The sequence below is a fragment of the Nocardia sp. NPDC005998 genome (assembly GCF_040614395.1).
Lineage (GTDB): Bacteria > Actinomycetota > Actinomycetes > Mycobacteriales > Mycobacteriaceae > Nocardia.
The window spans coordinates 1-57671 of the sequence record NZ_JBEXUI010000039.1; the positions used below are offsets into that span (position 1 = coordinate 1).

Below are 57671 nucleotides of genomic sequence, written 5' to 3' on the forward strand. Positions count from 1 at the left end.
GGCAGATCGCCGATCATGACCCGGGTCCGATCGTCGATGCCCTCGTAGACGAATTCGGCGAGCTGATGACTGGTCTTATCGGTTTCGCGCACGCCCAGCGCACCGTATTCGGCGTCGACGAGTTCGATGGCGGTGTGCACGATCGAGCGCAATGTGTTGTCCAGGTCGAGTCCGGCGGTCACCACCAGCATTGCCTCGATCAGCCGGTCCATCTGATCACGAACCCCGGCGATCTGCGCGATTCGGTCCTGGACCTCACCCAGCAGCTCACGAAGCCGCAGTTGCGGCAATGTTTCGGTCACCGGCATCTGGTCAGGCACGAGGAACTCGCGATCCATACCCAATTTTTGCATGAGCTCGTACCGCACGCCGTCACGTATCGAACCCCGCCGATGCCGATCGGTTTCTTCGTCTTGCCGGCCGACCCCAGCCGGCGTCCGAAGTCCCGCCAGGAGGGGTCGTCTTGCCCTACCTTCGGTATCGCCGCGGTGCGAGGGTGAATCGGGACGAAAGGAAGGGATGGTGGTGATGGACCACGGACTGCCCGATGATCACACCGTGCGGGCGGCACTAGCGCTCGCGGTGCGGGCACCGTCGGTGCACAACACCCAACCGTGGCGGTGGCGGATCGCAGACCGCAGCGTCCATCTGTATCTGGATCCGACCCGGGCATTGCCCTCGACCGACCCCGACCAACGCGATCTGGTCTTGAGCTGTGGTGCTGCGCTGCATCATCTGCGCGTCGCGTTCGCCGCGCTCGGCTGGTCAGCGGTGGTGCACCGGCTGCCGAATCCGGCGCAACCGAACCACCTGGCATCGATTGAACCAGTGCGGCATCGGCCGATTCCCTACGAAATCGAACTGAGCGCCGCCATCACCCGCAGACGAACCGATCGCAGGCCCTTCAGTGCGTGGCCGGTGCCGCCGGGATACCTCGGGCTGGTCACCGAGCGCGCCGCGACCCTGGGAGCGACGGTGCGGCAGGCGGCCGATGGATCGCGGGACTGCTTGATCGAAGCGATGCGGGCCGCGGCCGAGCGGCACGCGGGGGACCCGGGCTATCGACTCGAGCCGGCCGAGTGGAGTGGCAGGCACGATGGTGTGCAACGGTCTGACGAAGCGCACGAGTCCGACTGCGCCGAGCTGCTGGTGCTGAGCACCTCGGCCGACCATCGACTCTCGCGACTGTGCGCGGGTGAGGCGTTGAGCGCGGTGCTGCTGACCGCGACGAATATCGGGTTGGCCACCTGTCTGCTGACCGAACCGCTCGAGATCCCGGCACTGCGGCACCGGGTCCGCATCGGCGTCCTCGACGACTACGGCTATCCCCAGGCCGTGATCAGAATCGGCTGGGCGCCGACGAGTGCCGAGACGCTGCCCGCCACGCCGCGCCGGCCGATCGAGGACGTATTGGATCCCTGCGACGCCACTGAGGTGGCAGCATGCTGAACGATCGGGCGGTCCGCGACCAACCGATCACCTGACCGGGCGGCTGGGCCACTCGCGACCGGGCTATTTCGTTTCCGGCAAGCACTTTTCGACAAAGGGAACGACTAATGGGCAATTCCGCAGCGCCGCAGATCATTGCAGCGGTCGACGGCTCGGCGAGTTCCTATGAGGCGGTTGCCTGGGCGGCGGTCGATGCCGCGCTGCACCGCTGCCCACTGCGCATTCTGACCTCGGTGGCCGTCCCCGACTTCGGCCCCGACCGCACTCTGAGCGAGGCGGACGTGGAGTGGCTGCGCCGCGATGGCGAGCGGATCCTGGTCGAGGCGGCCAGCCTGGCACGGCACGCCGCGCCGGGGGCGGAATTGGAGCTGGCAACCGAGGTGATCTTCGCCTCGATCATTCCGACCCTGATCCTGCGCTCGGCGCAGGCCAGGATGCTGGTCGTCGGCAGCCGCGGCGTCGGCGCGTTCCACCGTGGACTGCTCGGCTCGGTCAGCACCGCGGTCGCCCATCACGCGCATTGCCCGGTCGCGGTGATTCATGGCGATTCGGCGATCGACCCGGAATCGGCGAGTAAACCCATCCTGGTCGGCGTCGACGGCTCAGGAAATAGCGTGCCCGCCATCGAGCTCGCGTTCGAGGAGGCCTCGCGACGCAAGGTGGGGCTGACGGCGCTGCACACCTGGAGCGATGCCAGCAGCGTCGATCTGCCGCATTCGGGCTGGGAGGCCGCGCGCGAGTCCGAGCAGGCGCTGTTGGCCGAGAATTTGGCCGGCTATCGCGACCGGTATCCGGAGGTGCCGGTGCAGCGGGTCCTGAAGCTGGACCGGCCGGTTCGAGCGTTACTGGACGAGTCGGCGAATGCGCAGCTGGTTGTGGTCGGCAGCCGCGGCCGTGGTGGGTTCGCGAGCATGGTCCTCGGCTCCACCAGCAACGCGTTGCTGCACACGGTGGAGTGCCCGATGATCGTTGTACGCAACAGCTGACCTGATTCCGCCGACGGCGCGGGGTGCCCGGCAGACCGGGGTGGGGGAACCGATCGACCTCGGCGAACCGGCCGCCGACTGGAAGGCCGGGCGCGCGTGGTCGAGCACCGTGCCGCAGCTGATCACGGACCCACGCGATGCGGTGTCCGGGACCGGCGGCCGGTGGTGAAGCGGGCGGCGCGTCGGTCCACGCGGTGGCTGGTGATGCGGAGGCGTTGTGGGGCAACGGGTTTCGGGGTGCGGAAGAAGTAATGTTTGCCGAGTTCGGCCAGCACCAGATAGGCCAGGACCATAACGGTCAGGGTTAGGAAGAAAGCGCCGGGCAGCGGGGTGAAGCCCAGGTCACGGGCGAATGGTGCGACGGGGAGCAGGGCACCGGTGGTCACCGCGGCCAATGCGGCCAACAGCAGCGCGACGCTGGGGTGGCTGCGGAAGAACGGGGTGCGCCGGGTCCGGATGACGAATAGGACCAGGGTCTGGGTGGCCAGGGATTCGACGAACCAACCCGTGTGGAAAAGGGTTTCGTCGGCGTGGAATACCGACAGCATGATCGCGAAGGTGGCGAAATCGAACAGCGAGCTGATGGGGCCGAAGACCAGCATGAAGCGCCGGATCAGCGCGACGTCCCACCGTGCCGGGCGCGCGAGTTGTTCGGGATCGACGTTATCGGTGGGGATGGCCAGTTGGCTGGCGTCGTAGAGCAGATTGTTCAGCAGGATCTGCGAGGGGAGCATCGGCAGGAAGGACAGAAAGGCGGACGCGCCTGCGGCACTGAACATATTGCCGAAATTGCTCGATGTGCCCATCAACACGTACTTCATGGTGTTGGCGAAGATGCGCCTGCCTTCCAGCACGCCGTCGGCGAGCACATGCAGGTCCTTCTCCAGCAGCACGACATCGGCGGCATCCTTGGCTACGTCGGTGGCGGAATCTACCGAGATGCCGACATCGGCGGCATGCAGCGCCAGCGCGTCGTTGACGCCGTCGCCGAGGAATGCGACGTCGACACCGGAGGACCGCTGTGCGCGCACAATCCGAGCCTTCTGTTCCGGGTCGACCCGCGCGAATATCGTTGTGGTCGAGAGTAGTTCGCGCAGCTCGGGTTCTTCGAGGCGGTCGATTTCGGGTCCGGTGAGCACACCGCCGTCCGGTAGCCCGAGTTCGGTGCAGACGTGCCCGGCGACGTCCGGATTATCACCGGTGATCACCTTGACCGCCATGCCGAGGTCGGCCAGCCGCCGCAGCGCGTCGCGGGCGGTGGCCTTCGGTGGGTCGAGGAACACCAGGAAGCCGTGTAGGCGCAGGTCGTGCTCGTCATCGGGGGCGAGTGTGTACTGCCCTGGCGCCGAGCGGGTCGCCACCGCGACGATGCGGTGACCGGCCCGGAATTCACTGTCCAGCACGGTCTTCGCGGTATGGGGCAAGTCAGTGCAGCGGTCGAGTACGGCCTCCGGCGCACCTTTGGTGATGATCAGCGGCTCGCCGGGCTCGTCGGCGGTGAGCACGGTGACGAGTCGGCGGCGGTGGTCGAAGGGCAGCACGGCCAACTTGGTGTACCGTTCGGCGGCCGCGCGCGGTGCGGTCGGGGCCTCCCATAGGGCGGTGTCGAGTGGATTTCCATCGACGACGCGCGCGTCGCGCACGGTGGCGTCGGTGCAGACCAGGCCGAGCAGCATCGTTTCGTCCGATGCGGATCCGTCGGGACCGAGTGCACGCATGAATTCGATCCGGCCCTCGGTCAGCGTGCCGGTCTTATCGGTGAACAACACCTCGATATCGCCGAGATCCTCGATGCACACCAGCCGTTTCACCAGCACCTTTCGGCGCGCGAGCTGCCGGGAACCCGCCGCCAGGCTGGTCGAGACCACGGCGGGCAGCAGCTGTGGGGAGATGCCGACCGCGATGGCGAGGGAGAACAGCAGCGCGTCCAGGATCGGGCGGTGCAGCGCCATATTCACCGCGAAGATGCCGATGGTCAGTACCGCGGCGACTCGGACCAGCAGGAGCGAGAATCGGCGCAGGCCGAGCTGGAATTCGGTGTCGGGCTGACGTTTTCCGAGTCCGAGGGCGACCCGGCCGAAGACCGTCGACCCGGCGGTCGCGACCACCAGGCCGCGGCCCTGTCCGGCGCTGACCACCGTCCCCATCAGCGCGCAGCTGCTCAGCTCGGCCATCGTGGTTCCGGACGGCACCGGATCCACCGACTTCTCGACCGGAATCGATTCCCCGGTCAGGACCGACTCGTCGCATTGCAATGCCGTCGTACTCAGCAACCGGATATCCGCGGGCACGAGCTGTCCGAGCCGCAGTTCGACCAGATCGCCGGGCACCAGCTCGACCAGGCTGACCGATTGCGCCGCACCGTCGCGAATCACCGTGGCGCGGTGCTGGATTCGATCGTGCATAGCTTCGGCGGCACGCTCGGCACGGTACTCGTTGATCAGGCCCAACCCGACCGAGGCGGTCAGGATGACACCGATGATGAGCGCATCGGTGCGCTCGCCGAGAAAGAATGACGCGGTGGCGGTGACCGCCAGCAAGAGCAGCAACGGAGACCGCAACTGCCGTGCCAACACCGGCAGGAGCCGGGCCTGATGTGAGCGAATCGCATTGGGCCCGACGGCCTGTCGGCGCCGTCGGAACTCCGCTCCCGTCAGGCCCGCATCGGTGGTCGACAACGCCGAGAGCACGTCCGCGATCGGCATCGCACCGGCGAGCGTCACCTCCAGGTGGTCTGAAGTTGTTGTCAGATGATCGACTCGGTGCGGTGCCGTCGTCATCGCGACCCGGTGTGGGTGCGGCGTGACCGTATCGATCGCAATCCCGCGCTGAGCATGCGGTGGGCGATCGTGGACATGCCGGTCCCGGGCCGGACGACTTCGACCGGAACCGTCACCGCGTCGACGATTGAGGTGTCCACTGCGGAAGACGCAGCGAGCACTTCGGATTCGGAGAGCATGCCGACCACCTGGTCCCGGTCGGCTACCACCGACAGCGCGGCGAATCCGTCTTCGATGAGTTGTTCGATGGCCTCGGTCAGCGGTGTTTCCGGCCGCACCGGAACCTCTGGTCGGCTGAGGATGTCGCGTGCGTGCATCGCTGCCACCTCATGCATAGTCGGACCTCTCCGATCATCATCGGCGCTGGTCCGATTCGGATTCGAGGGGCGAAGGTCCCGTTTCTGTCGAGGAGTCGGTCCTTTCGCCGTCCGGCGCCCGGTCCGCTCGACCAGGCGGAAAGGATCAAGCCGGGTGCGCCTAGCGCGAACCCGCGTCGGTGGCAGACGAAGGGTGTTGTGCGCATACCGCCTCGACGAATTCGCCGACGTGGCTTGGGAGAAGCGCCGGAACAGCTCGGCCTCTCGGAATAGGTGGTCGCATGGTGGCTATCCGCGTTCCGCGGTGTCGCTGTGATGGGGCCGACGTCCTCGATTCATGGGCCTTTCGGCCCTGTTCGGCACTGCCGCAGCACGGTTGGATTGCCAGCGTTGCGCCGCTGTCGGTCGAAAGGGGTTGGCGAGTGAGTACATCCGAGCTGTGGTCGACCAGGACGACCGCGCCGGCGGTGTGCACCACCCAGGGTGCGGTGGATCCCGTCCGGATCACCCGCGCGCTGCGGGGGATCGACCGGGCGCTGCGCTGCCACCATGTCGGTGCACCGGCCCGGGTGCGGTGCACCCGTCCGCAGTGTCTGGATGCGCCGATGCTGGCACAGGCGAACGTGGCGTTCCGGGGTGCCGCTGTACGCGTTCAGGTCCGGATCGGGTTACCGGGAGCGGAGGCCGCACGATGGTGATCCCCGCCGAAGACTTTCCAGGACGCACGATCGTCGAACTCGATCGGGCGACGGCGCTGGACCTGCTCTCGAGCGTCTCGATCGGTCGAGTGGTGTTCAGCCGCAACGCATTACCGGCGATCCGCCCGGTCAATCACATTGTCGAGGCGGATGGCAGCGTCATCGTGCGCACCCGCCTCGCGGCCCAGCTCACCTCCGCCGTGCGCGGCAACTCCGGTGTGGTGGTCGCCTACGAAGCCGACGAGATCGACCCGCACCTACACACCGGATGGTCGGTCGTGGTTACCGGTTTCGCTCGCACCGTTACCGATCCCGCCCGCATCGCCCGCTACGAGCGCCTGCTCCGTCCTTGGGTCGACCATGTCATGGATACCGTGATCGAGATCGAGCCCTCCATCGTCTCCGGCGTCCGCCTCGTCGACCAGGCCGCCTGAGCGGATGTCCGTGGATCGTCGAATCGCGGGTCGGCCAAGGGGGCTCGGTCACTCGCGATCACACAGTGGTCCAAACAACTTTCGGGAAATACAACGCTCCGCATGCTCAGGCCCGGGGCGACGAGTTCGAAGGGCGCGGCGTCGTGGACCAGTGCACCGGTCACGGCGGACGCAGCGGAACCCAGCAATTCCCCGGCGTCACGCTGGCGAATCAGCGCCGCCACTAGGCAGTGTTCGAAGTGGAGGGGCAGTGGGCACCGCTGTGTGGTGCTCACCAAGTTTGGTGATTTGAAAGGTGTTGTCCGCGTTGGTGGGTCGATGAGCTGAGGCGGGTGAGGTCTCCGGTAAAAGGTTCAGCGACGAAACATCACCTGAATACCGGAGACCTCGTGGCCAGCGTATCGGTTGCGGGGCGGGGGATCTGACTGACGCCCAGTGGGTGCGGCTGGTACCGCTTTTGCCTTGTGGGAAGAAGGCGGGCCGCCCGCCGACGTGGACGAAACGGCAACTCATCGACGGGATCCGATGGCGCACTCGGGTCGGTTCGCCGTGGCGGGATGTGCCGCCGCAGTACAGGTCCTGGCCGTCGGCATAGCACTCGTCGTCGGGATCGACCGCGTGATGAGTGAAGGCAAAGCCTTGACCACCACCATCGGCATCGCCACCGCAACCATGGTCATCGCCAAACTCGTCGGTGAACGCGACGACACCCGCCTCCATGCCGCCCTCGACAACCCGACATTAGTGCGTAACGCAATCGAGCAGGAAACCACGGAGGACCAGTCTGCATTCTCGAAAGACCATGAGCTCAACCCCGATCCCAGTTACACCCGATAAGGGAACAACGATGCAGATGAGGAAGTTCGGCGCCATTGCGGCTCTGGTGACCGCGAGCTGGCGGCCTGGAACCGGATGAAGGACACCATCGCCACCGGTGCCACGATCGGCACTCTGATCGGTGGTCTCGGTGGCGGTGCCGTGGGGTGCGTGCTCGGCGGCATTGCCGGCGCGACCGTGGCGACGGCAACGATCGTGGGCCTGTTCGGCGCCTTCATCCCGGCAGCGCCGATCGGCTGCCTGGGCGGCATCATTGCCGTCGGAGCGCTGGGCACCCTGGCGGGTCAGTTGTTGATCACCACACCTGTGGCGATTCTGGCCGGGGTCCAGTACTTCACGACGATCAATTCGCCTTTCCAAGGGAAGTGATCTGATCTTGGAAAATTGCGAAGTTCAAGGGCTTTACCAGCGGTTTTAGAGCACGTGGTGAGCGCCGCGTAGCGGTGCTCACCACCCTCCACTTCGAAACACTGCCTAGCCGCGCGATGCGGTCGCGGCACGCACTATAGGGCGATTCGATGCTCGTCCGCGCCTGCCAATTCGATCACCACGAACGGATCGGTCGACGGCATCCGCACCCGTGGAAACGCCGCCTGGTAGATCGCTGCCGCTTCTTCGCGTTCCAGCGAATCCGGTTGTGCCACATGGCCCGTACCGCGATACCACCGGCCATCCAGCAACACCGAAAGTGGCCGGGGTGTGCGGAAGTTACGCCACCATGTCTTTGTGTCGGCGCGAGCGACCCGGACGACGATGCTGTCGCCCGTGCGGGCATACGACACTGGTAGGGCGATATGGCGCCCCGAAAGCCGCGCTTGATAGCGCAGCTGGCACAGGTTATGCCCCAGCCCGAGGGCGAGCGGGGAGCGCAGTGGCGACAAGATCACGGATGCGCCGAACGCCTGTTCCTGGTACCGACTCGTGCTGGTTGTCATGTCTCAATGATCCGGCCGTCGCATGGTGCGACGGCAGGACCGAATGGCACCGGTCAGGTAGTCCTTTGTCCCTGAGAATTACCCTGGCCGCCCCGAGACCAGGCCATACGGTGCGGACTGCGGGCGAGACCTGTGGGGTTTCGGTCGAGCCGACGCGGCGGCCGGACGGTGAGTTCGGCGATCGAGCGCACCTCGCCACAGTCGCCCTGGCGCAGGATGCCGACGGTATCGGCCATCTCTTGGACCTCCCCGATTGCCGTGTCCCCGACCGCACCGATGCGTTCTGAACGGTCCAGCCCGAGGCGTTCGGCATGCCGAACGCCCACCTTTTCCTGGACGCCGCCGCGCGAGATAGCTCAGGTACCGCTCAGCGGTCAGGTCGGGATAGCGGCGTTATCCCGAAACACCGCGCGTACCGTCCCACTCCGGGGCGTTCGGTCGACTCACCGATCTGTCGGCCGTTGAGCGGTCAAGTCGAGTTGGTTGGCGGCGCCGAGACATCCGCGGTGGCCCGACGTAGCAATTCGGCTCCGGCGGCCCGGTGCAGCAGCGCGAGGACCTCGTCGTCGGAGGGGCGACGGAACAGCGAATACCATTCGCCGGCCGTGGAAAGACTCGGCGGTGTCCGCAGGCAGATCACGTCGTCGGCGACCCCGGAAAGTTCGGTCACTACGGCGCTTGTACCTACCGGGGCGGCCACGACGATCCGCCCGGCACCGTGGACCTTGACCATCTGGCAGGCGGCTCTAGCGGGGGCGCCGCTGACGATTGCGTCGACGACGATGATCGCGGTACGCCGGGTCAACGGAATGCGCGGACACCCTTCCCGAACTCTGCGGAGCTGAGTGTGCAGCATCTTGCGCTCTTGCAGGTCTATCGCTGCCATCTGCGCGGCGGTCACCCCGCTACGAGCGACTGCGGCGTCGTCGATCACCCGGACACCACCCTCACCGATTGCGCCGAACGCCATTTCCGGCCGGTACGGGACCCTGAGCTCGCGCACCACGATCACATCCAGCGGCGCATTCAAGGCACGTGCGACCTCGAATGCGACCGGAACACTGCTCGGCGCCAGACCGAGAACCACAATGTCTTGCCCTCGCAGGGACCCCAGGCGCATCCCCAGTTGCCGTCCTGCATCGAACCGATCGATGAACACCATCGCAATACTTCCTGTTAGATCTATCCAGATTCCGGTTCAGGGCATGCCCATCGATAGGTCCTGATGTCGCCGATGCGAGTGTCGTTGCCCCGAGGTCGTCACCGCCGATCGCTGCCGGTCTGCCATCCGGTCTCCCGCCATTCCCGTTCCCAGCCGGCCCGACGTCGAGCGCCCAATGCCCACATAATGAGCGCGACCAGGGCCAAGACGGCGCCCCAGATTTCGAGCAGAACGGCCAGGCCGACCTCGATCCCGTTGCCGACGGCGACACCGGACCGCTCCGGCGGACCGGTGGGAGTGCCGTCCGGGGCGAGCCACACCGTGACCGCATCGCCGCGGCTCGCCGTATCCGGGACCGTAATCGTCGCCGTGCCGGATCGGCCGTCCTGATTCCAGCGTACCGGCGCTTCGGAGTGGCTGTCGGTCATCGCCGACCGCGCCGACACCGTCGCGGTGTGCTTCGATTCGCCCGAAATCGTGCCCGTGACAGCGACTTTCGCCGAATTGTCGGAGCTGATCCGCGCCGCCGCCGCGGTATAGCCCGCGGTCCCCACCGCACCCGCGATCGGAATGGCGACCAGCATCGCGGCAGCAGCCAGGATCCAGACCAGCGCCTCGATTCGATCCGACGCCCGCATCAGCGGACTGGTATTCCACGGTCGCGTCCGCCAGATACGGACCGACAGCGACGGGTACCGCGACACCCGGATCACCTCTTCTCGACGGCACCGCCACTTTGGTGAATTTCGCGGCTGGCTGCCTGGTTCGAGCATCTCGCTCGGCGCCGTCGCGGAGCAGAGACAAAGGTCACTGCGTTGGCGAGTCCTGTGGCCCTCGCATCCGAGGTCACAGGCCCATCGGCGCGCCGTCATCGGCTGCCCGGCAAGCCGTGCGAGCCGAGTTTCATTCGGGCCCAGCCCGGAGTCCGGTGCATCGTGCGCCATATCGCACGTCTCCCGACCTGATCTGCTGCGCTTGATCAGGGACGACACCATTGTCGAGGCCGATCGGCGCCCTGGTCGACAACTATGCGGGCAGCAGCAAAGAATGGACCATCGATGTGGCATCCGGCCGAAGCAGGCCACATCGCTCCCCGTGGAGCACGTGTCATCGGCCCCGATCCGAGTCGTATCCGCGGATCGGTGGCGGGCTGTCAGAGTTGGATGCCGACTCGCGCGATACCGTTCTGGCAGTAGGCCGACACCGGCAGGTTTGCGGCGGCAACCAACCGCATCAGCCTGGTATTCGCGGGAATCAGTTCGGCGACAAATCGTTCGACGCCGCGTTCACGCGCGAGTTGCGCCAGGCGGTGGAGGAGTTCCAGGCTGTACGCGCCTATCCGGTCGTCCTGATCGGGAGCGATGGTTATGGCTAACTCGGCCGTCCTGGTCGTCCCGAGCACGATGAAGTTGCCCAGGGCGACGATCCGGTCGTCGACGAAGGCGCCGAGCGCACAGTGCGCAGGATCGCGCATGACGAGGGCGCGCGCGACATTGGGCAACTCGGTCGGGCGCGGCACGAGAATTCGGAAGAGGCTGTCCTTATCGGGCATCCCGGCGTGCAGATCCGCGACGGCGGCGGCATCGCCGGGGCCGAGCGGGCGGACGGTGCAGGTTTCGGTCGAGCTGATCATGCAGTGGTCTCCGAGCCGAGTCGAATAGCTTTCTAGAGCATCTCTGAACGGAGTCGGATCCGAATGGGGCCGAAGGTCCCCAATCGAGGACCGAACAGCACTGCTGGTCGCCCGGGCATTCGGTGGGATCCGCGCTCGAACGATGGCGCCGCTCCGCGGTTCGGGTGACCATGACGGGGCAATGGGCTTGCTGCACAAGGAATCAGAATTGATGTGCGATCCGGTCGGCCCCGGTGTGTGCGAGGCGTTCGCCCCAAGCGCGAGCGCATTCCAACGCGCCTGCGGCCAATGGTCCGGTCACGCCGTCGACCAAGAAGTCCACCGGCTCGTCGACGAGTTCATAACCCAAGTGCCGCAATCGCTTACCGACACAGCGGGCGGCCGACCCCGGCAACCACGATGGCTTCACGGCCTTGGTGCCGAAGGCTGCGGCCTGGGTACCCGGTACCACCGGCAGCGCCCGATCGAGCCATTCTCGGATGCCGATCTCGACCGGAACCAGCGCGTCGGTCGCTTGCGCAGCATCACGGCGGGTCCGGGGTCGGCTGAGCCCGAGCATATGCGTCGGCCCGCCCACCACCAACAGATCCGCAGTTGGCTGGGGCAGCTCCGCGGCGGCCGCCACGTTGAGCAACTCCACGGTGGCGTACTCGCTGAGCCCCTGAGCGATGGCGGCGGCGATGGCGGCGGTGTTGCCGAACATCGATTCGTAGATGACCCGCGCCAGCATGTCGGTCTCCTCGTACTGCGGAAGCTGGGTGAAGGTGATGTCAACGCTACGGGCGGATGGTGCCGCCGAACAGGGCCGAACCGACGCTCAGCGGGGGACCTTCGGACATCCGAGGGGGTTTCCGATGGCTTTCGGCCGTCGCGTCGGAGTCCGCGGCACACAATGCTGGAACGGTGCTGGCACGTTTTCCCAATGGTCTGCGCCGATTCGATGGCTACCAGTTGGCGCGCCGGGTGCGGACCTTGCCATTACTACCGCCGATCCGGTCCCGGCAGCGTTGCTCGAACGCTCCGTGCACGCCGGGATGGTGGTGGTCGGCAGCCGGGCCTCGGCACGTTCGCTGGTCGGCTCGGTCAGCACTGCGGGGTCCAGCACGCGCACCTCCCCGGCAACGCCCTCCTACATGCGGTAGAGGTCCTGATGATCGTGGTCCGCGCGCATTGAGCGGAGACTAGCCGCGGCGAGCGAGTCGGCGCAGGCGTTCGTGTTCGAGGACGAACAGTGTGACGCTGGTGATGAAGCACAGTGCGGTGACAATGGCCCCGAGAGCGGTCCAGCCCGCGAATCCATAGCCTGCCGCGGTGAGGGTGGATGCCAGGCCCACAACTCCGGCGATGAAAAGCACGATACCGGGGATGTTGTATGGATCGGCGAGGCTTTCGCCGGGCTTGCTGTGGTACGGCTCGCCGGATGTCCTGTCGCTCACGGTATTTCCTCCAGTGTCGGTTGAGATCGGGCCGCGGCGGGGCGGTTTCGCCGCGGCCCATCGATCACCCTGCCCGCGTGGAGCCCGTGCGGGCAGGGGCGTTGGTCCTGTGGGAATCGGACCAAGGTCATATTCCTCGCCGACCTCGTCCACATCAGCGAGTCGCAATGCGTCCGAACTCGCCACATAGTCGCCCGTTTCGGCTCGGACCTCACGAAATATCCTGGGCGTGAGCGTCTCTCGAACTCGGAGCCGATCGCCACGGTCGAAGATCCCGGCATCACCGGCGTGCGACCTTCCGCGCGATGGTCCACCGGGCGACCCCCTGCGCCCGCCCGGTGGGCCCGCGTCAGGTGCGGTATGTGCGCGCGACCAGGGCCGAGCGCAGGTACCAGAGCCCGGACGGCTGGGACGGATCGAATCCGGTGAGCTGTCCGATGCGCTTGAGCCGGTAGTCGACGGTATTGGTGTGCACGTGCAGGACCCGGGCGGTGCGCTGGCGGTTGAGGTTGTTACCGATATGGCGTTGCAGGGTCTCCAGCAGTTCGGGGTGTTCGTCGAGGGGATCGAGCAGCGAGCCGAGGTATGCACGGCCTGGACCGGGCCGGGTGAGCTGGTATTCGAGGGCGAGTTCGTCGAAGTGATACAGCCCGGCCACCGCCTGCAGCCGCTGCACCATATCGAGCAGCTCATGCGCCTGGTCGGCCGCGTTCGGAATCTGTTCCGGCGTGGCCTCGACCATTGTCACGGTGATCCCGACCTGCGCGGCATGCGACATGCGCGTCACCAGAGCTTCGAGCTGATCGTTGTCGAATTGCGTCGCGGGGATCAGCACGGTGCCGCCGTCCACGCTGAGCAGCGACAGCGCGCTGGCACCGCATCGGGTCGCGAGTTCGGCCTGCAGTCGACGCAGCTTGCGCCGGGCCACCACCTGGACGTCGAGCATCGGATTGTGCTCATCATGATGGGGCGGAATGGCAACGGCGAGAACGCTGTAGGACTCGGCGATGGCGATGCCGCATTCGCGTGCCATGGTCGAGGTGCTGTGCCCGCCGAGCAGCGCCGAGGTGAGGGTGTGCACAGCGGTGTGGTGCTCGCTGACGACCGCGCGCAGCTCCCGGACATAGGCGACCGAGATCGCCGAGGTGAGCTTGTCCAGCAGCGCGATGACCATCTTGGCGCCGTCGACGAGATTGTCGTAGTCCTTCGTCGTCGCCTTGGACACCACCAGGTCGAGGCCCATCTGGAAGCCCTCGTGGATGGAATGCAGGATGGTGTCGATCGGCACACCCTCGCGGGCCCACCCGGCGGCATGGTCCTCGAGCCGCCGCACCTTTTCCGGGATGTCCTTACCGTCCAGCATGCTGACCGCGATCTCGAGGCAGACGCGGGTGCTGGCGGTGAAATCGCCGGTGATCGCTTCGCCCGGCATCGTCGCGCACGGGATGACATTGTCGACGAAGTGGCCGACCATCTGCCGCGACAGCGCGCGGACGTCCTTGAGTGGCGACGACATCGGCTTACCCGAGAGGGTCAGAGTCGGCCGGGTCGAGTGGTCGACGGACATAGGCGACTCCTTTGGCCCCGGTGTTGCTGTGTGGCGCATTCACACTAACTGTCCGAGGTCAGCCGTGGACCGGTTCGCTCGGTTCTGTGAGAGTGCGCTAGCCCGGCCGGGATGCCCTTGTGACCGGTCACAGTGTTTCAGAGGAGCTACCGGCGAGTAATGAGAGCCGTCACATCCGTGGATCGGACCAAAAGTTAGCCGGGAGTCCGGGCCGTGCGTGCGCCGTGCGACATGACGTAAAAATGGGGTTACGTGACTTTGCATTCAGCGCGGAATGTGTTAGCGCCCAATACAAAACAAAAATACCGATGAGTTGGTTTGGAATCTCCGCTGTCCGCTCAGTGAACCGGGCGTGAACAGCGCATTTATTGGAAATTGATCCCGTCATCCAGCGGTGCGGCCGAATTGATGAATTATCTGGGATGTCCAATCGCGGATTGTGTTGTCTCAGACGGGGACTCGTCAGGCCCCCTTTTTGACGGGTATACGTGGGTCTCGTGCACTTTGCCGAGTCGGATTAGCGAAACAGTTGCTGATGGATCGAACCGGCTGTGCTGCAAGGCTATTGACATTGCCAGCTGCAAATCAGCGGTGTACAGATGTGTGCATGCGCCGCTGTGATTGCTAACAGTTGTGCACATGGACGAGATATTGGACGTGACAGTCCCGATTGCCGTATCGGAGGGCAAGTGAGCGCAGTCTCGACTGGCGTTGAATTCCGAACTGACCAGCAAGGATTCATGATCTGTTCGGTGGAGTCCGCGGTCTCGGGCCGCGTTGCGCGCATGGCGGACGCGGCAGGTTCGAGCGCGACGGAGGGTGAGTGATGACCGGGTTGAACCATGTTGACGAGCAGGTGCGCGAACTCTTTTCGCGGGGGCTGAGGGTGTCCGGGATCGATGTGAATACGCCGTTGCTGGATTATGGCTTGGACTCGGTACGGTCGGCCGAACTCGTCATCGAACTCGAGCGCAGCTTCGGCATCGAGATCTCCGACGAGGAGGCCGCGGCGCTGCACACCGCCCGCGACGTAATCGACTGTGTGGTAGCCAAGTCCGCCGCGAATCGGCACTCGGGTATCGGAGCGTAGGCCTTGTCCGCGAGCGTTCTGTTTCCGGAACAAATAAATACCGCTGCCATTGTTTCCGAACACGAATTATTCGATGATTTCGCACGGTACAACCGTCCGGGGCTGGCTCGGCTGCTGCGTGCATGCCATCTGGATCTGGTATATGCGGGCGCCGAAAGTGACTACCTGATCCGCCTGGATGGTGCGCGGGTATTGGATCTGGTCAGCGGTTTCGGGGCGGCGCTGTTCGGGCACAACCATCCGGCGCTGGTGCGGGTGGCGACCGCGCGGCTCAATCAGCAGACCCCGTTTGTCGCCCAGGGCAGCGTCCGGCCCGGAGCCGCGCGGCTGGCTCGTCGGCTCTCGGCGGCGGTGGCGGTCGGCACCGGCCGTGAGTACGTGGTGACCTTCGGATCGACCGGTGCGGATGCGGTCGAGGCGGCGATCCGGCACGCGGCCGTCGCGCATGCGCGTGCGCTCGGCGAGCTGGAGACCGAACTGCGCCGTACATTGCGCCGGGTTCGGCGCGACGGTCTGCACGATGTGCGTCCGATCGCCGTGGCCGACAATGGATCCGGTGCCACCGGCGACGACGGTCGTTCGGTCGCGGAGATTCTCGCCGAATCGCTGCGCGAGATCGATGAATTACGCCGTCGCGGACCGGTTTTCGTCTCCCTGTCCGGAGCCTTCCACGGCAAGACGGCCGGTGCGTTCGCGCTGACCGAGCAGGCCGATACCCCGGCGGATCTGGTGGTGTCGGGTCCGCAGCGGCGCCGGCTCGACACCTGGGAGCCGGACGAGGTCGCCGCGGCGTTCACCGAGGAACTGCGTCCGATATGCCGGATCACCTTCGACGGCACCGGTCGGCCGGTCCGGTCGTGGACCCGGATCTCGCCGATCGCGGCGGTATTCGCCGAGCCGATCCAGGGCGAGGGCGGTGTCCGCGAAGTTCCCGCGGCGACCCTGCGCGCATTGCGCGGTTTGGCCGATCTGCACACGGCGGCCCTGGTTTTCGACGAGATCCAGTGCGGCATGGGCCGCACCGGAACCTTCCTCGCGTCGATGCCCTCAGGGGTCGCGGCGGACTACTACCTACTCTCGAAATCGCTGGGCGGCGGCTTGGTGAAGATCTCCGCCCTATTGGTCGACCGGCAGCACTCCATCGCCGATTTCGGTCGCTACCACACCTCGACCTTCGCCGATGACGACCTGTCCTGCGCCGTCGCCGATGCCGCGTTGGACCTACTGCGGGACAACCAGATCCGCATTTCCGATACCGGCGCGCAACTGCGGTCCCGGCTCGATGCGGTGGCGCGACGCTGGCCGAAGGAGATCGTCGCCGTCCGCGGTCGCGGACTGCTGCAGGGCATCGAACTAGCGCCGCTGGAACCGGCATCGGCACTGCTGCGCGAGATCTGCGATCCGGAGATGTTCGGATACGTGGTGGCGGGCTATCTGCTGCACACCCACCAGATCCGTATGCTGCCAACACTTTCCGCGCCGACCACACTGCGCATCCAGCCCTCGGCCTTCCTCGCCGATGCGGAGCTGGACCGGCTGGCGGCGGCACTCGACGATCTCGCCGCACTGCTGCACCGCGGCGACTACCCGCGACTGCTCGCGCATCTGGCCGCACCGGTCACCACGAATTGGCCGGTGCCGGAACATAAGTCGCCGTCGAGGCGGCGCACAAACGAGGTCGCGCGCGACTGGAACGCCCCGACCCGGGTGGTCTTCCTCGCCAATCTGCCCGATGCCGCGGATCTGCGTAGATTCGCACCGGAATTGGCCGAATGGTCCGACGGTCAGTTCGCCGCACTGTTCGAACGGCTGCGCGGGGTGGCCGAGCCCTTCGAACTGACCAGGCAGATCGTCACGTCGCCGACCGGCGCCGCGGTCGAGGTCTGTCTGATCGCGGTGCCGATCTCGGCCGAACAGATCATCGAATGCCAGCGTGCCGGACATCGGGCCTGGCTGCGCGATCTGGTGCTGGAGGCGGTGGAGCAGGCGATCGCCCTGGGCGCCACCGTGATCGGGCTCGGCGGCTACACCTCGATCGTCACCAACGCTTCGCGCGATGTCGTGGAGGACACCGTCAAGGTGACCTCGGGCAATTCGCTCACCGCGGCCTGCGCCTTCGAGGTGGTCCGGGCCGAACTCGCGCGCCTCGAACCGGGGCAGCGACGGGTCGGAATCCTCGGCGCGCTGGGCAATATCGGCGCGGTGATGGCGGAACTGCTCGCGCCGCTGGCGGATTCGGTGACCCTGGTCGGGCGCGCCGGATCGGCGTCGCGGCTGAAACGGGTCGCATCCTCGCTGCCCGGCGCGGTGACGGTCAGTGAGGACCTGACCGCGCTGCGCACCTGCCGCATCGTCCTCACTGCCACCAATTCGGCCGTGCCCGTGGTCACCGCCGAGCGGCTGGCCGCCGACCATCCGGTGCTCGTGGTCGATCTCGCGGTCCCCGGCGATGTGGATCCCGCGGTGTCCCACCAACCGAATATCACCCTGGTCTCCGGCGGGCGCATGGCGCTGCCGCTCGGCCAGACACCTCCATTTCCCGAAACCGGGCTGCCCGCCGGGGTGGTCTACGCCTGCATGGCCGAAACCATTCTGCTCGGTTTCGAACCGCGCACGGCGAGTCCGTCCTATGGCGGCCTGACCGCGGCAGGTGTGCGCGCCGCGCACGATCTGGCCGCCCGTCACGATGTGCGCCCGGTTCTGCTTCCGACAGGAGCTCCCACCGTGTCCGAAACTCCCACCGCAGCCACACCTGCCCCGATGTTCCTCGGCGCGGCCGATTTCGCACCGGATCGCGCCGGTGGCAAGGCGGGCACGCTGCACGAATTGATCGTCGCCGGATTCGAGGTCCCGCCCGGCTTCGTCGTCACCGCCGATCTCGATCTGGCCCGGATCTCCGACGAGGATCTGAGCGGCTGGGTGCGCGCACTGGGCGGATTCCCGGTCGCCGCGCGCTCGAGTGGTGTGCTGGAAGACCTCGATGACGCCAGCTTCGCCGGTCAGTACGAGTCCTATCTCGACATCACCGATGTCGTGGCGCTGCGCGGATATATCGAGCAGTGCCGAGAGTCGGTGCACAACGAGCGAGTTCGCACCTATCTGGCCAGGCACGGGTACCGCGAGACAGGCGCCTCGGTGGCCGTACTGGTGCAGCGCATGGTCGAGGCCCGCTGTGCCGGAGTGGGTTTCAGCATCGATGCGCTCACCGGCATCGAAGACAATGCGGTCGTCGAAGCGTGCAACGGTCTAGGTGAACGACTCGTCTCCGGACATGTCACGCCGACCAGGTACACGCTGCGGCTATTCGACGGTTCGGTGGTCGAGCGGGTGGCGGGCGATGAGGATGTGGCGTTGAATGCCAGCGCCACTACCGAACTCGCCGCGCTCATGCTCGCGGTACAGGCGCACCGGCACCGCCCGCAGGACATCGAATGGGCCATCGACGGCGACGGAAAGCTGTGGCTGCTGCAGGCGCGGGCCATTACCGCAATCACCTGGCGCACCGATATCGACCAGTTCTCCGATGCCGATCTGCGTGACGGCGGCGTCTCGGCGCGGGTCTGCACGCCGATGATGTTCTCGTTGTACGACAACGCCTTCCAGCATTCGATGCAGCAGTTCATGGAGCGGTTGAGGCTGACCGAACCCGGTGTGGAGCCGGACTGGATGGCCATGTACTACGGCCGCGCCTACTGGAATGTCAGCGCGGTCAAGCAGTGCTTCTTCCGCATTCCCGGTTTCGACGAACAGCATTTCGATGATGACCTCGGCGTGCTCAACGACTACGGCCCCGACGGACCGCACCGCACCCCGACCAATGCCAAGACCATCGCCAAGGCGCTGCCAGCGGCGTTGGCCGTGCCGAAGAGCTACCAGGATCAGTTGGCCGCGGTCGAGGCATTCGCGGCCGAATGGCCCGCGAAGCACGCGGTATGGCGCGAGCGGGTTCGAGCACTGCCGCGGACCGATGCGGCCACCTTCGTCGCCGATCTGGCGGACTGCCTGCTGACCTTTCACGCCAACACCGAGCGCGCCTACTTCACCACCATCTACAACAACTCCAGCGTGCAGACCGACTTCAAGCAGCTGCTCGACAAGGTCGACGCCGCGACCGGTGTGACCACCTCGGCGATCGATCTGATGGGCGGGCTCGCCGATATCAGCCATATGCAGCTGCAGCGCGGCATTGTCGAATTGCACCGGGTGGCAAGCGCGCACGGACTCGACAGTCCCGAGTGGACCGAGGCCATCGACGCATTCCTGGACGAGCAGGGTTTCCACGCCGATGCGGAGCTGGATCTGACCAGCCCGCGCTGGTCGGAGGAGCCCGAGCGGGTGCGATCGATGATCGCGGTCATGCTCGAACACGGCACCGCGCCGGCGGATCCCGATGTGACGCTGGTGGATCAGCGCAAACGCTACGAGGACGAACTGGCCGCGGTGCGGGCGCGGGTGCGGGCCAAGCCGCTGGCTCGGGTGAAGCACGCCAAGGCGCTGGACAAGCAGGTCGATCGGATGCGGCGGTATCTGGTCGCGCGTGAACGCATGCGGGAGTTCTCCTCGCAGTGCTATGCCATCGTGCGCGCCTATGTCGTCGAGGCCGGGGTGCGGCTCGCCGCGGCGGGCACGCTCGAGCAGGCCGACGATGTGTTCCAGCTGTCCATCCACGAGCTGACCGATCTCGCGGCCGGACGGGTGGAGATCGTCACGCTCGCACCCCAGATCGCCTACCGCCGTGCGGTTTACGCGGGCTATCGGGATCTGGTGCCGCCACATGAGCTCGGCGGTGGTGTCACGGTCGGCGCGGTCCGCGAGATCGGCGACGGCGATCTGACCGGACTCGGGTGCAGTCCGGGTGTCGCGGAGGGCACCGCCCGGGTGATCACCTCGCTGGCCGATATCGATCAGCTGCGCGAGGGCGACATTCTCGTCACCCGGTTCACCGATCCGGGGTGGACGCCAGCGCTCGGACTGGTCGCCGCCGTGGTGACCGAGGTCGGCGGGATGCTCTCCCATGCCGCGGTCATCGGGCGGGAGTACGGAATTCCGGCGGTGCTCAATGTCGCCGGTGCGACGACGGCGGTGCGCTCCGGACAGCGGATCCGGGTCGATGGCGGTACCGGAGTCATCAGTGTGCTGGAGGCTGCGGTCTCCGCCGAGGCAGCGCCGGTCGCGCTGGTGTCCGCCAGCGGCGACCACGAGCAGATCCTCGCGGCCGCCGTCCCGGAACCGGAGCCGTCGCGGGAGCGTCCGGTACCCGTCGAACCGCTGGTCCCGCAGCCGGATGAGCCCGCGCGTGCGGTGCCATTGCGGCCCGCGCAGCCCGAACAACAACTCCAGCCCCCGGAGCATCCGCGTCCGGCGGCCAGCAGAACGGATGAACCACTGACTGCACGCAAGCGCCTGATCTGCATCGCCGGTGCCGACGGATCGGGTAAGACGACCCAGGTGGCCCGCATCGCCGCGGAATTCGAGGCACAGGGCCACAGCGTTGCCGCCGTGACCATTTGGGACGCATTCCTCGATCCGAAGGTCTCCTCGAAACTGCCCTGGCACAGCCCGGCCGAGATCTACGGTTACCTGAAGCTGCTGTCTCCGCTGAGCCGGGCGCACTTCCTGTTCCACGCCATGCAGCTGTCCTTCGATCTGGCCGCCGAGCGCGGCGCGGACATCCTGCTGGCAAATGCCTACTGGTACAAGTACTTCGCCACCGAGGTCGCCCACGGCGGCGATGCGACGGTGCTGCGCAAGCTGGCGGCCGGTTTCCCGGAACCCGACCGCACCTTCTACCTCTCGGTCCGTCCGGAGGATGCGCTGGGGCGCAAGCAGTTGCGCAGCGACTACGAAAGCGGCTACGGCGACGAAGCGACCTTCCTGGAATTCCAGCGTCGCAGCCACGACGCATTGGAGGCCTTGTCGACGGAGTTCGGCTGGATCCGCCTGGACGGCACCGCGGCCCCGGCCGAGATCACCAAGGCCGTACTCGCCCAACTGCGGGAGGACGACCGGTGAGCACCGAGACAGTATTGCGCGGCGATTCGCTGGGAGCCGACGTTCGGGCGACGGGCCGGGTCCGCCGTGTCGCGATCGTCGGCATCGATGGTGCCGGCAAATCCTCGGTGCTGGCACGATTGCGCGAATTGGTGCCGGCCACCGGCTCTTTCGCCTCGATGACCTGCCCGGACTTCCACAACACCAGGAATGTGCCGCTGACCGAGCTGTCCGAGCAGCTCAAGGCCTTCAGCGTCGGATGTGACGAAATCGCCAGCCTGGAGATGAAGGCCACGGCGATGTATCTGCAGATGACGCTGTTCGGACCGGTGGAGCGGCATTTCCTGAACACCTGGTCGCCGGATGTGCTGGTCTTCGAACGGCATCCGCTGATCGAACTGCTGGTCTACGGACCGCTGTATGTCGCACTGGCCCGCCCGGAATGGAACGGTCACGACCGCGCGGCGGAGATCGCGGCCGTACTGGAACGCCACCGGCCCGGCACCTTCGATGACATCGTGGCCTGGCAGCGGTCCGAATCCACCCGTCTGGGCAGCTCCCCGGATATCTGGGATCTGCTCTCGGAAATCGCGGATCTGGTGCGCCGGGACGTGACCGAATCGGTCCCCGGCTTCGCCGACCGGTTCCGCACCACACTGCCCGATGCGGTGCTCTGGCTGGACGCACCGCCGGAACAGGCAGCGGCTCGGTGTGCGCAACGTTCAGGGGACGGGCCGAAGGAGGCCCACGAAACCGCAGAGCGGCTCGGAGCCCTGCGTGACGGATATCTACAGGTGCGCGACACCCTCGCGGCGGCCTTCCCCGAAGTGGAATTCCACCGCATCGACACCGCCGACGGCGTCGACCTGGAGGAGTCGGTGCGCGCCTGCGTGACGGAAGGGAAGTTGCTCGGATGAGTACACAGGCAGGTACCCCGGCCACCGCGGTCGAGGCGCGGGTGCGCGCCATTGTCGGTGAGGTGCTGTGGGTTGCGGCGGACGATATCGACTCCGCCGCCCAACTGATCGACTACGGACTGGATTCGCCGACGGCCATCGAGCTGACCATTCAGCTGGAGCAGGCGTTCGGCATCAGCATTCCGGAAGACGCTGCAGCACAGTTGAATACGGTCGGCGAGATCGTGCAGTACGTGCGGGGTGAGCAGTGACGGTGCCGACTCGCCAGCATCCGACGATCGTGCACGCGCTGCTGGCCAATGCCGAGCGTGCCGTCGCCGGTCCCTCGACGATCTTCGTTCCGGAGCGTGGCGGTGACGGCTCCGGCGGCGAAACCGCCTGGCGTCATGATGATCTCGCGGCCGCGGCAGGACGCAGCGCGGCCGCATTGGCCGCCGCGGGGGTCGAGCCGGGGGATCGGGTGATGCTGTGCCTGCCCACCTCGCCGGAGTTCGTCACCGCATTCTTCGGCGCGCTGCTACTTGGTGCGGTGCCGACCGCGGTAGCGACGCCGGGTGGCTTCGGTTCGGCGGATATCTTCCGGGACAAGTTCACTCGGCTGGTCGCCTATCTGGAACCAGCGGCGGTGGTCGCGACATCATCGGTGCTCGCTGGGGGAGCACTGCCGGATGCCGTGGCGGCCATCGACGGCGATGTGCTGCACGCCGTGGCCGGTACGGTGGATGCGCCCGCGCTGGCCCCCAGACTTCCCGAGCCGGGGGATCTGGCCTTCATCCAGGCAACCTCCGGGTCGACCGGAACACCGAAGGGCGTGCAGGTCACCCACGCCAATCTCGCGGCCAACTGCGAACAGATCGCCGGGGCCGCCTCGATGGGGCCGGGTGACACCTGGGTCGGCTGGCTGCCGCTGCACCACGATATGGGGCTGATCGGCGGATTCCTGACACCGGTGTTCCGTGGCTTCGATGCGGTGTTGATGCCGCCGAGCCGGTTCCTGCGCAGTCCAGGGGATTGGCTGCGCGCGGTCAGCCGGTATCGCGGAACGATCACGGCGGCACCGAATTTCGCCTACGGGTATGCCGCGGCCCGGATCACCGATGCCGAACTCGCCGGCGTCGATCTGTCGACCTGGCGATTCCTGTTCTGTGGTGCGGAACCCATCCATCCGCCGACCGTCCAGCGCTTCGTCGACCGATTCGCCGCGTGGGGGCTGCCGAAGGACGCGCTGGTGCCGTGCTACGGAATGGCCGAGGCCTCCCTTGCGGTCACGGTCAACCGCCCGCACGCGCCGATCGCCTACGACGCGATATCGCGCCGTGCGCTCACCGGAAACGGTGTGGCCCTGGATATTCCGCAGGACGATCCCGACGCGATGCACATCGTCGACTGCGGCGCACCGCTTCCGGGCACCGAGGTTCGCATTGTGGCCGAGGACGGCGCGATCTGCGGTGCGGATATCGTCGGCCGCATCCAGTTCCGCGGTCCCTCCATGACCATCGGCTACTTCCGGCTGCCCGCGGAGACCGCGGCCGCCACCAGCGACGGCTGGTGGGACACCGGCGATATCGGCTACCTGCGCGATGGCAGGTTGCGCATTACCGGCAGGCATAAGGACCTGATCATCATCCGCGGCGCGAACTACCTGCCTACCGATTTCGAGCTCGCCGCGCAGGAAGTCGCGGGCGTTCGATTGGGCGGTGTCGCCGCGGTCGGTCATGCCGATACCCAGGGGCTTTCGGAGGAACTGCACCTGATCGTCGAATCGGCTACCGACGACGACGAACACGATGCACTGCGGCGCGCCGTGCGCGTGGCGGTGAGCAAGCGCACCGGTGTGTTGCCCGCCGGTGTTCGGGTGGTGCCGCCGCGCAGCATCCCGAAAACCACCAGCGGCAAGGTACAGCGCGCGGAGGCCCGGCGACTGTTCCTGGTCGAGGAAGATCTGGTCGGCGCCGGGGGAGCGGCATGAGCGAATGTGGCCGTCGGCTTGCCGGTCCGACGCTGCGGCATCCGCTCGGCGCGTATCCGGACTACCGCGCCGACCCGCTCGCGCTGTTCTACGAGCAGGCGGTCGCGCACGGCGGCAGCGTCCGGCTGCGCCTGGTGCACCAGCAACTGCACCTGCTGGTGGAGCCGGACCATATCAACCAGGTGCTGGTCACCAATGCGGCCAAGTACGAGAAGGGGATCAGCTACCAGAGCCTGAACCATCTGCTCGGACCCGGCCTGCTCACCAGCGGCGGCGAACTGTGGAAGCGTCAGCGCGCCTTGATCAAACCGGCCTTCTCGCGTCGCCATGTCGATACCGAGATTCCGCTGATGCAGCAGTGCGGGCAGCGGATGCTCGACCGGCTCGACGGCTACGCGGCCGGCGGTGCGGCCTTCGACCTGGTTCCCGAGGTAATGGGCTTCGCGGCCGATGTGGTGTGCCGTGCGGTCCTTGGCGCCGATATCGACGGCGTGCTGCCGCAGATCGAAGACGATGTGCGCGAGGGTGTTTCGTGGGTGATGCGGCACATGTCCGCACCCGTCCAGGTGCCACCGAGCGTGCCGACTCCGGCCAATCGGCGCTTCCGAGGCGTGCTCGAACGGCTGCATCGCGTGGTGGACAGCGTGATCCAGCGGCATCGGGCCGCCGAGGTCGACGCGACGTCCCTGCTGGCGCGGCTGCTCGCGGCGCGCGATGACGCCGGACACGCCATGGACGATGAGCAACTGCGACACGAGGTGCTCACCTTCCTGCTCGCCGGACACGAGACGACCGGCGGTGCGATGGCGTGGACGATCTACGAACTGTGCCGCAACCCGGCCGTGCTTGCCCGCGTGCGTAATGAAGTCGATGTCGCGCTGGCGCTGACCGACGATGTCGGCCGCGCGCTGCCCGCGCTGGAGTTGACCGGTCGCGCGATCGATGAGGCGATGCGCCTGCACCCACCCGCGTGGGCGTTCAGCCGCACCGCACTGGAGCCGGACAGTTTCGACCGCTTCGATCTGCGACCGGGCGCGATCGTGGTGATCAGCCCGTTCGTGAATCACCGACTTCCCGAATTCTGGGATTCCCCACTGACCTTCGATCCCGACCGGTTCACCAAGGAACAGACCAAGGCCCGCCCGCCGTTCCGCTACTTCCCGTTCGGCTGGGGCGCACATCTGTGCGTCGGCCAGCATATGGCGCTGACGGAGGTGCGGGTCGGTATCGCGATGCTGTTGGCCCGCTATGACATCGAACTCGTCAACGGCATGCGGGTGCGGGAGAACCCCGAGATCTCCAATACCCCCGATCCGGTACTGGTGCGGCTCACCCGGCGTGCGCCCGCCGCGCCGACGGCCGAGACCATGCAGGAGGCCGCCCAATGAGCACAGCATCGCACGGCGATTCGATGAGGGGTGGTGGCCGGGTGACTGGTGGGCGTACAGCATCGCACGGCGATTCGATGAGGGGTGGTGGCCGGGTGACTGGTGGGCGTACAGCTTCGCACAGCAATTCGATGAGAGGCGGTGGCCAGGTGGCGGCTGAGCCCGGAGCAGCCCTCGGCGCGACAGTCCGCGACATCGCACTGGCCGCCGATGCCACGCTGACGATCCAGATCGGCGCCAAGGCGGCCAACCTCGCCAGGCTGGTAGCGGCCGGATATCGGGTGCCCCCCTTCGTGGTGCTCAGCTCCGCGGCCTGCGCTCGCATACTCGAACCGATCCGCGGATCCATTGCCGCGGAACTCGATTCGCTCGACCACACCGATCCGGCCGCGCTGCGTGCGGTGTCGGCGCGGATCCGCGCGCTCATTCTCGCCACGGTGATACCCGCGGATATCCGAACCGAACTCGACGCAGATGTCAGCGAGATCGTCGATCGCACGCCGCAGTCCGGTGCCCGGCTGGCCGTACGCTCCTCGGTGAGCGGTGAGGATTCGGCGACCGATTCCTTCGCGGGGCAGCTCGATACGCTGCTGAATATCGCTCCCGCGGAGGTATCCGGTGCGGTGCTGGAGGTGCTCGCCTCCGCGTATTCGGAGCGGTCGCTGTTCTACCGGGCGCACCGCGGTCTGGACAACGCTGAGATCGACTGTGCCGTCCTGGTTCAGGTGCTGGTCGACAGTGCGGTATCCGGTGTCGTCTTCAGCTGCAATCCGCAGACCGGCGATCCGGCCGAGGCCGTGGTCTCGGCCGCGCTCGGACTCGGGGAAGGGGTGGTCGCCGGAACCGTCGAGTGTGACACCTATTTCGTCGATACCGCCGCGCGCACGATCGTGTCCCGTTCGGTCGCCGAGAAGCAGAGCAGAGTGGTGGTGGCCGCCGATGGTTCCGGCACGGTCATCGAACAGATGACCGCTGTCACCGAGCAAGCTCTCACCGACGCGCAAGTGGTCGAACTCGTCGACATCGCGACGGCATTGGCCGAAACTTTCAGCATCCCACAGGATATCGAATGGGCCTATGACGCTGGCGGGGTGCTGTACCTGCTCCAGGCCCGTCCGATCACCGCGACGGGCGCGCGCGAGACCATCTTCGACAATGTCAATGTGGCCGAGTCCTACCCCGGCCTGTCCACCCCGCTCACCTTCTCCATCCTGCGCAATGCCTACGAACAGGTATTCCGAGCCTGCCACCGGGACTTCGGCGCGAGCGGCGCGATCGTCGACCGCAATGCCGCGAGCCTGTACCCATATCTGGTCGGCACCGCCCACGGCCGCATCTACTACAACATCAGCAACTGGTACCGGCTGTTCCTGCAGATTCCCGGCATGGAATTCGCCATCGAGGGCTGGGAGGCGGCCCTCAATATCGAGAACCGCTATCAGCGTCCTGCCGCACCGAAGCGCGGACTGGCACGGGCGAAGATGTATCTGCTCCGGCTGCGCATCGCAGCCATTATCACCGTCGGCTGGTTGCGCCTGCCGCGCCGACTGCGCGCATTCTTCACCGAACTGCAATCCTTCACCGCCGATCTGGATCGCCGCCTCGCCCCGGATACGCCGGAGCGGGAACGGGATCCGGAGGCGCTGCTGGAGTGGATGGAGCGCTGCCTGCACGAACTGGTGCCCGCCTATGCCGTGCAGATCTTCAATGACTTCCTGGCCCAGCAGATGTTCCACGTTGTCGGACTGCTGCTGGAACGCGAAGGTCTCACCGAGACGGCCGCCATCACACTGCGCAACGAATTGTTCTGCGGCGAAGAGGGGGTCGACAGCGTCGACCCGGTGCGCTCCGCACTCGCTTTGACCGCCACGGTCCGGTCCGATGCCGCGCTGCGCGAACTATTCGAGGGGCCGCTGGAGCCGCAGGAAGTGTGGAAAGCTCTGACGCAAAGCGGATTCGCCGAATTCCGTGCGGCCTACCTGCGCCATATCGCGCTATTCGGCGACCGCACCGTCGATGAGCTGAAGCTGGAGACCGACCCGCTGGGCGAACATCCGGAGCGGCTGGTGCCGATGCTGCGCAACTATCTGCGTGGCGGTCAGAACATCGACGAGATGGCGGCGCGCGAGAAGCTGATCCGGCGCGAGGCCGAGGCCACCGCGGCGGCACTGTTCCGCGGAAAGTTCGTGCAGCGGATGGCATTCCGGTTCGTACTCGGCCGTGCGCGCGAGCATGTCAAGCAGCGCGAGAATATGCGCCTTGGCCGCAGCCGCTCATTCGGCCTGGTGAAGCGGGTGTTCCGCGAATACGGCAGGCAAATGCACGCGGCCGGACTGCTCGACGATCCGCGCGATATCTTCTGGCTCACCTACGAGGAGATCGCGGCACTGACCCGGGGCACCGCCATCGATACCGATGCCGCGCGCACCGTGGCCACCCGCAAGCGCGACCACGAGCGCTGGCGCACCGAGGAGTTGCCGACACGGATCGTCACGGCAGGTATCGCGGCCGTCGGCATCAACGATCCGTCCTTCGAACATCCGGCCTCGACCGGCGATTCCGGCAGTGTGCTGCACGGAATCGGTTGTGCCCCGGGCCGAGTCGAAGCTCCGGCATTGGTGCTGACCACACCGGAGCCGGATGTGGTCGTCGACGGGCAGATCCTGGTGGCCGCCAGCACCGATCCCGGTTGGGTCTTCCTGATGGTGGCCGCAGGGGGACTGGTCAGCGAGAAGGGCAGTCCGCTCTCGCACACCGCCATTATCGGCCGCGAACTCGGCATCCCCACCGTCGTCGGCGTTCCGGGCGTCACCCGCCTGGTCGCCAGCGGGGATGTGCTGATTCTCGACGGCAAGGCCGGAACCGCAACCATCGTTCAGGAACACAGCTCATGACTTCCACCGCGGCCGTCCCACACCAGAGCGGTGCCGGGCACGGCGAGAACTTCAGCCTCGAACATTATCTCGATCCCGCCGCACACACCTTCGAACAGCGCTTCGACGAGTTCCGGCCCTATGTCGCGAATGCGCGCGGCACCGGGTTCGTGCTGCGCGAGATCACCGGACCGGCCGGACCCGTTGTACAGGTGCGCGATCCCGACGGCGGTGCGGTCCGCGACCTGATCATGCTGGGCTCGAACAACTACCTGGGGCTCGGCAACGAACCCGAGATCGTCGAGGCCGCCGTCCGCGCCATCCGGGAATTCGGTGTCGGCCACGGTGGGCCGCCGCTGCTGAACGGCACCACCTCGGTGCATCGGCGACTCGAGGAACGTCTCGCCGAGACCAAGGGCTGCGAATCAGCGCTGGTCTTCTCCTCCGGCTATGCCGCCAATGTGGGCTGGGTGACCGGTCTGCTGCGCAATGGCGACATCCTGCTCTACGACGAGCAGAGCCACGCCAGCCTCTACGACGGCATCCAGCTCGGCCGGGTCCGCTCGATGGCCTTCGACCACAATGACCTTCGGCATCTGCGGCACCGGCTGATGCAGATCCTCTGGCGCAATCCAGGCGCGAATGTCGTGGTCGCCGTCGAGGGCGTGTACTCGATGGACGGTGATATCGCGCCGCTGCCGGAGATCCGGGCGCTGTGCGATTCGTTCGGCGCCTGGCTGGCCATCGACGACGCACACGGCACCGGTGTCCTCGGTGCGAAAGGTCATGGCACCGCCGAACATTTCGACATGGGGCCCGGATCGGTCGAGCTCTATATGGGCACGTTCTCGAAGGTGTTCGCCACCACCGGCGGCTTCGTCGCCGGTTCCAAGGATCTGGTCGATACGCTGCGCTTCTTCGCGCGGTCCTACATGTTCTCGGCATCGCTGGCGCCCGCGGTGGTCGCCTCGGTGCTCGCCGCCATCGATTTCATCGACGCGCATCCCGAGCGCATCCGCCAATTGCACGACAATGTGGACTATTTCGTGCGGGAACTGCGGCGAATGGGCTTCGCGGTCGATCCGCAGACCGCGATCATTCCGATTCTCGTGCCGCAGCATCTGGCCGTTGCCGAGGTGGTGGCCGCGCTGCACGCCGAGGGCGTCTTCGTCAATGGCGTCGAATTCCCGGCCGTGCCACGCGAACAGCAGCGACTGCGGGTCAGCATGATGGCCACCCTCAGCCGGGAGCAGTTGGATTTCGCGCTGGCGAAGATCTCGACCGTTGCGCGCCGTTTCGGCTTCCATCCCGAACAGATCGGCACCACCGAATACGAAGGAATCCGCTGATATGACCGGAACCGAGATCGCTGCTGGTGCAACGGCTTCCGAGCGCCTGATGGTGCACGCCGCACTGGCCGAGCCGAGCCCCGACGAGCGGTCGCAATTGGCGAAACTCGCCCATGAGATCACCAATTGGGCCGAGGTTTTCGAGCTGGCGAAGGTCAATGCGACCGTCCCGCTGGTGCAGCGCCGCCTGGAATCCGAAGACCTCTACGGGCTGGTACCAGAATTGGTGCGCGCGCATTTCGCGGGCGTGACCGATCACATTGCCGCCGTCAACGATCGGCGTTTGGCCGGTGCCCTGGAGCTGTTGCGCCGCTTCGACGAACGCGGCGTGCGCTGTGTCGTGCTCAAGGGCATGCTGTTCTCGACGGAGATCTATCACGACCCGCGCTATAAGCGCATGAACGACCTCGACATCCTCGTCGAACTCGACCAGGTCGACACCGTCATCGAGATCTATCGGGAACTCGGCCTTTTCGCCACCTCAGAACTGCTCGGCAAGGCTCCCAAGGTACGCGCCGAACGCTCCCACCACCTGCCGTCGTTCGTCTCCCGTGACGGTGCGCTGGTCGTCGGCACGCACTGGGGCCTGATCACCCCGTTGGCCCCGTACACCATCGACTACGCCGCCATCTGGAACCGGGTGCGGCGCATCGACTTCTACGGTGTGCCGGCCTGGGCCATGTCACACGAGGACAATCTGCACCACCTCGGCATCCACCTGCCCTACTACAAGACCGGTGTGCGCGAACTCGCCGATATCTGGAATCTGGCGCGCTATGCGACCGGTCTCGACTACGACCTGCTCGCCGGTGAAATCGCCAAGGCGGGCAGCGAAAACCTGATGTACCACGCCCTTTCGTTGGCTGATCGGCTCGTCCCGGTCCCCGAATTCGCGGCGCTGGTCGGCTGGATCGCCCCGAAGGTCAACCGCTTCACCCGCTATGACACCGCGCGCAAGACCGCCGATATCCACGCTCTACTGCGCAGCCGCTCCACCCACACCTCGCGCATCGAGAAGGCCTATACCGAATTCAATATGACCGCGGTCGCCGCGGAGAAGCGCGGCAGCTTCGCGCGGCTGTGGTCCGATCTGTTGCTGGTGCCCGGCGCGGAGGCGCGCAAGATGAGTTCGCTGCGCGACCCATCGGCGCTATCCGACCTCGGCGCGCGGATCGCTGCTCCGTACCGCCTGACCCGGGTATTCCAGCGTGACCTCGGCCGCTGGCTGTTTCCGGCGGCACTGGCCAAGACGGTCTTCGATCTCGGTGCCGCCTATGGTTCGGAAATGGCGAGCCGGGCGGGCATCGGTACGAGCGCGGCCGAGCGTCCCGGCATTGATGAATACGCGGCGCAGCTCGGCCTGACCCGAGACGATCTGCAAGCGGTTCTGGACAGCCAGGAATGAATACAGCGTCGCGCAGCGACCCGATGAGGGGTGGTGGTCGGGTGACGGGTGGGCATACAGCGTCGCGCAGCGACCCCATGAGGGGTGGTGGTCGGGTGGCGGGTGGGCGCACAGCGTCGCGAAACGGCCCGATGCGGGGCGATGGTCGGTCGGCGGATGGGCACACAGCGTCGCAAAGAGGCGGGTCCGGATATCGGACGGTGCTGTGGGACCTGGACGGCACCCTGGTGCGACTGCACCGGCGCCGGTTCAAAACGCTCATGCCGCTGGCAGCCGCACAGGTATTCCGCGAGTTGACCCCGCGGCACCGATTTCTGCGCGTCCTCTACGGCGTGCTGAAGCAAGTGCGCGCCAACGACACCGAGCACACCAATACCGAACTCATGGTGCGACTGCTCGCCGACCGGCTCGGCCTCGCACCAGATGCCGTCGCGGCGCAACTGAAGACCTTGGCGGAGACGGGCTTTCCGCGCCTGCGGCAGTGCTTTCCGCCCGAGCCGTGGGCGCTGGATACGGTGACCCGGCTCCGGGAGATGGGCACCGTGCAGGTGATCGCGACCAATCCGCTGTGGCCGGACAGCACGGTCGTCACCCGGCTGGGTTGGGGCGGCTACGACCCGTCCGTCTTCACCTTTCGCACCAGCGGCGAGAATATGCGCCGTTCGAAGCCACGCATCGAGTTCTACCGAGAACTGCTGGCTCGGCTCGGCGCGGAGCCGGGGGAGTGCGTGATGATCGGCAATGACGCCGCCAATGATGCGCCAGCGGCGCGAATCGGGATCCCCGTCTTTCTGGTGAATGTGCCGGAATCGGCTGTCCCACAAGACTGTTCGGCCACCGGTCTAGTAAGCACCGGGGGTTGGCCTCGGCTGCGCGAGTGGCTGGGTATCGAGGAGGATTAAATGCTCGTCGTCCTGAATCCACAGTCCAATGCCGGGACCGCCCTACAGCGGTGGCGTCCGGTCGAACATGCCTTGCGTGAACGGGATACCGACCTCACCGTCGAAATGCCCGGCGACGCAGCGCAAGCCGCGAAGGTGGTGCGCGCGAGTTTCGAGTCGGAAGCACCCGATGTCATGGTGGCGGCGGGCGGCGACGGCATGGTCAACCTGGTCCTCAACGCGATGATGGATCCCGAGACGGACCGACCGCGGCGCGCAGCGGCGAATACCGCGCTGGGTGCGGTCGGCCTCGGCAGCTCCAATGACTTCCATAAACCGGGGCGAACCAGGATCGCCGATATCCCCGTCCGGCTCGGTCCGGCCGAGCTCGTCGATGTGGGCAAGGCGACCATGCTGCTGCCCGACGGCACCCGTGCGGTCCGCTACTTCCTGCTCAATGCGAGTATGGGACTCGTTGCGGCGGGCAATCATTCGTTCAACCACGCCCGCGGCCTGATCGGCTGGCTGAAGTCACGCAATGTCGAGGCGGCCATTGTCGCCACCGCGCTGAGCAATATCGCCACCCATAAGCCGCTGGCCATCCAGGTGCGCGGCTCGGACTGGGTGCACACCGCGCCGATCACCAATGTCGGCGTGCTCAAGAGCGTGCACTTCGCCGGCGGCATGTACTACGACACCCCGGTCACCCGCGCCGACGGCCGTTTCGATATCAATATCTGGGAAGCCGCTGGCCACGCCCGGATTCTCGGTCTGATCGCCGGTCTCTACCGCGGCAAGTTCGCGGGCTCCGCACTGGCCACCTGCCACCGCGACACATCGGTGGAACTGCGCCCCGCGGCGCCGGCACCGCTCGAACTCGATGGCGAGATCACAATCGTCGAATCGGCGCGTCTCGAGGTATTGCCGCAGGTACTGAAGGTGTGTGCGCTATGACCGTCGTCCTGGTGACCGGCGCCGCCAACGGTATGGGTGCGGCGACCATGGAATACCTTGCGCGCGTTGGCTATACGGTCGAAGGCAGCGACAGGATCGCGCGGGAGGGCGTGTGCGTGGTCGATGTCCGCGATACCGAGGCGGTGCGCGGGTGGGTGCAGGCCGTGCACGCACGGCACGGGCGGATCGATGCGGTGGTCACCTTCGCCGCCTACGGCATTGTCGGCTCGGTGGAGGAGACCGATCCGGACGAGGCCGCCGCGCTGATCGACACCAACGTGATCGGCACGCACCGCGTACTGCGCGAGGTGCTGCCCATCATGCGGGCGCAGGGCAGCGGCCGGGTGATCGTGGTGAGTTCCGGTGCGGGTGCGATCGCCGAACCCTACGGCGGCTGGTACTCGGCCACCAAGGCAGCCATCGAACGTCTGGGTGAGGCGATGCGGATGGAGACCGCCGCTTTCGGCATCCGTGTTTCGGTGTTGGCACCGGGATGGACGGTCACCCCGATCATCGATTCCGCTGTGCGCGTTGCCGATCCGATCGAGGCGTACACACCCGATCGGATCTCGGTGCTGGCGCGGGTTACCGGCTATCTCCGGGCCGGACAGTCCGCCGAGGCGGTAGCCAGAAAGGTGCGGACGATCCTGGAAGCGGATGAACCGCGCCAGACCTACCTGTGTGGCAGCGATATTCGGCTGTCGTTCTGGACCCGGCGATTCACCCCCGCGCGCGTCTACGAACGCCTCGTCCGCCGCTATTACGGCTTTTGACAAGAGCATTTGCGGGCGGTAACGGTAGTATCACGTCGGCCGGCCGGGCTCCCAAGAAAGCGGGGGCTTGCCCGGCACCTGCCGTTCGCTGGATGGTGTGCTGGTACCCCATCCGCCGATGACACGGCAGGGGAGGCAGCGATGACCAACCGATAGGGGCAGGCGATGGCACCGGCTCTGAGATGTCTTGTCTGGGAACTGGACAACACCCTCTGGGATGGTGTCGTGTGCGACGCGACCAGCGGCGCACCACGGCCCGCCGCCCTACGCACCCTGCATATGCTCAGCGAACGCGGCATCTGGCACGCCGTCGCCAGCCGCAGCGACCGCGACCTCACTCTGCACAAGCTGTACCGGCACGGGCTCTATGACATGTTCTCGGTCATCGAGATCGGCTGGGGCCGCAAGTCGTCATCGGTGGTCCGCATCGCGCAGACGCTCGGACTGACGCTGGACACCATCGGCTTCATCGATGCCGAACCGGTGGAACGCGCGGAGGTCGCCCGGAAGCACCCGCAGGTGCGCTGCTACGCCGCCCGCAATGCCGATGTACTGCCAGCCCTGCCCGACTTCCGCCCGGTGCTGCGCACGGGGCCATCGGCCACGCCACCGATGGGATTCGCGAGCATCACGGGGTAGACGCTGTCGCGAGCGAGGGCATCGGCGCCAGGTCGTGTGGAGGCGCGTTTCGTCGCAGCTGGGCGCTGCCCGCTGTGGTCCGAGCGACGCTGGTGAGCGAGCGTGGCGACGGTGCGCAGCCGACGCCGGACTCGAGTGGTTCACCTGTTCGCCCGCATGTACTGCCGCACCCGCGGATCGTCGCTATTCTCTGACCGTGTCGGCGGTCGTCCCCAGGCCAACGGCGATGACCCCCTGGCGGTTCGTCGTCGGATTCGGCGTGGTCAGCCTGCTCGCCGATATCGTCTATGAGGGCGCTCGCGCGGTCACCGGACCATATCTGGCCTCGTTGGGTGCCAGCGCCGTGCTCGTCGGCGTCATCACCGGCGCCGGTGAGGCATTCGCGCTCGCCGGTCGACTGGTGAGCGGACCCCTGACCGACCGAACCCGCGCCTACTGGCCCCTGGCGGTCGGCGGCTACACCCTTACTGTCACCTCGGTGCCATTGCTCGGCTTCGCGACCGGACTGTGGTCGGCCGGGGTGCTCGTGATCGCCGAGCGGGCGGGTAAAGCGGTGCGCAGTCCGGCCAAGGATGTGCTGCTGTCCCATGCGGCGGGCGCGGTCGGGCGCGGGCGCGGCTTCGCCGTACACGAGGCCTTGGACCAGATCGGCGCGCTGGTCGGGCCACTCGTCGTCGCGGGCATTCTCGTATTGTCGGCCGGCGACTACCGGCCGGCCTTCTTCGCCTTGGCGATACCGGGTGTCGCGGTGCTGGTGGTGTTGGCGAGACTGCTGGTCCGCGTGCCGAATCCGGCCGTCTATGAACCGACTCGCCATGCGCCGACCGCAGGCGCCGGTGCCCCAACCAGATTGCCGACGGCGTATTGGAGCTATCTGGCTTTCGCCGCTGCGACGACCACCGGCTTCGCCGGTTTCGGTCTGCTCGCCTTCCACTTGGCCACCCATGCGATCGTCCCGTTGGCGGTCGTTCCTGTCGTCTATGCCGCGGCGATGGTCGTCGATGCCCTCGCCGCCCTGCTCACCGGCTGGTGCTACGACCGCACCGGTGCCCGAATCCTGCTCGCGGTGCCGATCCTGTCGGCGTTGATCCCACCGCTGGCGTTCCAGGACCAGCCGATCCCCGCCGTCGTCGGTGCACTGTTGTGGGGCGCGGTCCTGGGCGTCCAGGAATCCACCCTGCGCGCGACCGTTGCCGACCTCGTCCCGGTGCAACGGCGTGGCACTGCCTACGGGATCTTCGCTGCCGGTTCGGGCCTTGCCGCCTTCGCCGGATCCGCGCTGCTCGGCCTGCTGTACTCCCGCTCCCTGACGGCCGTGGTCAGCATCACCGCCGCCATCCAACTCGTGGCCCTACTCGTCTTCGTTACCTACCACCTTCGCCTGCGAGCGACCGCGCGGAAATCCGTAAGCGGATAGCCGAGATCGATCGGCGTGGCCGACCGAAGTCGCTGCCGCAGTGCGGGCAGGAATGCCTCGATGTGGGCGCAGGTGGCCTCCGGTTGCTCCAGGTGGGGCAGATGGCCTGCCGCGCGGATGATCTCGAAGCGGGCATTGCCGAACGGGCCACCCTGCTGAATCTGCTCCAGCGAATCGGTGCGCACCGATAATCGGCGCGGTGATCGGCGTGGTCGGCAGCGCTCGACGATCCGGGCGGGAATGATGTGGCCATGGCCAATGATCCGAACGTTCCCGATATCAAACCCCGCAGCCGCGACGTCACCGATGGTCTGGAGAAGACGGCCGCGCGTGGCATGCTGCGGGCCGTCGGCATGGACGACGGAGACTGGGGCAAATCCCAGATCGGGGTGGCTTCGTCCTGGAACGAGATCACGCCGTGCAACCTGTCGTTGGATCGGCTCGCCAAGGCCTGCAAGGAGGGCGTATTCGCGGGCGGCGGATATCCCATGGAGTTCGGCACCATTTCGGTCTCCGACGGCATCTCCATGGGCCATGAGGGCATGCATTTCTCGCTGGTCTCGCGGGAGGTGATCGCCGACAGTGTCGAGACGGTGATGCAGGCCGAGCGGCTCGACGGTTCCGTACTGCTGGCCGGATGCGATAAATCGCTGCCCGGCATGCTGATGGCGGCGGCGCGACTGAATCTGGCGAGCGTATTCCTGTACGCGGGCTCCATCCTGCCCGGTATCGCGAAACTCTCCGATGGCAGTGAGCGCGAGGTGACGATCATCGACGCGTTCGAGGCCGTCGGCGCGTGCTCGCGGGGTTTGATGAGCCGCGAGGATGTGGACGCCATCGAACGGGCCATCTGCCCGGGCGAGGGTGCGTGCGGTGGGATGTACACCGCCAACACCATGGCCAGCGCGGCCGAGGCCTTGGGCATGTCGCTGCCGGGCAGTGCGGCGCCGCCCGCGACCGATCGGCGACGCGACGGCTATGCGCGGCGCAGTGGTGAGGCGGTGGTGGAGTTGCTGCGGCGCGGGATCACCACCGCCGACATTCTCACCAAAGAGGCCTTCGAGAATGCGATCGCCGTCGTGATGGCATTCGGCGGCTCCACCAATGCGGTACTGCACCTGCTCGCGATCGCACACGAGGCGAAGGTGGATCTGACACTGGACGATTTCGCCCGTGTCGGTCGCCGGGTGCCCCATCTCGCCGATGTGAAACCCTTTGGGCGACATGTGATGACGGATATCGACCGGATCGGCGGCGTGCCGGTGATGATGAAGGCGCTGCTCGATGCGGGCCTGCTGCACGGCGACTGCCTGACCGTGACCGGCCGGACGGTGGCCGAGAACCTCACCGATATCGCCCCGCCCGACCCCGACGGAAAAGTGGTCCGGGCCATGACATCCCCGATCCACCCGACCGGCGGCATCACCATCCTCGCCGGATCCCTGGCACCCGGCGGCGCCGTGGTCAAATCCGCGGGCTTCGACTCCGACGTATTCACCGGCACCGCACGGGTTTTCGACGGTGAGCGCGCGGCCATGGACGCATTGGAGGACGGCACGATCACCGCGGGTGATGTGGTGGTCATCCGCTACGAGGGTCCCAAAGGTGGCCCCGGAATGCGGGAAATGCTCGCGATCACCGCGGCCATCAAGGGCGCGGGACTGGGCAAGGACGTGCTGCTGCTCACCGATGGGCGATTCTCCGGCGGTACCACCGGACTGTGCGTCGGACACGTCGCTCCTGAAGCGGTCGACGGCGGTCCGATCGCCTTCGTCCAGGACGGCGACCAAATCCGCCTCGACGTCGCCGCGGGCACCCTCGACCTGTTGATCGACCCCGCGGAACTCGCCCGCCGCGGCGAGGGCTGGAAACCCTTGCCGCCCCGCTATACCCGCGGCGTGCTCGCCAAGTATTCGAAGCTGGTCGGCTCGGCCTCATTCGGTGCCGTCTGCGACTGACGGCTGGTCCGGCGGGATCGGCTTCGACGTGCGGGCGAAGGCTCGGCAGAACGTTCCTTCGCCGACATCGATCCTGATCCCGCCGATCCTCGCACCCGCGCTGCACTGCGCCTGGCGGGTCAGCGGAATTCGGGCAGCACGGCCAGGTCGAGGTCGCGCAGCCGGAACGGATCGGCGATCACCTCGTAGCCCGCGATCCGGTTGTGCTCGACCGTAACGGCAAGGGCGAGTAGCAGTTTGCCGCGCGGGGCGACAATGATGCCGACCGCACCGTTGACGAGCGCGAGCGTGGCGACCTGGGAGCGGCGGCGCAGGATGACGGTCTCGCGGGCCACCTCCTGCGCGCCACGGACGACCAGCGCCATACCCGAGGGCAGTGCGGCGGGATCGGCCGTGCGCACCACGTCGGGAGCCAGCACCGCGAGCAGCGCATCGAGATCACCGCTGCGGGCGGCGGCGAGGAAGGCATCGACGACGTGCCGCTGCTCGGCGAGTTCCGCGGTGGATGCGGTGGCATCGCTGTGGGCCCGGGCGCGGGCACGGCTGGCGAGCTTCTTGGTGGTGGCCGTTGTGCGGCCCAGGATGGGTGCAATCTGGTCGAACGGCACCGCGAACATATCGTGTAGCACGAACGCGACCCGCTCGTCGGGCCCGAGCGTATCCAATACCACCAGCAGCGCCCGTCCGACCGAATCGATCAGTACCGCTTCGCTTTCCGGATCACGGTCATAGGCGGAATCGCCGAGATCGGTGATCCGATCGATCAGATCCTCGCGCCGGGCGGCCCGCGAGCGCAGCATATCGAGGCAGATCCGGGAGACCACCGTCGTCAGCCAGCCCGCTAAATTCTCGACCTCGCCGGTGTCGGAGCGGGCCAGCCGCAGCCACGCCTCCTGCACCGCGTCATCGGCTTCGCTGGCCGACCCCAACATCCGGTACGCGACCCCCCGCAGGTGATCGCGGTGCGTTTCGAATCGTCGCGCCAACAAGTCCTGTGCGTGCATCGGTCACCTTTCGTTATCGGCATCCGTCAGGTGGATAGGGCGATCGGGTGCCGCACCACGATCGCAGACTCACAGAACCGAGACACCCGGAGGGTATTCCCATGTCAGTCGCATATGTCGCCGTCACCATCCTCGCCGCGGTCGCCGCCCTGTTCGCCGCGGGCTTCGATATTGTCAAGGCGGATAAGGTGCGCGAGACCATGCAGGAGTATGGCCTCCCGCAATGGGCACTCAACCCCTTGGCGGCGCTGAAAGCGCTCGGCGCCTTCGGCCTGCTGATCGGGCTGGCCATCCCACCGCTGGCCCTGGCCGCCGCCATCTGCCTCGTGCTCTACTTCCTCGGCGCGGAAATCACCATCCTCCGCGCGAAGTGGTACCCCCACCTCACCTATCCGTTGCCGTACCTGATCCTGGCCGCGGCCTCGCTCGCACTCTTCACCTTCGCCTGAGCCGCAGCGCGATCGGCCGAGTACGCCGCGGAATGCGTGGGCAGTGTCCGCCCGGCCGCGGCATCCACCTATGCTGTGGCATCCGCCCATGCTGGACGTCGTGCCATGCGCGTGTGCAGCCTCGGCCGATGCGACGTCGCCGCGTGGATATGCGACAACCGCCTCGAGCGGGCGAAGCAATCGAGGCGGATCGAGTCCGATTGGGTGTCTGCCCAATGACGCTCGCCGCTTCGACGCAGTCGGTGCCGCACAGCACCCGACGCTCGCTTGCGCACGATGCGATATTGCACTGCATGCCATTTCGGACCCGTTATCCGTCAGCGAGTCCGCGAGTCGATGCTCGAGCCGAATGTCCTTGGCCTGCGCCGAGTACCGCTGGACACCGAGCGCATCCGACTCCGACGAGCGCTAGCCCAGGATGAAATCGGCCGCCTGCTCACCGATGAAAACGCTCGGTGCATGCGTATGTCCGCGAATCAGCAGTGGCATGACCGATGCGTCGGCGACGCGAAGTCCTTGCACTCCACGCACTTCCAGTCGTGGTGTGACGACGCTGCTCGCGTCGGAACCCATCCGGCAGGTGCCGACCGGGTGATACAAGGTGTGCGAGAAGCCGTTCAGCGTCAATTCCATGGCGGCTTCCATCTCCGCGGGCGCCTGCGGCGGATAGATCAGCGGACCGAGTACCGCTTTCATGGCCGGTGCGGCGGCGATTTCGGCGCAGACCCGCAGACCCGACATGATCGCGGCCCGGTCCGCGCCGCCGCTATCGGACAGATAACGCGGGTCGATGATCGGTTTGGAGGTCGGATCGGTGGACGCCAATGAGATGCGACCCCGGCTGTGCGGGCGCAGCAGCACCGTCGCCAGCACCACGCCGTGCTCGGTCGGATCGACCAGGCCCTCGTAGAAGAACGGCGCTGGCGCGAAAATCAGCTCCAGATCCGGCAATTCGAGATCGGAGCGGCTGCGGACGAACCCGTAGGCCTCACCGACATTGGAGGTGAGCATGCCGCGGTGCCGGATGAAATAGTCGAGGAGCTGAAGCGGCTTTTCCGCGGTGAACAGTGAATCGGATTCGACACCGTAGCCGAGCGCCGCGACCAGGTGGTCCTGCAGATTGGCGCCCACCTCGGGCGCATGGTGCACCAGCGGAATGTGGTGGCGCGCAAGTTCGTCCGCATCGCCGATACCGGAGAGCATGAGCAGCTGCGGGCTGTTGATCGCACCACCGCAGAGCACCACCTCGCGCCGGGCTGCCACCGTATGGGTGCTGCCGCCCTGGCGGTACTCCACCCCCGTCGCGCGCGGCGTCCCGGTGGGCGAGGTCTCGAAAATGACCCGGGACGCGAGTGCCTCGGTATGCACAATGAGGTTCGGGCGGCGCATGGCGGGCTTCAGGTACCCGTCGGCGGTGCTCCAGCGCCTGCCGCCGTGCTGGGTCACCATGGTTTCGCTGAACCCCTCCGGCTGTGGCCGGTTCGGCGGCTCCACCTCGAACCCGGACTCCTGGACCGCGGCCAGGTAGGCCGCGGTCAGCGCGCGCGGACTGCGCTGCCGGGAAATATGCAGCGGCCCGTTCGCACCCTCATCCGGGTATTGGGCGTCCTCGACGCTCTCGATCTTGCGGAACTGCTCGACCGCCGCCGCGAACCCCCACTCGTCCCCGGCCAGCAGCGCCCACTCGTCATAGTCGGCGCGGAATCCGCGCACCCACATCATCGCGTTCATCGACGATGAGCCGCCGAACATTTTGCCGCGCGGCCAGTAGATCTGCCGATTCTTCAGCTCGGGCTGCGGTTCGGTGAGGTAGTCCCAGTCCACCTCCGAGCGGAACAGTTTCGCGAACGCCGCCGGAATGTGGGCGAATTTGTTCTTATCCTGCGGCCCCGCCTCCAGCACCACCACCGTGACATTCGGGTCGGCGCTGAGCCGATTGGCCAGGACCGCACCCGCGGACCCGGAGCCGACGATCACATAGTCCGCGGTCGCCCCTGTTTGCACTGTCCCACTCCGATCTGCGCTGCGTATGGCAAACATACGAGCAAGACGCGGTCCGAGGTTCGGTTTCGGTGACAAACCGGTCGTCTTTCCCGGATCGGATCGGATCGGGTGGGTATGGCGGTCAGCGCCTGGTCAGCGGCGGGCGGAGTCCGAGGTGTTCGCGCAGGGTGGTCCCGGTGTACTCGGTGCGATATGCGCCGCGCTCCTGCAGTTCCGGAATCAGCCGGTCGACGATCTCATCGAGTCCGGTGGGGACCAGATATGGCGAAATATTGAACCCGTGCGTCGCGCCGTGGCGCACCCAGCGGGTCAGCTCATCGGCGACCTGGCCGGGAGTGCCCGCGAAGCCGGATCGCTGCGACGTCTCGATGGCGACCTGGCGCAGCGACAGATTCTTGGCCTCGGCCAGTGCTCGCCACTCCCGCGCGATCGCCACCGGGTCCTGGCCGTCGCGCTGGGCGCCGCGTTCACCGGAAATCACCCGGGGCCGTGGATCGTCCGCGGGCAGCGGGCCATCCGGGTCGAGGTCGGACAGATCGCGACCCCACACCTGGCCGACCAGCGAAAGCGCGGTCTGACCGGTGAATTGCGCCTCCAGCACCCAGCGCGCCTTCTCCTCGACCTCGGATTCCTTCTCGGCCAGCACGATCTGGGTTCCGGGCAGGATCTTGATGTCATCGGCCGGGCGACCCGCACGCACCAGACGCTCGCGAATATCGTTCGCGAAGGCCAGTGCGGCATCGAAATGCGTGCCGTGCCTGGAGAAGATGACATCCGCATTGGCCGCCGCGAAATCGCGGCCCGCGGGCGAATCACCGGCCTGGAAGATCACGGGGTGGCCTTGGGCGCTGCGCGGCAGGGTTGGGGTGATGGAGACCTGGAAGTGGTCGCTATCGCGGGTCACCCTGCGCACCGAATCCGGTGCGGCCCAGTGGGTTTCCTGGCGTGCGGTCGCGATCGCACTATCGGCCCAGGCATCCCAGATTTCGCGGGCCGTCCGGACGAATTCGCCCGCGCGCTCATAGCGCTGCGCGTGATCGAGGAAGCCGCCACGCCGGAAATTCGCACCGGTCCAGGCATTGTCGGTGGTGACGGCGTTCCAGCCCGCCCGGCCGCCGGACAGCAGGTCCAGTCCGGCGAGTCGGCGCGCGAGGTCGGCCGGTTCGTTATAGGTGGTGTTCTGGGTGGCGACCAGACCGATCTGCCGGGTGATCCCGGCCAGTGCCGCCAGCTGGGCGATGGCATCGGGACGGCCCGCGATATCGGTATCGAGCAGCTGACCGTGCTGCTCGCGCAGGCGCAGCCCCTCGCCGAGGAAGAACGCGTCGAAGAGTCCGCGCTCGGCGGTGCCGATGATGCGTCGGAATGTCTCGAAGTCGATCTGGGAACCGCTGCTCGGATCCGACCAGATGGTGGAATGGTTGACGCCCTGAAAGAAAACACCGAAATGAATCTGTGCGTCGGGGAACGGAACCTCACGCCCATCCGCCGCCCGACTGTCGCCCGAGACTGTACTCATCAGTGCTGATCCTTCGCGTATCGATTGATCGGCCGCGCCAGGCCGAGATTGGCGCGCAGGGTCGAGCCCGGCACCGGGCGGTGAAGCACACCGGATCGGAACAGTGCGGGCAGGACGTGGCGCGCCAGCGCCGGGAGGTCCTCGTCGATAACGGCCGGATGCAGGCGTACGCCGTCGACGTGGTGTGCGAGTTCGGTAATGAGGCGGACGAGGTCGGTGGGCGAGCCCGAGAAGGTCAGGCGCTCTGTGGGATCCCCGGACGCGTATTCGTCCAGATCGGCGATGCGTTGAGCCGCCGTCGCATGCGGGATGTCCAGGGCGACCTCGAGTTCGGCGAAAACGAGTGCGCCGGTGGCTCGCGCGCGGTCGGCAGCGGCCAGGGTCTGTGCGAGATCGCGTCCCGCGACGAGGATCACGTCGGCCGCGCCGGATTCGGTTGTGTCATCGGCGAAGACGACCACCTGCCCCTGCGGCGGCCGTGGCACGATTGCCGGCCCCCGCACCGAGAAGGTTTCGCCGGTGAAGTCGATGTAGTGCAACTTATCTCGATCGAGGAAGCGGCTCGCCGCATAGTCGCGCACGACGGCGTCGTCCTCCCACGAGTCCCACAGTCGGCGCGCGACCTCGATCGAATCCCGTTGTTCGCGTGCGAGTTCCGCTTCGGTGGTGCGTGCGGGCCGACCCCAGGTGGTGGCGGCCGCTGGGTCGGCAATGGTGGTCGCGATCCAGCCGCCGCGCCCGCGCGAGGCATAGTCCAGCGTGGCCAGCTGCGAGGAGGTGTGGAACGGTTCCGCGTAGGTGGTCGCCACGGTCGCCACCAGTCCGATGGTGCTGGTGGTCGCCGCGACGAACGATGCCCGCGTCACCCCGTCGATGCGCGCCGGGGGATGGTCCAGGGGCGGCAGGATCGAATCGGCGAACGTCGCGAGCGTAAAGCCGGCATTCTCGGCCGCACTGACGCGTTTGCGCAGCTTATCGCCGGTAAGGAAGGCGTCGGGTGGATGCGCGGCCCGCCGCCATGCGGCGGGGTGATATCCCTCGCCATCCAATTCGATGCCCACCGCGAAGACGTTTCCGCTCCTGCTCATAGGTATGACGATCGTCAAACTTGCCCGGCGCCGCCAGTATTAGCGTCGCGCTGATCCGAATCGGTCCGACCTCGGATCGCGATGACGCGAACCATGTCGCGTGGTACATAGCGCGATCCCGGGTTCGCCGTCCGAACGGCGAACCCGGGATCAGCTGTCGCGACTACCGCGCCGCGCGAGCGGACAGCGCCGCAGCCACCAGCACCGTGACACCTTCTGCGATCGCCGTCCCGCCCAGAGCATGTGCCGCAGAGAGCACCGTGGTTCCGGCGAGTCCCAGGAACACCGACCCGAAGCAGGCGATGCCCACCACAATGCCGAGTTGCACGCTGGTGACCAGAATGCCGCTGGCATCGGCCGCGAGGGCCATGGGAATCCGGGCCAGGGTGCGGGTCATCAACGGGCTGAAGGCCAGACCGTTGCCGATGCCCTGGATGCCGAAGACGACCAGCGCCAGCGGGCCGAAATCGGCGCCGTTGCGCAGCATCATGCCGAGCACCACCATGGTGACCGCGGCGAGTACCAGGCCGAACGGAATCATGCCGGCGTGGAAGCGATGTGGGATCCGCTCCCAGTTCAGACTGGCCAGTGCGAAGGTCGCGCCCATCGGGATGAACAGCAGGCCCGCGTGCAATGCGGTGTAGCCGAGGGTGCTCTGCAGGTGGATCGCCATGACGAACATCCAGCCGCCGAAGGTGGCCATGATCGTGAACAGCGTGCCCGCGGTCAGTGTCAGTCCCGGCGACTTCAGCACGCGCTGGGCGAAGAGCGGTTCACCGTCGCGAGCCGCGACCGCCCGCTCGATCAGCACGAACAATCCGATACCGAGCACACTGGCGCCCAGGGCGATCCATGTCCACAGCGGCCAGTCCTGCTCATGTCCCAATACCAAGGGCAGCACGAGCAGCAGCACCGATACGGTGAGCATCGTCAGACCGGCCAGATCCAGCTTGCGATCGAATCGCGCTGTGGCCGAGGGCAGAACCCGCGGGGCGATCAGCAGGAGCACCGCGCCGATCGGCACATTGACCAGGAATACGCCACGCCAGCTGCTCCCGAAAAGGTCGGCATTGACGATCAGTCCACCCGCCACCTGGCCGACGACCATGCCGCCGGAGATGATCGCCGAGTACGCGCTGAGCGCCTTGGCTCGCGCATTGCCGGTGAAGTTCCGCTGGATCATGGTCATGATCTGCGGAATCATCGCGGCCGCACCGGCACCCTGGATGAACCGGAATACGATGAGCGACAACTCATTCCACGCCAGCCCGCACGCCAGCGAGGCAATGGTGAACACCGCGAGCCCGGTGATGAAGGTGCGACGCTGGGTGAACCGATCACCTAATCGCGCACCCGTGACGAGCAGTACGGCATAGGCGATCACATATCCCGCGACGATCAACTGCAATGCGGATCCGCTGGTATGCAACGAGATACGAATAGAAGGTATGGCGACATTGACGATCGACGCGTCGAGCACCGCCATGAATTGTCCGGTGAGCAATACCGCGAGCACCGCGATGGTTCGCCGCGCACCGAACGCGGCAGGCTGAACCGCCGGACCCGCAGCGGCCGATGTGGCCGCAGCGGTACTCGGCTGCAAGGTCTGGGTCATGTTCTAGAGCTTGCAGCCGATCCGACACCAGTAACAGGAGTCCAGTAACACTGGTACTGGCAACACCCGGATAGCGAACGATCGCTCGGTCCCATCGCAGTATGCACGTGCGCGACGGTCAGGGGAACTCGAAGCCCAGAGCGGCGGCCGCGGTTGCGGGAGTCGGCTGGGACCAGCGCTCGGCGAGGGCTTCGGCGCTGGTGAGGGAGCGGGTGATGGCGTGGTCGATATAGAGGGTGCCATTGAGGTGGTCGGTCTCGTGTTGCACGATGCGTGCGGGCCAGCCGGACACCTCTTCATCCAGCTCGCGGCCGTATTCGTCCTGGCCGCGCAGGCGCACGCCGGCGTGGCGCGCGACCACGGCCTGCCAACCCGGGATGCTGAGGCAGCCTTCGAAGAATGCGGCCCGGATATCGCCGATCGGTTCATAGGTCGGATTGACCAGGACCCGGAACGGCAGTGGGATCCGGGCGCGGGCCGCGCGCACCTCGTCGGTCACCTCGGCCGGATCCTCCAGCACGGCCAGTCGCAGCGGTATCCCGACCTGCGGCGCGGCGAGCCCCACACCCGGCGCGGCGTGCATCGTCTCCCGCATCGCGAGCACCAATCGGCCGAGCTGCGCGTCGCTCAGCTGCCCGTCGTAGCGGGCGGCAGGGGTGCGAAGGACGGGATCGCCCGCGGTAACAATGGGCAGTGGGCGTGGGCCGTCGAGCAGGCCCTCGACCAGATCGGGGAGGGGGATCATCATGGTCTCAGGATCGCAAGTCGGCAGGTGGCGGCATGATCCGGCCGGAATTACTGCCCAATTCGGCCGGACCCGGAATATTTAGGCTAGCTAACGTATTAATAAATGTAGGCGCCTTTCTATGTGTACGGAACAACCGACGGTTGGCAACCCGCCGAAGGAGGCTGGCCATGATGACAGATACCCAGATGGAGCGGCTGATCGGCCGCATCACCGACCTGTACGCCACCTATCCGCAGATCCGCGACGCGCGACCGGACCCGCAGATCTTCGCCGCGATTCGAGAACCGGGACTCAGCCCAGCCCAGATCGCGGAGATGGTGATGACGGGCTATGCGGATCGCCCGGCGCTCGGGCATCGCGTCAGCGAACCGACCACTGACTATGCGGGACGCCACACCCTGCGGCTGCGGCCCGAATTCGAGACAATCACCTACGGGGAGCTGTGGGCGCGGGTCGCCGCGATCGCCGCGGACTGGCAGCACGACGCCGAAAACCCGCTGCGCGCCGGTGATTTCGTCGCGACCCTCGGTTTCACCAGCGGCGACTACATTGCTCTCGACCTAGCATGTCTATACCTCGGCGCGGTCGCCGTGCCGCTGCAGGCGAGCGCATCGCCCGCGCAGCTGTCGGCGATCCTGGCGGAGACCGCACCGCGCATCCTCGCCGCGACCCCCGAAAACCTCGATGCCGCGATCGAATGCGTATTGGCCGGACCGACGCCGGAACGTTTGGTCGTCTTCGACTACCACCCCGAGGACGACGAGCAGCGCGCCGCATTCGAATCGGCCCGGTACCGGCTCGCGAACACACCGATAGTGGTGGAGTCACTGGATTCGGTACTCGAACGCGGTCGCGCGCTGCCACCCGCGCCGCTGTTCGTTCCCGACGGCGACGCGCTCACCCTGCTGATCTACACCTCCGGCAGTACCGGAACCCCCAAGGGGGCCATGTACACCGCCGGGCTGGTGACCGCGATGTGGTTGGCCCAGGCCGAGGTGGCCGCGATCAACCTGAACTACATGCCCATGAGCCATGTCGCCGGGCGCATGGCGCTGTACGGAGTGCTGGCCCGCGGCGGCACCGCGTATTTCACGGCCAAGAGTGATGTCTCGACGTTGTTCGAGGATATCGGCCTGGTGCGCCCGACCGAGCTGTTCTTCGTACCGCGCATCTGCGATATGGTCTTTCAGCGCTATCAGAGTGAAATCGCGCGGCGCTCCGAACCGGGTATCGACCGTGCCGAACTCGACCATGTGGTGAAGGCCGAACTGCGCGAAGACTTTCTGGGCGGCCGGTTCATCACCGCGATCGTCGGCAGCGCACCGCTGGCCCCGGAGATGAAGACGTTCATCGAATCGGTCATCGATATGGAGCTGCACGACGGCTACGGCTCGACCGAAGCGGGCGGCAGCATCATGATCGATAACCTGATCTGCCGTCCACCGGTCCTCGACTACAAGCTGGTCGATGTGCCCGAGCTGGGGTATTTCGGCACCGACCAGCCGCATCCGCGCGGCGAACTGCTGTTGAAGACGACGACCATGATTCCGGGCTACTACAAGCGGCCCGAGGTCACCGCGGAGATCTTCGATGCGGACGGCTTCTACCGGACCGGTGACATCGTGGCCGAACTCGGGCCCGACCAGCTGGTCTACGTGGATCGTCGCAACAATGTGCTGAAGCTGTCCCAGGGTGAATTCGTCGCAGTCGCGCATCTGGAGGCCGTATATGCCAGCAGTCCACTGCTCGAGCAGATCTTCATCTACGGCAACAGCGAGCGCGCCTATCTGCTCGCGGTGATCGTGCCGACCGAAGAGGTGCTGCGCAGCGCCGATCCGAAAGCGGCACTGAGCGATTCGCTGCAACGTATCGCCAAGGACGCCGGGCTACATTCCTATGAGATCCCGCGCGACTTCCTGATCGAGACCGAACCGTTCACCGCCGATAACGGTCTGCTCTCCGGTATCGGCAAACTATTGCGCCCCAAGCTCATCGAGCGCTACGGCGACCGGTTGCAGCAGCTGTACGCCGAACTGGCCGAGGGACAGGCGGACGAACTGCGCGCGCTGCGCCGCGAAGCCGCCGAACTACCGGTGCTGGAGACCGTGAGCCGCGCCGCACAGGCGCTACTCGGCTGTGCCACCACCGATCTGCGACCGGATGCGCATTTCACCGATCTCGGCGGCGATTCCCTTTCCGCACTGTCATTTTCGAATCTGCTCCGCGATATCTTCGATGTCGAGGTGCCGGTCGGTGTCATCGTCAGCCCGGCCAACGGGTTGCGCGAATTGGCCGACTACGTCGAATCGGCACAGGGCTCCGGGGCGATCCGGCCCACCTTTGCGTCGGTACATGCCCGGACAGATCTCGCGCGTGCCGATGAACTGACGCTCGACAAATTCATCGATGCGCAATCACTCGCCGCCGCAACGACTCTCCCGCATGCGACCGCGACCCGGACCGTTCTGCTGACCGGTGCCAATGGCTACCTGGGCCGCTTTCTGTGTCTGGAATGGCTGGAACGACTGGATAAGACCGGCGGCACCCTGATCTGCGTCATCCGCGGCAAAGATGCGGCCGCCGCCCGTGCCCGGCTCGACGCGGCCTTCGACACCGGTGACCCGGAACTGATCCGGCACTACCGGGAGCTGGCCGCCCGCCGCTTGGAGGTGCTGCCCGGCGATATCGGCGAGCCGAATCTCGGCTTGGACGATGCGACCTGGCATCGGCTGGCCGATACCGTCGATCTGGTCGTGCACCCCGCCGCACTGGTCAATCACGTCCTGCCCTATAACCAGCTCTTCGGCCCCAATGTCGTTGGTACCGCGGAAATTATCCGCTTGGCCATCACCACGCGGATCAAGCCTGTGACCTATCTGTCCACCGTGGCCGTCGCCGACCAGATCCAGCCCTCGGCCTTCGAGGAGGATGGCGATATCCGTCGAATCAGCCCCACGCGTGCCATCGACGACAGCTACGCCAATGGTTACGGCAACAGCAAATGGGCGGGCGAGGTGCTGCTGCGGGAAGCGCACGATCGGTGCGGACTACCCGTTGCGGTCTTCCGATCCGATATGATCCTGGCCCACAGCCGATTCAACGGCCAGCTCAATATCCCGGATATGTTCACCCGGCTGCTGCTCAGTCTGGTCGCCACCGGCATCGCCCCGTACTCCTTCTACGAGACCGACGCCGACGGCAAACGGCAACGCGCACACTACGACGGCCTGCCCGCCGACTTCACCGCCGAGGCGATCACCACCCTTGGTGCGGAGGCGCGCAATGGTTTTCGAACCTTCGACGTGCTCAACCCGCACGATGACGGCATCTCCCTGGACGAATTCGTGGACTGGTTGGTCGAATCCGGCCACCCCATCCAGCGGATCGACGACTACCAGAAGTGGTTCAGCCGGTTCGAAACCGCCCTGCGCGCCCTGCCCGAGAAGCAGCGCCAGGCATCAGTGCTACCGCTGCTGCACGCCTACCGCCGTCCGGCTCGGCCCATCCGCGGCTCGGCCATCCCGGCGAAGGGTTTCACCGCCGCGGTCCAAGCCGCGAATATCGGGCCCGAGCACGATATTCCGCACCTGACACCCGCGCTCATCGAAAAGTACGTCAGCGATCTTCGGCTGCGCGGTCTGCTCTGAGTCCGCTCGAACCGGGACTCAGCCGAGCTCGAGGATGGTAACCGTGAGGCGGGTGGCGTAATCGACCACCGCGTCGCGGTCGGACTCGATATCGCCGTCGAGCCAGTCGAGGAACAGCGCGAGCAGCGCACCGGATATCGCGCTGACCGGCCGGGGGATCCGGCCGGAAGCGGCGGCGAATCGCGCGGCCTGCTCCGGTGCGAGTTGGGTGGCGACGAGTGTGACGAAGGCCGGAAGCGCATCGGCGCCGTGGGCGCGCAGGGTGTCATCCGCCAGGGTTTCCCGGAACATGATCCGTCCGCGGCGCGGGTCGTCCTGGAAGTACTGTGCCGCGGCATCGAAAGCCGCTCGGGCGCGGGCAGTTTCGTCGGCGGGGGCATCGCGCAGCCGGGTCGTGACGGCATCGAGCAGTCCGTGCGCGGTCTGGTCGTAGACCTCGACGAGTAGGGCTTCGCGATCGGGGAAGTTCTCGTAGAAGTAGCGCAGGCTCAAACCCGCCTCGCGGCAGACGGCCCGCATGGTGGTCGCCGCCGCGCCCTCGCCACCGAGCAGCGCGTATCCGGCCCGCACGAGCTGTTGGCGGCGTTCGGCGGACCGGCTTGCCATGGTGCTGCCGCGCCAGGTGCTGGCTGACGAACTCACAGATCCGATCATGTCATGTGCGCGCCGACGCATTCGGCGGGCGCGCGCCCGCGCGTTGTTCCAGCTTCCGGAGCAGGTCCCGGAGCTGTTCATCGGTGCTGAGGTACTGATCCATCAGCACATTGATCGCGCCGCGTAGCAGGGAATACGGCACCCATACGCGGGGTGCGATGGTACGCGGGGCGCGATGGGCGATGCCATCGGCGACGGCCAGCGCGGCGTCGGTGGCGCTGATGCGCTGATCGAGCGGCCAGGGCAGCATGGCGTCGGCGGCGCGGCCGAAATCGTCATCGTCGAGGGTGTGGTGGGTCATGGCCGTATCGACGATGCCGAAATAGGCGACCCCGGCGCTGGCGCCGGAGGCGGCCAACTCGACCCGCAGTGCGCGACCGAGCTGTTCGACACCGGCCTTGCTGATCATGTACGGGGAACCGCCCATACCCGGTGCGAATGCGGCACAGGAGGACACCACCACGACATGTCCGCCGGTGGCGACGATATCGTCGAGCGCGGGGCGGACGGTATTGAAGACACCGGTCAGGTTGACACCGATGACCCGGTCGAAGTCGGCCGGGTTCATGGTCCGCAGTGTGGCGGGCGTGGGCGCGATACCGGCGTTCGCGACCACTAGATCTGTGCGGCCGAAACGTTCACGAACCGTTGCGATGGCCGCGACCATACCGTCCCGGTCGGCGACATCGGCGCGCAGCGCGAACGCTCGGGAACCCAGTCGCGTTGCGGCAGTGCGTACTTCGGTCTCGTCGAGATCGAGCATGGCGACGGTCGCGCCGCGCCGATGCAGGATGCGGGCCAGTTCGCCGCCGATGCCGCGCCCGGCGCCGGTAATGACGGCGACCTTGTCGGTCACGTCGAAGGGGGTGTCGGTGGGCAGGAGTCGAAAGAGGTTCATGATGCCTCGGTGAGATAGGCGTCGGCGTCGAATCGCATCGTGCGGCGAGCGTATTCGAAACTCCAGTTCGGATACAGCCCGGCATTGTGGTTGCCGTCGGCGGTTTGGTAATAGCTGCGGCAACCGCCGGTGACCCATACCGTGTCCCGGCTGCGCTGTTCCATCTCCTCGACGAACGCCCGCTGTGCCTGTGGTCGCACCTCGATGCGGCGAAGACCGTTGTCTCGCATACGCTTTACCGCATCAACGATGTAGCGGATCTGCGCCTCGATCATGAAGATGGCGGATTGATTTCCGGCCGCGCCGAACGGGCCGAGGGTGGTGAAGAAGTTCGGAAACCCGGTTACGGAGGTGCCGAGATAGCTTTGCGGGCGTTGCCGATACAGCTGCGCGAGGGTGCGCCCGGCGGTGTCGTGGATGGCCTCGAATATCCGCGGTGGGACACCGAATCCGGTGCCCCAGATGATCGTATCCACCTCGTGTTCGGTGCCGTCGCGGGTGACGATCGATCGCGCCCGCACTTCCGCGATGCCGGAGGTCTCCACGTCGACATTCGGCTGTGTCAGAGCCGGATAGTAGGCATCGGAGAAGATCGCGCGTTTACAGCCGATCATATAGTCGGGTGTCAGCTTCCGGCGCAGTCGCGGATCGGGAACCTGTCGACGCAGCTGCAACCGGCCCAGCGCCTCGAAGGGGTGACGGAACCGCTTGTCCACGAACCCGACCAGCCCGAATCCCTCGATGCCGGTGAAATAGGCAGCGCGAATCGTCTTGCCCAGCAATGGCATCCGCCGCAGTAGTGTGCGCTCGACGGCGGTCGTCGCCCAATCCATGCGCGGCACGATCCACGGCGCCGAACGCTGGAATACCGTCAGCCGACCCACTACCGGCTGTATCTCCGGAATGAATTGCACCGCGGATGCACCGGTGCCGATCACCGCGACCCGCTCACCGGTCAAATCGTGGTCGTGATCCCAGTGCAGGGAATGGAATTGAGTGCCGGTGAAATTCGCAATGCCGGGCAGACCGGGGATCTGCGCCTCGCTGAACGGCCCGATCGCCGAGACGAGCACTTCGGCGGTACACGAACTCTGCCCCGTGTGTATACGCCACAGTCCGGCGGTCTCGTCCCACCTCGCGTCGAGTACTTCGCTGTTGTATCGAATATGCTGCGGCACACCGAACTTCTCGGCGACGCCGCGCAGATATTCGAGGATTTCCGGCTGCGTGCCGTACCGTCGCGACCAATTCGGATTCGGTGCGAATGAATACGAATACAGCATCGAGGGCACATCGCACGCGCACCCCGGATAGGTATTGGCGTTCCAGGTGCCCCCGAGATCGGTCCCGCGCTCGAGAATGACGAAGTCACGGAATCCGGCCTCGCGCAGTTTGACGGCCAATCCGATACCCGCGAATCCGGCGCCGATGATCACGATCGGCACATGGTCGTCCTGCGGTCGCGTTGTCGGCTGCTCCATCTGTACTCCTCGCCGCGGACCGGTCCCGCACACCTGAGGCTAGCGCGCTCTCGCGCCTACAGGAATCGGTCGATTCCAGTGGAATCATATGATTCCTATAATATTCTCGGGTGTCAAGGGGTGCGGTGGTGTCTCCACCGCTCAATGCGGACGACGGGCGTTCGGGTTGATCGCGTAATTTGCGGCGCACCTGCAACCTGCCGCGATGGCATTCGGCGCCGTGGTGGCCGGCGCAATAGGTGCCGATGGCCTGGGAGCACGGGGGCAGCGGACACCGAACGCGCCACACCGAAGCTTGCGGGACGGGTGGACGTGTGGCTGGTGGCGCGCAGTGCTCGGGTGCGGGCGACGCCCGCCGATCGGTTTCTGTGGCCCCTGAGCACGAGTGCCAACCTCAACCGGCTGTGGTGTTACCGCATCTCGGGGTGGATAAACGGTCGGCCAGTTATTCGAACGGAACGTGGCGCGCTGGTCGGTCGACGGAGGAGTATATGAAATACACCGCCGCCGTCGGCGCAGAAACGAGGTGCACGATGGGAAACCTGGATGAGAATGCGATCGACTTGCTGACCGCCCAGCACGAGCAGATCCGGCACCTGCTCGACAAGCTGAAAGCGGGCCAGGACGATAAGGGGGAACTGTTCACCGAGATGGTGCGGCTGTTGGCGGTGCACGAAACCGCCGAAGAGGAAGTCGTCCATGCGGTGGCGCGGCGCTCGGCATTCGGCGCCGATGAAATCATCAGGCCGAGACTCGTGGAGGAGAATGCGGTCAAGCATGCGCTTGCCGAACTGTACGATCTCGGCGTCGACCATCCCGAATTCGATACGAAGCTAGCTGATTTCGCCGCTGCCTTTACCGCGCACGCCGCGAACGAGGAGACCGAGGAATTCCCCTTCCTGCGCAAGCAGTTCTCGGTGAATCAGCTCGAACGCTGGGCAGGCATGCTGCGCGCCGCCGAAAAGGTCGCGCCCACCCGCCCGCATCCGCACGCGGGCGAGACCGGACTGGCGAACCTCGTGACGAGTCCACCGCTGGCGGTATTCGACCGTGTCCGTGACGCCGTCCGCGATTGGCGCCACACGAACGGTCACTGACGCGCAGCCGGGCCGAGGCGGCGAGGGCAACGGCCCACGCCGCCTGAAACTAGTACTGGCAGCACCTGGATACCGCTAGCAGATTCCGGGATCATCACAGGATGACCGATGTGGTGGATGTCCGCGCAGTACGCAAGGCACGCCGCGCCGAACTCGGCGCCTTCCTGAAGTCCCGCCGCGCGCGAATCACCCCCGAAGACGTCGGCCTACCCCCAGGGCCACGCCGCCGCACCCCGGGCCTACGCCGCGAAGAGGTCGCGCAACTGGCCGGAATCGGAATAACTTGGTACACCTGGCTGGAACAGGGGCGCCAAATTAATGTCAGCGTACAGGTTTTGAATGCGGTGGCGCGGACTTTGTCGTTGGATGCTGCGGAGAAGGCGCATTTGTATCGGTTGGCGGATGTGCCGACGGTGCCGACCGCGCACGCGGGAACTGCTCTGCCGGAGGAGCTTCAGGTGATTTTGGATCATTTGGAGCCGTTGCCGGGTGTGGTGCTGAGTCCGCGTTATGACGTGCTGGCTCACAATAAGTCCTATGAGGCACTGTGCCCGGGTTTCGTGCGGGGTGAACGGAATGTGGCGCGTCGGGTGTTTCTGACTCCGGAGTGCTGCAATACCTATCACCATAATTGGGATGACTTGCGGCGCATGGTCGGATACCTGCGTGGTTCGTATGCGAAGAATCTGGGTGATCCGAGTTGGGAGGATTTCATCTCCGATTTGTGTTCGGAGAGTGAGAGTTTCGCGTCCTTGTGGGCTCGTAATGATGTGGCGGTCCCGGCGAGTCGGACGAAGCAGATCCGCAACCTGGCGGTGGGGGAGTTGGAGATGTTCCTGACCAGCATGAGCCTGCCGTCGTTGCCGCATGCGTGGATGCAGGTGTATACCCCGACCGATGAGGTGGCGTGGGGGAAGTTGCGGGAGTTGTTGGCGATGAGTGAGGAGCAGCGGCAGTGTCCGTGGATCGAGCATCGCAAGCGGTACCACGTGGCGGCGGGGTAGCGGCTGGCGGGGGCAAGAGTGCGGTCGGGCCTTGGGTGGATGGTTTGGTGTGGCCGTGAGCCGGCGTGACGAAATGCTGTTGGCACGGTGGGGTGTGGTCACGCCAGGTAGGTGCGTAAACCGGTTCGATCTTGTGTGTCGTGTGAAGTCTCAGGACTCCCTTGACATTTCGTTCTCGGGACATTGTCGACAGATCGGCTAGCATCCTCAATGCTTGCGGGCCGTGCCGGATGCCGTCGGGGACCGTGACCGAGAGTGGTTGGTGGAGTAGCGATATCGCGCAGTGTTGGAGGTGCTTGACGGGTCACCGGTGGCGGAGGTGGCAGTCCGGTATGGGGTGTCGCGACAGTCGGTTTACACATGGAAGGCGAAGTACGAGTCCGGTGGTATGGACGCGTTGCGTCCGGTCTCGCGGCGGCCGCGGACCAGCCCGACTTGTCTGCCCGCTGATATCGAGGCTCTGGCGTGTGAGATGCGGCGCGCGCATCCGCGGTGGGGTGCTCGGCGAATCGCGTTCGAGCTGGCCCGATCCGGAGTTACCGCGGTGCCGTCGCGGGCGACCGTGCATCGGGTGTTGGTCCGCAATGGCCTGGTGCGCCGCCAGGACCAGCAGCACAGGCGCAAGTACGAGCGTTGGCAGCGTGAGGCCCCGATGCATTTGTGGCAGCTCGATCTGGTAGGCGGGGTGTTCCTGAAGGATGGTCGCGAGTGCAAGATGCTGACCGGTATCGATGATCACTCCCGGTTCATCGTTGTCGCGGCAGTGCTCGCGGTGCCGTCGGGACGAGCGGTTGCCGATGCGTTCCTGAAAGCGATGCGCATCCATGGCGTGCCCACAGAAGTGTTGACAGACAACGGAAAACAATTCACCGGCCGCTTCACCAAGCCCCGTCCGGCGGAGGTGCTGTTCGAACGAGTCTGCCGCGAGAACGGCATCACGGCACGGCTGACGAAACCGTTCTCACCAACGACCACGGGCAAGATCGAGCGGTGGCATCAGACCTTGCGTCGTGAACTGCTGGACCCGTCGGGTGCGTTCGAGGATCTGCCATCGGCGCAGGCAGCGATCACGGCATGGGTACACGCCTACAACCACTCGCGCCCGCATCAAGCACGGGACATGCAGACCCCGGCGACTTTGTTCCGGCCCAACGATTAGCCCGAACCGCTGACTGTCACCCGGATGACTGCCTCACCGCACGAGGCCGGCATGGACATGACCATGGGCACGGGTCCCGGCCCGGAGGAAGCGGGTCTGGTGCTGCCGTCCTCGGATGGTGCGGTGGAGTTCGACACCGTCGTGCCGCCGAGCGGGCAGATCGCCGTGCTCGCACCAGTGCAGTGTGCCGTCGGTGGTTCTCCACTCGGACACACGCGTATCCGGGTCAGCTCGCGTGTACGGCCTTCACACCGATGATCGGGTCACGTGCACGGTCCCCGAAAACGGCAAACTCGGTCAGTAGTGCGAAGGTTCATAGGTTGCGATCTCTGCGAGGGGCGGGTGATCGTCAGGTCAGCGCTGGGGGTTTCGACTATCACCGTTGCGCGGTCGAACAGGATAAGCCCTCGTGCCGGACACCGGTAGCGCGCCGTAAAGTTCGATGAGTCCCAGGCTGATCCGTGGGTTCTGGCTCGCTTCGATCAGCGCGTCCATCTGGTTGGCCATCACTTCGGCGCTGCCAACCGTGCGATACAGCGCGCCCGCCTCGATAAGGAAGGTGAAGCGGCGAGCACCGTTGCGCAATACCTTCTGTCGTTCCATCCGGGCGGGCGACGGCGTCGTCGAGATCGTCACGACCTTCTGGTGATGTCGATGCAGGCGCGCAGAATGCCGCGCACGTAGTCGGCGGATTGCAACGGGCCGGGGATCACGTTGACTTCGTGCCCGCGGATCAGTAGCGGCCGGACCCGGTCGGCCCAAGCTGCGCGAGCTCGGCATCGATGCCGACCTCGGTGTTCAGCCGCGCCGGTCGAAGATGCCGTCGAGCCAGTCGCAGACTTCTTGGGCGAGGCGGGTGGGGTTGTTGATCTGGCAGTGGGCGTCGGCGCCGGTGGCCGCGTCCAGTTCGATCAGTGTCTTGCGCTCGACGGGGAGCCCGTCGTGCCAGCGGCGGGCTTGGTCGATGAGGACGGGCGACTCACCGCCGCCGACGATGGACAGGAAAGCGCAGCCGACCTCGGACGGGTCGGCCTGGAAGGTGGCGAGCAGTTTCGCGAACTCGACTGGCGTGGCCAGGCCGGAGCGCCACTGGTACATCCGAAAGCTGTCGCGCATCGCTCCGCTGGCTGCCATGACCTCGACCACCTCGACGGGCAGTACGCTGCCGAAGTCGGAGATCGGGGTGCTGGCAATGCAGGCGGCGATGCGGCGTTCGGACATTACGGCGCGGCTGACCATGTAGCCGCCGCCGCTCATACCCATGATGGCCAGCCCCGCCGGGTCCTGGCCGTAGGTGTCGATGAGGTGGTCGACGATCGCGCTGATCGGCCGTTCGGTCTCGGTCATGAAGTGCAGGCCGCGTAGCGGGGTGCTGCCCTGACCGGGCAGGTCGACGATCAGGGTGGTGTAGCCGCGCCGCCACGCGTTCAGGCCGATGAGGTGGTACATGTCCTCCCGGCCAGTGT

The 57671-nt window shown here is 66.2% G+C and carries 48 protein-coding genes and 3 pseudogenes (1 of these 51 running past the window's edge); 29 read left to right on the forward strand and 22 right to left on the reverse strand.

The window, feature by feature from the left end:
- A pseudogene (locus ABZ293_RS34225) lies at window positions 1-338 on the reverse strand (histidine kinase); the annotation flags it as partial.
- A 190-nt stretch (window positions 339-528) separates the two neighbouring features.
- Between ABZ293_RS34225 and ABZ293_RS34230 the strand changes: the two are divergent.
- Both ABZ293_RS34230 and ABZ293_RS34235 read left to right on the forward strand, forming a co-directional pair.
- Window positions 529-1449 (forward strand): NAD(P)H nitroreductase, encoded by a 921-nt coding sequence (locus ABZ293_RS34230; protein WP_355187662.1) that lies wholly within the window; start codon window positions 529-531, stop codon window positions 1447-1449.
- Between the two features lie 107 nt (window positions 1450-1556).
- Entirely contained in the window at window positions 1557-2435 is an 879-nt protein-coding gene (locus ABZ293_RS34235; protein WP_355187547.1) for a universal stress protein, read from the forward strand.
- 122 nt (window positions 2436-2557) lie between these two features.
- On the opposite strand, the gene mgtA is transcribed toward ABZ293_RS34235, so the two are convergent.
- The gene (gene mgtA, locus ABZ293_RS34240) at window positions 2558-5215 is read right to left on the reverse strand and encodes a magnesium-translocating P-type ATPase (RefSeq protein WP_355187549.1); all 2658 of its coding nucleotides are present in this window, start codon (window positions 5213-5215) and stop codon (window positions 2558-2560) included.
- Window positions 5212-5532, reverse strand: coding sequence for a CBS domain-containing protein (locus tag ABZ293_RS34245; RefSeq protein ID WP_355187551.1), 321 nt, complete (start codon window positions 5530-5532; stop codon window positions 5212-5214). Before ABZ293_RS34245 ends, mgtA begins: the two co-directional genes overlap by 4 nt.
- A 422-nt stretch (window positions 5533-5954) precedes the next feature.
- On the opposite strand from ABZ293_RS34245, the gene ABZ293_RS34250 reads away from it, so the two are divergent.
- From ABZ293_RS34250 to ABZ293_RS34270, 5 genes and pseudogenes are all read left to right on the forward strand, one after another.
- Window positions 5955-6230, forward strand: a complete 276-nt coding sequence (locus ABZ293_RS34250) for a hypothetical protein (RefSeq protein WP_355187553.1) — start codon at window positions 5955-5957, stop codon at window positions 6228-6230.
- Window positions 6224-6664, forward strand: a complete 441-nt coding sequence (locus ABZ293_RS34255) for a pyridoxamine 5'-phosphate oxidase family protein (protein WP_355187555.1) — start codon at window positions 6224-6226, stop codon at window positions 6662-6664. The genes ABZ293_RS34250 and ABZ293_RS34255 overlap by 7 nt, the downstream gene beginning before the upstream one ends.
- A gap of 439 nt (window positions 6665-7103) precedes the next feature.
- Complete coding sequence (locus tag ABZ293_RS34260; RefSeq protein WP_355187557.1) at window positions 7104-7259, forward strand: transposase; 156 nt, start codon at window positions 7104-7106, stop codon at window positions 7257-7259.
- A gap of 44 nt (window positions 7260-7303) precedes the next feature.
- On the forward strand, window positions 7304-7501 hold the full coding sequence (locus tag ABZ293_RS34265; RefSeq protein ID WP_355187559.1) for a hypothetical protein: 198 nt from the start codon (window positions 7304-7306) through the stop codon (window positions 7499-7501).
- Between the two features lie 48 nt (window positions 7502-7549).
- Window positions 7550-7870 (forward strand): annotated as a pseudogene (locus ABZ293_RS34270) (hypothetical protein); the annotation flags it as partial.
- A 134-nt stretch (window positions 7871-8004) separates the two neighbouring features.
- On the opposite strand, the gene ABZ293_RS34275 reads toward ABZ293_RS34270, so the two are convergent.
- The gene (locus tag ABZ293_RS34275; protein WP_355187560.1) at window positions 8005-8436 is read right to left on the reverse strand and encodes a hypothetical protein; all 432 of its coding nucleotides are present in this window, start codon (window positions 8434-8436) and stop codon (window positions 8005-8007) included.
- Window positions 8437-8501: 65 nt separating this feature from the next.
- Here ABZ293_RS34275 and ABZ293_RS34280 point away from each other — a divergent pair, with 65 nt between their 5' ends.
- Complete coding sequence (locus ABZ293_RS34280; protein WP_355187562.1) at window positions 8502-8723, forward strand: hypothetical protein; 222 nt, start codon at window positions 8502-8504, stop codon at window positions 8721-8723.
- Window positions 8724-8905: 182 nt separating this feature from the next.
- Here ABZ293_RS34280 and ABZ293_RS34285 read toward each other — a convergent pair whose 3' ends face one another.
- The 6 genes from ABZ293_RS34285 to ABZ293_RS34310 form a co-directional block, all read right to left on the reverse strand.
- Window positions 8906-9598, reverse strand: a complete 693-nt coding sequence (locus ABZ293_RS34285) for a hypothetical protein (RefSeq protein WP_355187564.1) — start codon at window positions 9596-9598, stop codon at window positions 8906-8908.
- Between the two features lie 98 nt (window positions 9599-9696).
- Window positions 9697-10302 carry a hypothetical protein gene (locus tag ABZ293_RS34290; RefSeq protein WP_355187566.1) on the reverse strand — a complete coding sequence of 202 codons (606 nt, stop codon included), beginning with the start codon at window positions 10300-10302 and terminating at the stop codon, window positions 9697-9699.
- Between the two features lie 449 nt (window positions 10303-10751).
- Window positions 10752-11231, reverse strand: coding sequence for a hypothetical protein (locus ABZ293_RS34295; RefSeq protein WP_355187567.1), 480 nt, complete (start codon window positions 11229-11231; stop codon window positions 10752-10754).
- Window positions 11232-11433: 202 nt separating this feature from the next.
- Window positions 11434-11961: a flavodoxin domain-containing protein gene (locus ABZ293_RS34300; RefSeq protein WP_354957640.1), complete on the reverse strand. Its 528-nt coding sequence runs from the start codon at window positions 11959-11961 to the stop codon at window positions 11434-11436.
- Window positions 11962-12412: 451 nt separating this feature from the next.
- Window positions 12413-12667: a hypothetical protein gene (locus ABZ293_RS34305; protein ID WP_354957641.1), complete on the reverse strand. Its 255-nt coding sequence runs from the start codon at window positions 12665-12667 to the stop codon at window positions 12413-12415.
- Window positions 12668-13016: 349 nt separating this feature from the next.
- Window positions 13017-14234, reverse strand: a complete 1218-nt coding sequence (locus ABZ293_RS34310) for a helix-turn-helix domain-containing protein (protein ID WP_355187569.1) — start codon at window positions 14232-14234, stop codon at window positions 13017-13019.
- Between the two features lie 826 nt (window positions 14235-15060).
- On the opposite strand from ABZ293_RS34310, the gene ABZ293_RS34315 reads away from it, so the two are divergent.
- The 14 genes from ABZ293_RS34315 to ABZ293_RS34380 all read left to right on the forward strand — a co-directional run bounded on the left by ABZ293_RS34315 (window position 15061) and on the right by ABZ293_RS34380 (window position 35880).
- Window positions 15061-15324 (forward strand): acyl carrier protein, encoded by a 264-nt coding sequence (locus tag ABZ293_RS34315; RefSeq protein WP_355187571.1) that lies wholly within the window; start codon window positions 15061-15063, stop codon window positions 15322-15324.
- 3 nt (window positions 15325-15327) lie between these two features.
- Window positions 15328-21336, forward strand: a complete 6009-nt coding sequence (locus ABZ293_RS34320; protein ID WP_355187573.1) for an aminotransferase class III-fold pyridoxal phosphate-dependent enzyme — start codon at window positions 15328-15330, stop codon at window positions 21334-21336.
- Window positions 21333-22232 (forward strand): hypothetical protein, encoded by a 900-nt coding sequence (locus ABZ293_RS34325; RefSeq protein ID WP_355187575.1) that lies wholly within the window; start codon window positions 21333-21335, stop codon window positions 22230-22232. The genes ABZ293_RS34320 and ABZ293_RS34325 overlap by 4 nt, the downstream gene beginning before the upstream one ends.
- The gene (locus ABZ293_RS34330; protein ID WP_355187577.1) at window positions 22229-22483 is read left to right on the forward strand and encodes a phosphopantetheine-binding protein; all 255 of its coding nucleotides are present in this window, start codon (window positions 22229-22231) and stop codon (window positions 22481-22483) included. The genes ABZ293_RS34325 and ABZ293_RS34330 overlap by 4 nt, the downstream gene beginning before the upstream one ends.
- Window positions 22480-24201, forward strand: a complete 1722-nt coding sequence (locus ABZ293_RS34335) for a fatty acyl-AMP ligase (protein ID WP_355187579.1) — start codon at window positions 22480-22482, stop codon at window positions 24199-24201. Before ABZ293_RS34330 ends, ABZ293_RS34335 begins: the two co-directional genes overlap by 4 nt.
- Window positions 24198-25589, forward strand: coding sequence for a cytochrome P450 (locus ABZ293_RS34340; protein ID WP_355187581.1), 1392 nt, complete (start codon window positions 24198-24200; stop codon window positions 25587-25589). Before ABZ293_RS34335 ends, ABZ293_RS34340 begins: the two co-directional genes overlap by 4 nt.
- A 149-nt stretch (window positions 25590-25738) precedes the next feature.
- Window positions 25739-28483, forward strand: a complete 2745-nt coding sequence (locus ABZ293_RS34345; protein WP_355187583.1) for a PEP/pyruvate-binding domain-containing protein — start codon at window positions 25739-25741, stop codon at window positions 28481-28483.
- Complete coding sequence (locus ABZ293_RS34350; protein WP_355187585.1) at window positions 28480-29811, forward strand: pyridoxal phosphate-dependent aminotransferase family protein; 1332 nt, start codon at window positions 28480-28482, stop codon at window positions 29809-29811. Before ABZ293_RS34345 ends, ABZ293_RS34350 begins: the two co-directional genes overlap by 4 nt.
- Before the next feature lies 1 nt (window position 29812).
- Window positions 29813-31216 carry a nucleotidyltransferase family protein gene (locus ABZ293_RS34355; RefSeq protein ID WP_355187587.1) on the forward strand — a complete coding sequence of 468 codons (1404 nt, stop codon included), beginning with the start codon at window positions 29813-29815 and terminating at the stop codon, window positions 31214-31216.
- Between the two features lie 200 nt (window positions 31217-31416).
- The gene (locus tag ABZ293_RS34360; protein ID WP_355187589.1) at window positions 31417-32118 is read left to right on the forward strand and encodes an HAD family hydrolase; all 702 of its coding nucleotides are present in this window, start codon (window positions 31417-31419) and stop codon (window positions 32116-32118) included.
- Window positions 32119-33051, forward strand: a complete 933-nt coding sequence (locus ABZ293_RS34365) for a diacylglycerol kinase family protein (RefSeq protein ID WP_355187591.1) — start codon at window positions 32119-32121, stop codon at window positions 33049-33051.
- The gene (locus tag ABZ293_RS34370) at window positions 33048-33824 is read left to right on the forward strand and encodes an SDR family NAD(P)-dependent oxidoreductase (RefSeq protein WP_355187593.1); all 777 of its coding nucleotides are present in this window, start codon (window positions 33048-33050) and stop codon (window positions 33822-33824) included. The genes ABZ293_RS34365 and ABZ293_RS34370 overlap by 4 nt, the downstream gene beginning before the upstream one ends.
- Before the next feature lie 165 nt (window positions 33825-33989).
- On the forward strand, window positions 33990-34463 hold the full coding sequence (locus ABZ293_RS34375) for an HAD-IIIC family phosphatase (protein ID WP_355187595.1): 474 nt from the start codon (window positions 33990-33992) through the stop codon (window positions 34461-34463).
- A 226-nt stretch (window positions 34464-34689) separates the two neighbouring features.
- A complete protein-coding gene (locus ABZ293_RS34380; protein ID WP_355187597.1) occupies window positions 34690-35880 on the forward strand; it encodes an MFS transporter in 1191 nt (396 codons plus the stop codon).
- Here the strand turns inward: ABZ293_RS34380 and ABZ293_RS34385 are convergent.
- Complete coding sequence (locus ABZ293_RS34385; RefSeq protein ID WP_355187599.1) at window positions 35832-36065, reverse strand: hypothetical protein; 234 nt, start codon at window positions 36063-36065, stop codon at window positions 35832-35834. The genes ABZ293_RS34380 and ABZ293_RS34385 overlap by 49 nt on opposite strands.
- A 66-nt stretch (window positions 36066-36131) precedes the next feature.
- On the opposite strand from ABZ293_RS34385, the gene ilvD reads away from it, so the two are divergent.
- A complete protein-coding gene (gene ilvD, locus ABZ293_RS34390; RefSeq protein ID WP_355187601.1) occupies window positions 36132-37838 on the forward strand; it encodes a dihydroxy-acid dehydratase in 1707 nt (568 codons plus the stop codon).
- Between the two features lie 119 nt (window positions 37839-37957).
- On the opposite strand, the gene ABZ293_RS34395 is transcribed toward ilvD, so the two are convergent.
- Window positions 37958-38842 (reverse strand): sigma-70 family RNA polymerase sigma factor, encoded by an 885-nt coding sequence (locus ABZ293_RS34395; protein ID WP_355187603.1) that lies wholly within the window; start codon window positions 38840-38842, stop codon window positions 37958-37960.
- A gap of 101 nt (window positions 38843-38943) precedes the next feature.
- On the opposite strand from ABZ293_RS34395, the gene ABZ293_RS34400 reads away from it, so the two are divergent.
- Window positions 38944-39291, forward strand: a complete 348-nt coding sequence (locus ABZ293_RS34400; protein ID WP_355187605.1) for a DoxX family protein — start codon at window positions 38944-38946, stop codon at window positions 39289-39291.
- 408 nt (window positions 39292-39699) lie between these two features.
- Here ABZ293_RS34400 and ABZ293_RS34405 read toward each other — a convergent pair whose 3' ends face one another.
- From ABZ293_RS34405 to ABZ293_RS34425, 5 genes are all read right to left on the reverse strand, one after another.
- The gene (locus ABZ293_RS34405) at window positions 39700-41295 is read right to left on the reverse strand and encodes a GMC family oxidoreductase N-terminal domain-containing protein (RefSeq protein ID WP_355187607.1); all 1596 of its coding nucleotides are present in this window, start codon (window positions 41293-41295) and stop codon (window positions 39700-39702) included.
- Window positions 41296-41416: 121 nt separating this feature from the next.
- Entirely contained in the window at window positions 41417-42814 is a 1398-nt protein-coding gene (locus tag ABZ293_RS34410) for an NtaA/DmoA family FMN-dependent monooxygenase (protein ID WP_355187609.1), read from the reverse strand.
- Window positions 42814-43902, reverse strand: coding sequence for an LLM class flavin-dependent oxidoreductase (locus ABZ293_RS34415; RefSeq protein ID WP_355187610.1), 1089 nt, complete (start codon window positions 43900-43902; stop codon window positions 42814-42816). The genes ABZ293_RS34410 and ABZ293_RS34415 overlap by 1 nt, the downstream gene beginning before the upstream one ends.
- 163 nt (window positions 43903-44065) lie before the next feature.
- Window positions 44066-45517, reverse strand: coding sequence for an MFS transporter (locus tag ABZ293_RS34420; RefSeq protein ID WP_355187612.1), 1452 nt, complete (start codon window positions 45515-45517; stop codon window positions 44066-44068).
- Window positions 45518-45635: 118 nt separating this feature from the next.
- Entirely contained in the window at window positions 45636-46265 is a 630-nt protein-coding gene (locus ABZ293_RS34425; protein ID WP_355187614.1) for a peptide deformylase, read from the reverse strand.
- A 167-nt stretch (window positions 46266-46432) separates the two neighbouring features.
- On the opposite strand from ABZ293_RS34425, the gene car reads away from it, so the two are divergent.
- Complete coding sequence (car, locus tag ABZ293_RS34430) at window positions 46433-49912, forward strand: carboxylic acid reductase (protein WP_355187616.1); 3480 nt, start codon at window positions 46433-46435, stop codon at window positions 49910-49912.
- Between the two features lie 18 nt (window positions 49913-49930).
- On the opposite strand, the gene ABZ293_RS34435 is transcribed toward car, so the two are convergent.
- The 3 genes from ABZ293_RS34435 to ABZ293_RS34445 are packed head-to-tail and all read right to left on the reverse strand — an operon-like array spanning window position 49931 to window position 52945.
- Window positions 49931-50554, reverse strand: coding sequence for a TetR/AcrR family transcriptional regulator (locus tag ABZ293_RS34435; RefSeq protein WP_355187618.1), 624 nt, complete (start codon window positions 50552-50554; stop codon window positions 49931-49933).
- Between the two features lie 13 nt (window positions 50555-50567).
- Window positions 50568-51464: an SDR family oxidoreductase gene (locus ABZ293_RS34440; RefSeq protein WP_355187620.1), complete on the reverse strand. Its 897-nt coding sequence runs from the start codon at window positions 51462-51464 to the stop codon at window positions 50568-50570.
- Window positions 51461-52945, reverse strand: a complete 1485-nt coding sequence (locus tag ABZ293_RS34445; RefSeq protein ID WP_355187622.1) for an NAD(P)/FAD-dependent oxidoreductase — start codon at window positions 52943-52945, stop codon at window positions 51461-51463. Before ABZ293_RS34445 ends, ABZ293_RS34440 begins: the two co-directional genes overlap by 4 nt.
- A gap of 533 nt (window positions 52946-53478) precedes the next feature.
- Here ABZ293_RS34445 and ABZ293_RS34450 point away from each other — a divergent pair.
- From ABZ293_RS34450 to ABZ293_RS34465, 4 genes and pseudogenes are all read left to right on the forward strand, one after another.
- A complete protein-coding gene (locus ABZ293_RS34450) occupies window positions 53479-54042 on the forward strand; it encodes a hemerythrin domain-containing protein (protein WP_355187624.1) in 564 nt (187 codons plus the stop codon).
- Between the two features lie 101 nt (window positions 54043-54143).
- Window positions 54144-55046 carry a helix-turn-helix transcriptional regulator gene (locus ABZ293_RS34455; protein ID WP_355187626.1) on the forward strand — a complete coding sequence of 301 codons (903 nt, stop codon included), beginning with the start codon at window positions 54144-54146 and terminating at the stop codon, window positions 55044-55046.
- A 283-nt stretch (window positions 55047-55329) separates the two neighbouring features.
- Window positions 55330-56193 (forward strand): annotated as a pseudogene (locus tag ABZ293_RS34460) (IS481 family transposase); the annotation flags it as partial.
- Window positions 56194-56229: 36 nt separating this feature from the next.
- Window positions 56230-56463 (forward strand): hypothetical protein, encoded by a 234-nt coding sequence (locus ABZ293_RS34465; protein WP_355187628.1) that lies wholly within the window; start codon window positions 56230-56232, stop codon window positions 56461-56463.
- 96 nt (window positions 56464-56559) lie between these two features.
- Here ABZ293_RS34465 and ABZ293_RS34470 read toward each other — a convergent pair whose 3' ends face one another.
- On the reverse strand, window positions 56560-56841 hold the full coding sequence (locus ABZ293_RS34470) for a Scr1 family TA system antitoxin-like transcriptional regulator (protein ID WP_355187630.1): 282 nt from the start codon (window positions 56839-56841) through the stop codon (window positions 56560-56562).
- 162 nt (window positions 56842-57003) lie between these two features.
- A protein-coding gene (locus ABZ293_RS34475) for an alpha/beta fold hydrolase (RefSeq protein ID WP_355187631.1) crosses the window boundary here: on the reverse strand, window positions 57004-57671 show its 3' portion. 487 nt of this gene lie beyond the right edge of the window; only the last 668 of its 1155 coding nucleotides appear in the window; its start codon lies beyond the right edge, outside the window — the gene reads right to left on this strand; the stop codon is at window positions 57004-57006.

Excerpts from the sequence above, each read along its gene's own strand:
- ABZ293_RS34230 (WP_355187662.1), top strand. The coding sequence starts at position 529 with ATGGACCACGGACTGCCCGATGATCACACCGTGCGGGCGGCACTAGCG.
- ABZ293_RS34235 (WP_355187547.1), top strand. The coding sequence starts at position 1,557 with ATGGGCAATTCCGCAGCGCCGCAGATCATTGCAGCGGTCGACGGCTCG.
- mgtA (WP_355187549.1), bottom strand. The coding sequence starts at position 5,215 with ATGACGACGGCACCGCACCGAGTCGATCATCTGACAACAACTTCAGAC.
- ABZ293_RS34245 (WP_355187551.1), bottom strand. The coding sequence starts at position 5,532 with ATGCACGCACGCGACATCCTCAGCCGACCAGAGGTTCCGGTGCGGCCG.
- ABZ293_RS34255 (WP_355187555.1), top strand. The coding sequence starts at position 6,224 with ATGGTGATCCCCGCCGAAGACTTTCCAGGACGCACGATCGTCGAACTC.
- ABZ293_RS34275 (WP_355187560.1), bottom strand. The coding sequence starts at position 8,436 with ATGACAACCAGCACGAGTCGGTACCAGGAACAGGCGTTCGGCGCATCC.
- ABZ293_RS34285 (WP_355187564.1), bottom strand. The coding sequence starts at position 9,598 with ATGGTGTTCATCGATCGGTTCGATGCAGGACGGCAACTGGGGATGCGC.
- ABZ293_RS34295 (WP_355187567.1), bottom strand. The coding sequence starts at position 11,231 with ATGATCAGCTCGACCGAAACCTGCACCGTCCGCCCGCTCGGCCCCGGC.
- ABZ293_RS34300 (WP_354957640.1), bottom strand. The coding sequence starts at position 11,961 with ATGCTGGCGCGGGTCATCTACGAATCGATGTTCGGCAACACCGCCGCC.
- ABZ293_RS34310 (WP_355187569.1), bottom strand. The coding sequence starts at position 14,234 with ATGTCCGTCGACCACTCGACCCGGCCGACTCTGACCCTCTCGGGTAAG.
- ABZ293_RS34315 (WP_355187571.1), top strand. The coding sequence starts at position 15,061 with ATGACCGGGTTGAACCATGTTGACGAGCAGGTGCGCGAACTCTTTTCG.
- ABZ293_RS34330 (WP_355187577.1), top strand. The coding sequence starts at position 22,229 with ATGAGTACACAGGCAGGTACCCCGGCCACCGCGGTCGAGGCGCGGGTG.
- ABZ293_RS34340 (WP_355187581.1), top strand. The coding sequence starts at position 24,198 with ATGAGCGAATGTGGCCGTCGGCTTGCCGGTCCGACGCTGCGGCATCCG.
- ABZ293_RS34350 (WP_355187585.1), top strand. The coding sequence starts at position 28,480 with ATGACTTCCACCGCGGCCGTCCCACACCAGAGCGGTGCCGGGCACGGC.
- ABZ293_RS34355 (WP_355187587.1), top strand. The coding sequence starts at position 29,813 with ATGACCGGAACCGAGATCGCTGCTGGTGCAACGGCTTCCGAGCGCCTG.
- ABZ293_RS34365 (WP_355187591.1), top strand. The coding sequence starts at position 32,119 with ATGCTCGTCGTCCTGAATCCACAGTCCAATGCCGGGACCGCCCTACAG.
- ABZ293_RS34370 (WP_355187593.1), top strand. The coding sequence starts at position 33,048 with ATGACCGTCGTCCTGGTGACCGGCGCCGCCAACGGTATGGGTGCGGCG.
- ABZ293_RS34375 (WP_355187595.1), top strand. The coding sequence starts at position 33,990 with ATGGCACCGGCTCTGAGATGTCTTGTCTGGGAACTGGACAACACCCTC.
- ABZ293_RS34380 (WP_355187597.1), top strand. The coding sequence starts at position 34,690 with ATGACCCCCTGGCGGTTCGTCGTCGGATTCGGCGTGGTCAGCCTGCTC.
- ilvD (WP_355187601.1), top strand. The coding sequence starts at position 36,132 with ATGGCCAATGATCCGAACGTTCCCGATATCAAACCCCGCAGCCGCGAC.
- ABZ293_RS34395 (WP_355187603.1), bottom strand. The coding sequence starts at position 38,842 with ATGCACGCACAGGACTTGTTGGCGCGACGATTCGAAACGCACCGCGAT.
- ABZ293_RS34400 (WP_355187605.1), top strand. The coding sequence starts at position 38,944 with ATGTCAGTCGCATATGTCGCCGTCACCATCCTCGCCGCGGTCGCCGCC.
- ABZ293_RS34410 (WP_355187609.1), bottom strand. The coding sequence starts at position 42,814 with ATGAGTACAGTCTCGGGCGACAGTCGGGCGGCGGATGGGCGTGAGGTT.
- ABZ293_RS34415 (WP_355187610.1), bottom strand. The coding sequence starts at position 43,902 with ATGAGCAGGAGCGGAAACGTCTTCGCGGTGGGCATCGAATTGGATGGC.
- ABZ293_RS34420 (WP_355187612.1), bottom strand. The coding sequence starts at position 45,517 with ATGACCCAGACCTTGCAGCCGAGTACCGCTGCGGCCACATCGGCCGCT.
- ABZ293_RS34425 (WP_355187614.1), bottom strand. The coding sequence starts at position 46,265 with ATGATGATCCCCCTCCCCGATCTGGTCGAGGGCCTGCTCGACGGCCCA.
- car (WP_355187616.1), top strand. The coding sequence starts at position 46,433 with ATGATGACAGATACCCAGATGGAGCGGCTGATCGGCCGCATCACCGAC.
- ABZ293_RS34440 (WP_355187620.1), bottom strand. The coding sequence starts at position 51,464 with ATGAACCTCTTTCGACTCCTGCCCACCGACACCCCCTTCGACGTGACC.
- ABZ293_RS34445 (WP_355187622.1), bottom strand. The coding sequence starts at position 52,945 with ATGGAGCAGCCGACAACGCGACCGCAGGACGACCATGTGCCGATCGTG.
- ABZ293_RS34450 (WP_355187624.1), top strand. The coding sequence starts at position 53,479 with ATGGGAAACCTGGATGAGAATGCGATCGACTTGCTGACCGCCCAGCAC.
- ABZ293_RS34455 (WP_355187626.1), top strand. The coding sequence starts at position 54,144 with ATGACCGATGTGGTGGATGTCCGCGCAGTACGCAAGGCACGCCGCGCC.
- ABZ293_RS34465 (WP_355187628.1), top strand. The coding sequence starts at position 56,230 with ATGACTGCCTCACCGCACGAGGCCGGCATGGACATGACCATGGGCACG.